At 69.4% G+C, this 57,671-nt stretch carries 51 protein-coding genes (1 of these 51 running past the window's edge); 45 read left to right on the top strand and 6 right to left on the bottom strand.

Annotated features, from left to right (window positions below):
* From secD to ACWGSM_RS00245, 3 genes are all read left to right on the top strand, one after another.
* A protein-coding gene (secD, locus tag ACWGSM_RS00255) for a protein translocase subunit SecD (protein ID WP_452321006.1) crosses the window boundary here: on the top strand, positions 1–866 show its end. Its footprint begins 874 nt before the window's first position; only the last 866 of its 1,740 coding nucleotides appear in the window; its start codon lies beyond the left edge, outside the window; the stop codon is at positions 864–866.
* The gene (gene secF / locus ACWGSM_RS00250) at positions 866–1,855 is read left to right on the top strand and encodes a protein translocase subunit SecF (protein ID WP_452321005.1); all 990 of its coding nucleotides are present in this window, start codon (positions 866–868) and stop codon (positions 1,853–1,855) included. The genes secD and secF overlap by 1 nt, the downstream gene beginning before the upstream one ends.
* Positions 1,856–1,924: 69 nt before the next feature.
* Positions 1,925–4,177 (top strand): RelA/SpoT family protein, encoded by a 2,253-nt coding sequence (locus ACWGSM_RS00245; RefSeq protein ID WP_452321004.1) that lies wholly within the window; start codon positions 1,925–1,927, stop codon positions 4,175–4,177.
* Here ACWGSM_RS00245 and ACWGSM_RS00240 read toward each other — a convergent pair.
* From ACWGSM_RS00240 to ACWGSM_RS00230, 3 genes are all read right to left on the bottom strand, one after another.
* Positions 4,147–4,716 carry an SAM-dependent methyltransferase gene (locus ACWGSM_RS00240; protein ID WP_452321003.1) on the bottom strand — a complete coding sequence of 190 codons (570 nt, stop codon included), beginning with the start codon at positions 4,714–4,716 and terminating at the stop codon, positions 4,147–4,149. The genes ACWGSM_RS00245 and ACWGSM_RS00240 overlap by 31 nt on opposite strands.
* A gap of 87 nt (positions 4,717–4,803) precedes the next feature.
* A complete protein-coding gene (locus ACWGSM_RS00235; protein WP_452321262.1) occupies positions 4,804–6,087 on the bottom strand; it encodes a DUF349 domain-containing protein in 1,284 nt (427 codons plus the stop codon).
* A gap of 133 nt (positions 6,088–6,220) precedes the next feature.
* A complete protein-coding gene (locus tag ACWGSM_RS00230) occupies positions 6,221–6,520 on the bottom strand; it encodes a hypothetical protein (RefSeq protein WP_452321002.1) in 300 nt (99 codons plus the stop codon).
* A 78-nt stretch (positions 6,521–6,598) separates the two neighbouring features.
* On the opposite strand from ACWGSM_RS00230, the gene ACWGSM_RS00225 reads away from it, so the two are divergent.
* From ACWGSM_RS00225 to ACWGSM_RS00175, 11 genes are all read left to right on the top strand, one after another.
* Positions 6,599–7,927 carry a replication-associated recombination protein A gene (locus ACWGSM_RS00225; protein ID WP_452321001.1) on the top strand — a complete coding sequence of 443 codons (1,329 nt, stop codon included), beginning with the start codon at positions 6,599–6,601 and terminating at the stop codon, positions 7,925–7,927.
* A gap of 171 nt (positions 7,928–8,098) precedes the next feature.
* Complete coding sequence (rpsD, locus tag ACWGSM_RS00220) at positions 8,099–8,728, top strand: 30S ribosomal protein S4 (RefSeq protein ID WP_313357731.1); 630 nt, start codon at positions 8,099–8,101, stop codon at positions 8,726–8,728.
* 82 nt (positions 8,729–8,810) lie between these two features.
* On the top strand, positions 8,811–8,999 hold the full coding sequence (locus ACWGSM_RS00215; RefSeq protein WP_071643685.1) for a hypothetical protein: 189 nt from the start codon (positions 8,811–8,813) through the stop codon (positions 8,997–8,999).
* A gap of 64 nt (positions 9,000–9,063) precedes the next feature.
* A complete protein-coding gene (alaS, locus tag ACWGSM_RS00210) occupies positions 9,064–11,724 on the top strand; it encodes an alanine--tRNA ligase (protein WP_452321000.1) in 2,661 nt (886 codons plus the stop codon).
* Entirely contained in the window at positions 11,721–12,203 is a 483-nt protein-coding gene (ruvX, locus tag ACWGSM_RS00205) for a Holliday junction resolvase RuvX (RefSeq protein ID WP_452320999.1), read from the top strand. Before alaS ends, ruvX begins: the two co-directional genes overlap by 4 nt.
* Positions 12,196–13,593: an endolytic transglycosylase MltG gene (gene mltG / locus ACWGSM_RS00200; RefSeq protein ID WP_452320998.1), complete on the top strand. Its 1,398-nt coding sequence runs from the start codon at positions 12,196–12,198 to the stop codon at positions 13,591–13,593. Before ruvX ends, mltG begins: the two co-directional genes overlap by 8 nt.
* A gap of 1 nt (position 13,594) precedes the next feature.
* Positions 13,595–14,419, top strand: coding sequence for a shikimate dehydrogenase family protein (locus tag ACWGSM_RS00195; protein WP_452320997.1), 825 nt, complete (start codon positions 13,595–13,597; stop codon positions 14,417–14,419).
* 4 nt (positions 14,420–14,423) lie between these two features.
* Entirely contained in the window at positions 14,424–15,653 is a 1,230-nt protein-coding gene (aroC, locus tag ACWGSM_RS00190) for a chorismate synthase (protein WP_452320996.1), read from the top strand.
* Entirely contained in the window at positions 15,640–16,161 is a 522-nt protein-coding gene (locus ACWGSM_RS00185; RefSeq protein ID WP_452321261.1) for a shikimate kinase, read from the top strand. Before aroC ends, ACWGSM_RS00185 begins: the two co-directional genes overlap by 14 nt.
* On the top strand, positions 16,158–17,237 hold the full coding sequence (gene aroB, locus ACWGSM_RS00180) for a 3-dehydroquinate synthase (protein ID WP_452320995.1): 1,080 nt from the start codon (positions 16,158–16,160) through the stop codon (positions 17,235–17,237). Before ACWGSM_RS00185 ends, aroB begins: the two co-directional genes overlap by 4 nt.
* Positions 17,234–17,674 (top strand): type II 3-dehydroquinate dehydratase, encoded by a 441-nt coding sequence (locus ACWGSM_RS00175; RefSeq protein ID WP_452320994.1) that lies wholly within the window; start codon positions 17,234–17,236, stop codon positions 17,672–17,674. The genes aroB and ACWGSM_RS00175 overlap by 4 nt, the downstream gene beginning before the upstream one ends.
* 2 nt (positions 17,675–17,676) lie before the next feature.
* Here the strand turns inward: ACWGSM_RS00175 and ACWGSM_RS00170 are convergent, their stop codons facing one another.
* The 3 genes from ACWGSM_RS00170 to ACWGSM_RS00160 all read right to left on the bottom strand — a co-directional run bounded on the left by ACWGSM_RS00170 (position 17,677) and on the right by ACWGSM_RS00160 (position 20,556).
* Positions 17,677–18,642, bottom strand: coding sequence for a DMT family transporter (locus ACWGSM_RS00170; protein ID WP_452320993.1), 966 nt, complete (start codon positions 18,640–18,642; stop codon positions 17,677–17,679).
* Positions 18,639–19,208: a TetR/AcrR family transcriptional regulator gene (locus tag ACWGSM_RS00165; protein WP_452320992.1), complete on the bottom strand. Its 570-nt coding sequence runs from the start codon at positions 19,206–19,208 to the stop codon at positions 18,639–18,641. Before ACWGSM_RS00165 ends, ACWGSM_RS00170 begins: the two co-directional genes overlap by 4 nt.
* 103 nt (positions 19,209–19,311) lie before the next feature.
* Positions 19,312–20,556: a DUF222 domain-containing protein gene (locus ACWGSM_RS00160; protein ID WP_452320991.1), complete on the bottom strand. Its 1,245-nt coding sequence runs from the start codon at positions 20,554–20,556 to the stop codon at positions 19,312–19,314.
* A gap of 154 nt (positions 20,557–20,710) precedes the next feature.
* Between ACWGSM_RS00160 and efp the strand changes: the two genes are divergently transcribed.
* The 31 genes from efp to pyk all read left to right on the top strand — a co-directional run bounded on the left by efp (position 20,711) and on the right by pyk (position 57,628).
* Positions 20,711–21,274, top strand: coding sequence for an elongation factor P (gene efp, locus ACWGSM_RS00155; protein ID WP_452320990.1), 564 nt, complete (start codon positions 20,711–20,713; stop codon positions 21,272–21,274).
* Positions 21,275–21,276: 2 nt separating this feature from the next.
* The gene (gene nusB, locus ACWGSM_RS00150; protein ID WP_452320989.1) at positions 21,277–21,687 is read left to right on the top strand and encodes a transcription antitermination factor NusB; all 411 of its coding nucleotides are present in this window, start codon (positions 21,277–21,279) and stop codon (positions 21,685–21,687) included.
* 50 nt (positions 21,688–21,737) lie between these two features.
* A complete protein-coding gene (locus tag ACWGSM_RS00145; RefSeq protein WP_452320988.1) occupies positions 21,738–25,055 on the top strand; it encodes an SNF2-related protein in 3,318 nt (1,105 codons plus the stop codon).
* 97 nt (positions 25,056–25,152) lie between these two features.
* Entirely contained in the window at positions 25,153–26,745 is a 1,593-nt protein-coding gene (locus tag ACWGSM_RS00140) for a Rieske 2Fe-2S domain-containing protein (RefSeq protein WP_452320987.1), read from the top strand.
* A gap of 95 nt (positions 26,746–26,840) precedes the next feature.
* Positions 26,841–27,371, top strand: a complete 531-nt coding sequence (gene pyrR, locus ACWGSM_RS00135) for a bifunctional pyr operon transcriptional regulator/uracil phosphoribosyltransferase PyrR (RefSeq protein ID WP_452320986.1) — start codon at positions 26,841–26,843, stop codon at positions 27,369–27,371.
* On the top strand, positions 27,368–28,327 hold the full coding sequence (locus tag ACWGSM_RS00130; RefSeq protein ID WP_313356431.1) for an aspartate carbamoyltransferase catalytic subunit: 960 nt from the start codon (positions 27,368–27,370) through the stop codon (positions 28,325–28,327). The genes pyrR and ACWGSM_RS00130 overlap by 4 nt, the downstream gene beginning before the upstream one ends.
* 19 nt (positions 28,328–28,346) lie before the next feature.
* The gene (locus tag ACWGSM_RS00125) at positions 28,347–29,651 is read left to right on the top strand and encodes a dihydroorotase (protein ID WP_452321260.1); all 1,305 of its coding nucleotides are present in this window, start codon (positions 28,347–28,349) and stop codon (positions 29,649–29,651) included.
* Positions 29,648–30,154 carry a PH-like domain-containing protein gene (locus tag ACWGSM_RS00120; RefSeq protein WP_452320985.1) on the top strand — a complete coding sequence of 169 codons (507 nt, stop codon included), beginning with the start codon at positions 29,648–29,650 and terminating at the stop codon, positions 30,152–30,154. Before ACWGSM_RS00125 ends, ACWGSM_RS00120 begins: the two co-directional genes overlap by 4 nt.
* Positions 30,151–31,308 (top strand): glutamine-hydrolyzing carbamoyl-phosphate synthase small subunit, encoded by a 1,158-nt coding sequence (gene carA / locus ACWGSM_RS00115; RefSeq protein WP_452320984.1) that lies wholly within the window; start codon positions 30,151–30,153, stop codon positions 31,306–31,308. Before ACWGSM_RS00120 ends, carA begins: the two co-directional genes overlap by 4 nt.
* On the top strand, positions 31,308–34,595 hold the full coding sequence (gene carB, locus ACWGSM_RS00110) for a carbamoyl-phosphate synthase large subunit (RefSeq protein WP_452320983.1): 3,288 nt from the start codon (positions 31,308–31,310) through the stop codon (positions 34,593–34,595). The genes carA and carB overlap by 1 nt, the downstream gene beginning before the upstream one ends.
* Entirely contained in the window at positions 34,592–35,455 is an 864-nt protein-coding gene (pyrF, locus tag ACWGSM_RS00105; protein WP_452320982.1) for an orotidine-5'-phosphate decarboxylase, read from the top strand. Before carB ends, pyrF begins: the two co-directional genes overlap by 4 nt.
* Complete coding sequence (gene gmk, locus ACWGSM_RS00100) at positions 35,424–36,368, top strand: guanylate kinase (protein WP_452320981.1); 945 nt, start codon at positions 35,424–35,426, stop codon at positions 36,366–36,368. Before pyrF ends, gmk begins: the two co-directional genes overlap by 32 nt.
* Positions 36,369–36,448: 80 nt before the next feature.
* On the top strand, positions 36,449–36,703 hold the full coding sequence (rpoZ, locus tag ACWGSM_RS00095) for a DNA-directed RNA polymerase subunit omega (protein ID WP_452320980.1): 255 nt from the start codon (positions 36,449–36,451) through the stop codon (positions 36,701–36,703).
* A gap of 111 nt (positions 36,704–36,814) precedes the next feature.
* Complete coding sequence (metK, locus tag ACWGSM_RS00090) at positions 36,815–38,011, top strand: methionine adenosyltransferase (RefSeq protein ID WP_452320979.1); 1,197 nt, start codon at positions 36,815–36,817, stop codon at positions 38,009–38,011.
* A 7-nt stretch (positions 38,012–38,018) separates the two neighbouring features.
* Positions 38,019–39,998: a primosomal protein N' family DNA-binding protein gene (locus ACWGSM_RS00085; protein ID WP_452320978.1), complete on the top strand. Its 1,980-nt coding sequence runs from the start codon at positions 38,019–38,021 to the stop codon at positions 39,996–39,998.
* A gap of 36 nt (positions 39,999–40,034) precedes the next feature.
* Positions 40,035–40,958: a methionyl-tRNA formyltransferase gene (fmt, locus tag ACWGSM_RS00080; RefSeq protein ID WP_452320977.1), complete on the top strand. Its 924-nt coding sequence runs from the start codon at positions 40,035–40,037 to the stop codon at positions 40,956–40,958.
* Positions 40,955–42,337, top strand: a complete 1,383-nt coding sequence (locus ACWGSM_RS00075; protein ID WP_452320976.1) for an RsmB/NOP family class I SAM-dependent RNA methyltransferase — start codon at positions 40,955–40,957, stop codon at positions 42,335–42,337. Before fmt ends, ACWGSM_RS00075 begins: the two co-directional genes overlap by 4 nt.
* A gap of 11 nt (positions 42,338–42,348) precedes the next feature.
* Positions 42,349–43,029 (top strand): ribulose-phosphate 3-epimerase, encoded by a 681-nt coding sequence (rpe, locus tag ACWGSM_RS00070; RefSeq protein ID WP_452320975.1) that lies wholly within the window; start codon positions 42,349–42,351, stop codon positions 43,027–43,029.
* Complete coding sequence (locus ACWGSM_RS00065) at positions 43,026–43,289, top strand: phosphoribosyl-ATP diphosphatase (RefSeq protein ID WP_452320974.1); 264 nt, start codon at positions 43,026–43,028, stop codon at positions 43,287–43,289. The genes rpe and ACWGSM_RS00065 overlap by 4 nt, the downstream gene beginning before the upstream one ends.
* A gap of 41 nt (positions 43,290–43,330) precedes the next feature.
* The gene (hisG, locus tag ACWGSM_RS00060) at positions 43,331–44,173 is read left to right on the top strand and encodes an ATP phosphoribosyltransferase (RefSeq protein WP_452320973.1); all 843 of its coding nucleotides are present in this window, start codon (positions 43,331–43,333) and stop codon (positions 44,171–44,173) included.
* Complete coding sequence (hisF, locus tag ACWGSM_RS00055; RefSeq protein ID WP_452320972.1) at positions 44,173–44,934, top strand: imidazole glycerol phosphate synthase subunit HisF; 762 nt, start codon at positions 44,173–44,175, stop codon at positions 44,932–44,934. Before hisG ends, hisF begins: the two co-directional genes overlap by 1 nt.
* Positions 44,931–45,275: a phosphoribosyl-AMP cyclohydrolase gene (gene hisI, locus ACWGSM_RS00050; RefSeq protein ID WP_452320971.1), complete on the top strand. Its 345-nt coding sequence runs from the start codon at positions 44,931–44,933 to the stop codon at positions 45,273–45,275. The genes hisF and hisI overlap by 4 nt, the downstream gene beginning before the upstream one ends.
* Position 45,276: 1 nt before the next feature.
* Positions 45,277–45,870, top strand: coding sequence for a Trp biosynthesis-associated membrane protein (locus ACWGSM_RS00045; protein WP_452320970.1), 594 nt, complete (start codon positions 45,277–45,279; stop codon positions 45,868–45,870).
* A 34-nt stretch (positions 45,871–45,904) separates the two neighbouring features.
* The gene (locus tag ACWGSM_RS00040; RefSeq protein ID WP_452320969.1) at positions 45,905–46,135 is read left to right on the top strand and encodes an HGxxPAAW family protein; all 231 of its coding nucleotides are present in this window, start codon (positions 45,905–45,907) and stop codon (positions 46,133–46,135) included.
* The gene (trpC, locus tag ACWGSM_RS00035; protein WP_452320968.1) at positions 46,135–46,977 is read left to right on the top strand and encodes an indole-3-glycerol phosphate synthase TrpC; all 843 of its coding nucleotides are present in this window, start codon (positions 46,135–46,137) and stop codon (positions 46,975–46,977) included. Before ACWGSM_RS00040 ends, trpC begins: the two co-directional genes overlap by 1 nt.
* Positions 46,974–48,200 (top strand): tryptophan synthase subunit beta, encoded by a 1,227-nt coding sequence (trpB, locus tag ACWGSM_RS00030; RefSeq protein WP_452320967.1) that lies wholly within the window; start codon positions 46,974–46,976, stop codon positions 48,198–48,200. The genes trpC and trpB overlap by 4 nt, the downstream gene beginning before the upstream one ends.
* The gene (gene trpA, locus ACWGSM_RS00025; RefSeq protein WP_452320966.1) at positions 48,197–48,985 is read left to right on the top strand and encodes a tryptophan synthase subunit alpha; all 789 of its coding nucleotides are present in this window, start codon (positions 48,197–48,199) and stop codon (positions 48,983–48,985) included. Before trpB ends, trpA begins: the two co-directional genes overlap by 4 nt.
* Positions 48,986–48,995: 10 nt before the next feature.
* Positions 48,996–49,967, top strand: coding sequence for a prolipoprotein diacylglyceryl transferase (gene lgt, locus ACWGSM_RS00020; RefSeq protein ID WP_452320965.1), 972 nt, complete (start codon positions 48,996–48,998; stop codon positions 49,965–49,967).
* Between the two features lie 131 nt (positions 49,968–50,098).
* Entirely contained in the window at positions 50,099–54,664 is a 4,566-nt protein-coding gene (gene gltB / locus ACWGSM_RS00015; protein ID WP_452320964.1) for a glutamate synthase large subunit, read from the top strand.
* Positions 54,657–56,123 carry a glutamate synthase subunit beta gene (locus ACWGSM_RS00010; RefSeq protein ID WP_452320963.1) on the top strand — a complete coding sequence of 489 codons (1,467 nt, stop codon included), beginning with the start codon at positions 54,657–54,659 and terminating at the stop codon, positions 56,121–56,123. Before gltB ends, ACWGSM_RS00010 begins: the two co-directional genes overlap by 8 nt.
* Positions 56,124–56,179: 56 nt before the next feature.
* Positions 56,180–57,628 carry a pyruvate kinase gene (gene pyk / locus ACWGSM_RS00005; protein ID WP_452321259.1) on the top strand — a complete coding sequence of 483 codons (1,449 nt, stop codon included), beginning with the start codon at positions 56,180–56,182 and terminating at the stop codon, positions 57,626–57,628.
* Positions 57,629–57,671 lie beyond the last annotated feature (43 nt).

The raw sequence follows: 57,671 nt of genomic DNA, 5'->3' as shown, positions 1-57,671 counted from the left end.
AGGCCGTCATCCTCAACGGCAAGCCCAGCATCTCGGGCAACTTCACCCAGGAGAGCGCGAAGGCCCTCGCCGACCAGCTGCGCTACGGCGCGTTGCCGCTCAGCTTCACCGTCGAGAGCTCCGACACCATCTCGGCCACGCTCGGCTCGCAGCAGCTCGAGATCGGCCTCATCACCGGCCTCATCGGCCTGGGGCTCGTCGCACTGTACTCGCTGATCACCTATCGCGCACTCGGGTGGGTGATCATGGCATCCATCGGCGTGATGGGCGTGCTCACCTACATCGTCATCGCCATCCTCGCCTGGCGGATGGGCTTCCGGCTCTCGCTCGCGGGCGTCGCGGGTCTGATCGTGTCGATCGGCTTCACGGCGGACTCGTTCATCGTCTACTTCGAGAGAATCCGAGACGAGCTGAGAGACGGCAAATCGATCGTCGCCGCCGTCGAAGACGGCTGGGGGCGCGCGAAGCGCACCATCTACATCTCGAAGTCGATCAACATCCTCGCCGCCGTCGTGCTGTACGTGCTGGCCGACGCGACGGTGAAGGGCTTCGCGTTCACCCTGGGGCTCACGACACTCATCGACGTGTTCATCTTCGTGATCTTCACCCACCCGGTCATGCAGCTGCTCGCGCGCACCCGCTTCTTCGGCGGCGGGCACAAGCTGTCGGGTCTCGACCCCGACGCGCTCGGTGCCGTCTACCGCGGTCGTGCGCAGTTCCGCGACGTCCGCACCGGTTCGTCCGGGCGCGCCGCCCGCAACAAGGGCGCGCGCGGCGAGGCCGAGAAGCGGCAGACCATCGCCGAGCGCAAGCGCGCTGAGGCCCTCGCAGGATCCAAGGATGCCGGAAAGGACTCCGACGCCTGATGTTCTCCATGAATGAGTTCGGCAACAACCTCTACTCGGGCAAGACCTCGTTCCCGTTCGTCGGCAGGCGCCGACTGTGGTTCATCATCGCGATCCTGCTGGTCGTCGGCTCGGCCCTCGTGCCGCTGGTGCGCCCGGTGCAGTTCTCGATCGAGTTCACCGGCGGCTCGCAGTTCGTCGTGCTCGCGCCCTCGTCCACCGATCAGGGTCTGGCGACCGACGCCGTGCGCTCGGTCGTGCCGAACGCGGCTGCCAAGGTGGTCACGGTCAACAACCGCGACGTGCGGGTGCAGACCGACCAGATGACGCCTAACGAGACGCAGGACGTCAAGGCGGCTCTCGCTGACGCGTACGACGTGAAGGCCGACGAGATCACCGATTCGTTCATCGGACCGGCCTGGGGTGAGAACGTCACCCGCCAGTCGCTGTGGGGCCTGGCGATCTTCCTCGCGCTGACCTTCCTCATCCTGGCGATCTACTTCCGCACCTGGAAGATGTCGGCGGCCGCCATCGTCGGCCTGCTCGACGTGCTGCTGATCACGGTCGGCGTGTACGCCCTCGCCGGGTTCGAGATCTCGCCCGCGGCGGTGATCGGGTTCCTCACGATCCTGGCGTACTCGCTGTACGACACCACGGTCGTGTTCGACAAGATCCGTGAGAACACGACCGAAGACGTGAATCAGACGTCGCGCACCTTCGGGGAGTCCGTGAACCTGGCGGTGAACCAGACGCTGATCCGATCGATCAACACGTCGGTCGTCGCGGCTCTGCCCGTCGGTGCGATCCTGTTCATCGGCTCGCTGTGGTTCGGTGCCGAGACCCTCACCGACATCTCGCTGTCGATCTTCGTCGGCATCATCGTCGCCACCTACTCGACGCTGTTCGTCGCCGCGCCCCTCTACTCGCTGTTCCGCGAGAAGGAGCCCGATATCGTCGCGCACGACGCCAAGGTGCACGAGGCGCGCGAGCGCGCTGTCGCGACGGTGTGATCGCCTCCGCGCGGCCGGCGACGAGCCCGGTCGCGCGTAGGATGATCTGATCGGGAACGGGAGCAGATGATGGCGGATTCGCAGGCGTCAACGCAGGTGTCGAGCCTGCGCCGACTGGTGCCGCGCATCTTCTCGCGCGCTCCCAGGGTCAACGATCTCGACAACCTCATCCGCACCGTCCGTGCGAACCACCCGCGCGGTGATCTGCCCATCATCGAGCGCGCCTACCGGGTCGCCAAGGAGAAGCACGAGGGCCAGCTCCGCCAGAGCGGCGAGCCGTACATCACGCACCCTCTCGCCGTGGCGCAGATCCTGGCAGAGCTCGGCCTGGGGCCGCGCGCCATCGCCGCGGCTCTGCTGCACGACACCGTCGAGGACACCGGCTACGCGCTCACCGAGCTGACGGCCGAGTTCGGTGACGAGGTCGCGATGCTCGTCGACGGCGTCACCAAGCTCGACAAGGTCAAGTACGGCGAGAGCGCGCAGGCCGAGACCGTCCGCAAGATGATCGTGGCGATGTCGAAAGACATCCGGGTGCTGCTGATCAAGCTCGCCGACCGCTTGCACAACGCCCGCACCTGGGGCTTCGTGCCGCCCGAGAAGTCGGCGCGCAAGGCCAAGGAGACCCTCGAGATCTATGCGCCGCTCGCGCACCGCCTCGGAATCCAGACGATAAAGTCCGAGCTCGAGGACCTCTCGTTCGCCGTGCTGCACCCGAAGATCTACGCCGAGATCAACAGCCTCATCGCGCAGCGCACCCCGCAGCGCGAGAAGTACCTGCACAGCGTCGTCGAGTCGATCAACGAAGACCTGCGCGAGCTGCGCATCCGCGGCAAGGTGGTCGGCCGCCCCAAGCAGCTGTACTCGGTGTATCAGAAGATGGTCGTGCGCGGTCGCGAGTTCGACGACATCTACGACCTGATCGGCATCCGCGTGCTGGTCAACTCGGTGCGCGACTGCTACGCCGTGCTCGGCGCGATCCACGCCCGCTGGACCCCGCTGCCCGGCCGGTTCAAGGACTACATCGCCACCCCGAAGTTCAACCTCTACCAGTCGCTGCACACGACGGTCATCGGCCCGTCCGGCCGCACGGTCGAGATCCAGATCCGCACGCACGAGATGCATCAGCAGGCGGAGTTCGGCGTCGCCGCGCACTGGATGTACAAGGAGCGGATGAACGGCGGGAAGGTGGATGCCCGCGCCGCCGACGCCGACATGGCCTGGCTCGCGCACATCTCCGACTGGCAGGCCGAGACGGCTGACCCGAGCGAGTTCCTCGACTCGCTGCGCTTCGAGATCGGCGCGAAGGAGGTCTACGTCTTCACCCCGAAGGGCCGCGTCATCGGCCTGCCCACCGGCGCGACGACCGTCGACTTCGCGTACGCCGTGCACACCGAGATCGGGCACCGCACGATGGGCGCCAAGGTCAACGGACGCCTGGTGCCGCTCGAGACCGAGTTGAAGAGCGGCGACGTCGTCGAGGTGTTCACCTCGAAGAACCCCGACGCGGGCCCCAGCCAGGACTGGCTGAGCTTCGTCAAGAGCACCCGCGCGCGCAACAAGATCCGCGGTTGGTTCACGAAGGAGCGCCGCGAAGAGGCGATCGAGCAGGGCAAGGAGTCGATCGCGCGGGCGATGCGCAAGCAGAACCTGCCTCTGCAGCGGCTGATGAACCAGGAGTCGTTCGCCGAGGTCGCACGTCAGCTGCGTTACGAGGACGTCTCCGGGCTGTACGCCGCGGTCGGCGAGGGCCACGTCTCGACGCAGTCGGTGCTCGAGAAGGTCACCGCCCTCGTCGCCGCCGATGAGGACACCAGCACGGGCGCCATCGAGCTGCCCGGCCTCTCTGCGCCGCGCGAGCCGCGCACGAGCGACTCCGGGGTGCTGGTGCGCGGTGCATCGGACATCCTCGTCAAGCTCGCCCGCTGTTGCACACCCGTTCCCGGTGACCCCATCGTCGGCTTCGTCACCCGGGGCAGCGGCGTCTCGGTGCACCGTCAGGACTGCGTGAACGTCAAGGCGCTCGGCTCCGACCCGGAGCGCTTCATCGAGGTCGAATGGGCGCCCACGACCAAGAGCGTGTTCCGAGTGCAGATCCAGGTCGAGGCCCTCGACCGCTCTGGCCTGCTCTCGGACGTCACCCGCGTGCTCAGCGAGCACCACGTCAACATCCTGTCGGCCACCGTCTCGACGACGGACGAGCGTCTCGCGCTCAGCAGGTTCGTCTTCGAGATGGGCGATTCGGTGCACCTCGACCGGGTGCTGAACGCGGTCCGTCGCATCGACGCGGTCTACGACGTGTACCGCGTCACGACATCCTGACCTGCCCAGCCGGCGAGGATCCGTCGAGCGTGGACGGCGCCGGGGCGTCTGCCCAGCGGCAGCACGCGAGCGCGAACAGCGTCGGCCAGGCCGGGGGAGATGCGCACCAGTGCGTGCAGCCAGATCTCGTCCTCCGTGCTGCGCGCCGAGCTGAGCAGCAGCGACACGGCCGTCGCCTCCGGCGTCTGAACCCAGAGGCCGGCCATCGACACGATGTCCGCGCCTGCCAGCCGCCTCTCGTGGTACATCACGCGCGTCGACGGGCCGATGCGCTGTCGGCCGGCGGTGATCCGCGATACGTGATGCATGCGCGGGGGAGCGTCGCCCGCTCCGTGCACCCAGGCCGCGCTCACCCCGCTCACGGCGGTTCCCGGTGGGACGAGAGAGGACAGGCTCAGGGCTCTCGCGGCCGCGCCTTCGATCGTGTCCGCCGGCATATACCCCTCTCCGACCTCGACGACGTCGCCGTCGAGGCGTGCCGCGCTCAGCTCGGGGAGGCTCAGCCGGTCACCCGGACGGTAGAACAGGGCGGGATACACGCTGAACAGTATGAGCCGTGACGCCCTCGAGGAGGACGCCGCGGCTCATAGTGTGGATAACGGCGGATGCCGGATCAGCTGCGTGAATCAGCCGCCCAGCGCGCTCAGCCAGGAGCGACGCGCCGCCAGGGCCTCGGTGGCCTCCTTGACGGCGCGCTTGTCACCGGTCTTCTCTGCCTCGGCGAGCTCGGCCTCGAGCTTCTCGATGGCCTCGACAAGCTGCGAGCTCATGTCGCCCACGCGGGCCTTCGTCTCGGGGTTGTTCTTCTTCCAGTCGACGTCCTCACGCGACTTGAGCGCCTGCTCGATCGAGCGCATGCGGTCATCGAGCGCGCGCTCCTTCTCGCGCGGGAAGATGCGACCGACCTCGTCCCACTGACGCTGGATGCGCGTGAGGAGGGCGCGTGCGCGCTTGAGGTTCGGCTCGTCGGCGACGGCCTTCGCCTCTTCGAGCAGCGCCTCACGGGCTTCGATCCTCGGAGCCGAATCGGCCTCTTCAGCGGCGGCCTGCTCGGCGCGTGCCGAGTACAGCGCGTCGCCGGCGGCCTTGAACCGGGCCCACAGGGCGTCGTCGGCCTTGCGGCCGGCACGACCCGACGCCTTCCACGCGTCGAGCAGGTCGCGGTAGGCGGGGATGCCGTCGACGCCGCGGGGGGCGAGCGCCTCGGCACGCTCGACGAGACGCGCCTTGGCGTCACGCGCGGTGCGGTGCACGTCGTCGAGTTCGGAGAAGAACGCCCGGCGTGCCTTGTCGACCGTCGTGCGCGCGTCGCGGAAGCGCTTCCAGAGCTGCTGCGCCACGCCCTTGGGCAGGCGAGGTGCGTTCTGCTGGTGCGCCTGCCACGCGTCGAAGAGCTCGGTCATCTCTGCCGTGACCTGCTTCCACTGCACCTTCGACAGGTCGCGGCCGGCGATGGCCTCGGCGTTCTCGACGATCGCGGTGCGCTCGGCGATGGCGGCATCCAGGGCCTGCTTCGCGGCTGCGGACTCCCGTGCCGCAGCGTCGGCGAGCGAGGCGAGGAACGTCTCGATGCGCTCACGGAGAGAGACCAGGTCGCCCACCGCGGCGGCGTCCGTCGCCTCGTTCTTCAGGTGCGTGGCCTGCTTGGTCAGATCGGATGCCGATGCGCCGCCGCTCTGCGCGCGGGTCTCGAGGGTGCCGAGCTTGACGGCGAGGTCGTCGTACTTGCGGGCGTAGTACGCCAGCGCCTCTTCCGGTGTGCCGTCGGGGTACTGCCCGACAGGACGCCAGTCATCTCCCTCGCGCACCTCGACCGTGCCGTCCTCCGTGACGCGACCCCATTCGGCGGCGTCCGAGGCGACCGGCGCGACGGCGGGAGCAGCGGCGGCCACCGGTGCCGCGGCGGGCATCGGCTTGCGCGGCGGCGCCGGAACGGGCGGCCCGGGGACGGGAGGGGTGGGCGTGGGGGCGTCGTTGTCAGACACGATGATCTCCTTGCGCGGTCGCTCCGCGGGAGGGGGAAAGGACGTTGCTCAGCCTAGTTCACTCACCCGGCGTCTGCGTCGGCTCAGGGCTGGGCGTCGCGTCCGGAGAGCTGCTCGCGGACGGGCCGGGAGACGGCGTCTGCGTCGGGGTCGGCTCCGGAGCTGTCACCTGCGCGTGCACCGCCTGACTGGCGAGCGCACCCACGACGATGAACGACCCGACGACCGCCGCCACGATCGTGTCACGCCGGCGACGGCGGACGGTTTTGGCGTTCCACGCGCTGCGGGCCGCATACAGCCGCGCACGCTCGGCGTCGGCACGAGTGCGCTGAGGAGTGCGGGAACCGCGTGCTGCCATGGGTGTCCTCCTGATCGGCTCATGAGCGAGCCTACCCGGGCACCGCCGGGTGTCCGCCCCGCCTACTAGCCTGGACGGATGACCTCCGCGCCCCTCCTGTCGGGACAGACCCCGCTCGCCGTGCGCATGCGACCGGTCTCGCTCGACGAGGTGGCCGGGCAGCAGCACCTGCTGCGTGCGGGCTCGCCGATCGTCGCCCTCGCCGATCCGGATGCCAAGGCTCCCGGCGCGGTCTCCATCATCCTCTGGGGGCCGCCCGGCACCGGCAAGACGACCCTCGCGCAGGCGATCGCCCGCTCGTCGGGGCGCCGATTCGTCGAGCTGTCGGCGATCACCGCAGGTGTGAAGGACGTGCGCGAGGTCATGCAGGAGGCGGTCACGCAGCGCGACCTGTACGGACAGACGACGATCCTCTTCCTCGACGAGATCCATCGCTTCACCAAGGCGCAGCAGGATGCCCTTCTGCCCGGCGTCGAGAACGGCTGGGTCATCCTCATCGCGGCGACCACCGAGAATCCGTCCTTCTCGGTGATCTCGCCGCTGCTCTCACGATCGCTGCTGCTGACGCTCAAGCCCCTCACCGACGCGGACATCGGCGTGCTTCTCGACCGAGCGGTCGGCGATGCGCGCGGCCTCGCCGGGGCGGTAGCGGTCTCGGACGACGCCAGGGCCGCGCTGATCCGGCTCGCCTCCGGCGACGCTCGCCGCGCCCTCACCGGCCTGGAGGCGGCGGCCGCCGTGGCCGTCTCGAAGCACGAGGAGGCCGAGGAGAGCGTCGTCTCCGATGAAGACGTCGCTCAGGCCGTCGATCGCGCGCTGCTGCGGTATGACCGGCAGGGCGACGAGCACTACGACGTGATCAGCGCCTTCATCAAGTCGATCCGCGGTTCGGATCCCGATGCGGCGGTGCACTACCTGGCGCGCATGATCGAGGCAGGGGAGGACCCGCGCTTCATCGCCCGCAGGCTGGTGATCTCCGCCGCGGAGGACATCGGTCTCGCCGACCCTCAGGCGCTGAGCATCGCGACGGCGGCGGCGGACGCCGTCGCCTTCATCGGGATGCCCGAGGGGCGCATCCCTCTGGCCGAGGCGACCATCTACCTCGCGACGACCGCGAAGTCGAACGCGGCCTACACGGCGATCAACCAGGCGATCGCCGACGTGCGTGCGGGTGGATTCGGGCGCGTTCCGATCCACCTCCGCGACGCGCACTACGCGGGCGCGAAGCGCCTCGGGCACGGCAAGGGCTACCGCTATCCGCATGACAGCGACGCGGGCATCCTCGCGCAGCAGTACCTCCCCGACGAGCTCGTCGGGCGCCGCTATTACGAGCCGAAGAACCGCGGTGCCGAGCGCGACATCGCGCCTCGACTGGAGCGCATCCGCAAGATCCTCGATGACCGCTGAGACGCTCAGCCCGATCTGTTAGCATTGACCGGCTCGAAACCGAGTTTTCGGGCATCCCTCTCTCCTGCACCACTTCCCGACGCGCCCCGGCGTGCGCGACGAGAAGGAGGAAGCGAGGCGATACGCCCGTGAGGCGCGAAAGACGCGTCCACGTCACGGAAGGAACACTTCGTGGTCACGAAGTCCCAGGACCGCCGCAAGGTCCGTCTCAGCCGTGCGCTGGGAATCCCGCTCACCCCGAAGGCCGCCCGCTACCTCGAGAAGCGTCCCTACGCTCCCGGTGAGCACGGCCGCACCAAGCGCAAGGCCGACAGCGACTACGCCGTCCGTCTGCGTGAGAAGCAGCGTCTGCGCGAGCAGTACGGCATCCGCGAGAAGCAGCTGCGCATCGCGTTCAACGAAGCCCGCCGCAAGGACGGCCTGACCGGTGAGAACCTGGTCGAGCTGCTCGAGATGCGTCTCGACGCCCTCGTGCTGCGTGCCGGCTTCGCCCGCACCACCGCGCAGGCTCGCCAGCTGGTCGTGCACCGTCACATCCTCGTCGACGGTCAGCTCGTCGACCGCCCGTCGTTCCGCGTCAAGCCGGGTCAGCTCATCCACGTCAAGGCCAAGTCCGAGGCTCTCGAGCCGTTCCAGGTCGCAGCAGCCGGCGGTCACGCCGAGGTCCTGCCCCCGGTTCCGGGCTACATCGAGGTCGAGCTCGACAAGCTGCAGGCACGCCTGGTGCGTCGCCCGAAGCGCGCCGAGGTTCCCGTGACCTGTGAAGTGCAGCTCGTCGTCGAGTACTACGCAGCTCGATAAGACACGGAGTGCCTGAGCCGGTCGACGGCTCGCACGAGAGGCGTCGGGGTTTCCCCGGCGCCTCTCGTCGTAGGATGGAGCGATGAAGAGACTGTCTTGGTTCCTGACCGGCGTGATCGGCGGATTCGTCGCCGCCCATTTCATGAACAAGGACCCTCGCGGGCAGGAGATCTTCGCAGACCTCGACGCCCGTCTGTCTCAGGTCACCGCCGTCATCGGCGACGCGTATCGGCAGCAGGAAGCCCGCCTGTCCGACCCCGCAGACGACTGATCCCGATTCACACTCGCCGCGCGCACCGACGCGGCGCTCCCACGCAAGGAATGCCACGAGCTCTATGAAAACTGCGGAGATCGCGCAGCGGTACCTCGACTACTTCGAGAAGCACGACCACCTCATCGTCCCGTCGGCATCCCTGGTCAGCGATGACCCGTCGCTGCTCTTCACCGTCGCCGGCATGGTGCCGATGATCCCGTACCTCACCGGGGTCGTTCCCGCTCCGCACCCGCGCATCGCCGACGTGCAGAAGTGCATCCGAACCAACGACATCGAAGAGGTCGGTCGCACGGCACGTCACGGCACGTTCTTCCAGATGCTCGGCAACTGGTCGTTCGGCGACTACTTCAAGGAAGGCGCGATCCGCTACGCCTGGGAGCTGCTCACCTCGTCCGAGGCCGACGGCGGGCTCGGCTTCGACGAGAAGGACCTCTGGGTCACCGTCTACCAGACCGACGACGAGGCCGAGACCATCTGGCGCGACATCATCGGGCTCAAGCCCGAGCGCATCCAGCGACTGGGTCGTGCGGACAACTACTGGAACACCGGCCAGCCCGGTCCCGGCGGACCGGACTCGGAGATCTTCTTCGACCGGGGGCCGGCCTACGGCAAGGACGGCGGCCCGGCCGCAGACGACTCCCGCTTCCTCGAGATCTGGAACCTCGTGTTCATGCAGGACTTCGTCGAGAACGTCCGCGGCAAGACCGAGTTCGACATCGTCGGCGAGCTGCCGATGAAGAACATCGACACGGGCATGGGTCTCGAGCGCGTCGCCTTCCTCAAGCAGGGCGTAGAGAACATGTACGAGATCGACCAGGTGCGTCCGGTTCTCGACCGCGCCGTCGAGCTCTCCGGCAGGAAGTACGGCGCCGTCCACGAAGACGACGTGCGCTTCCGCGTCATCGCGGATCACGTGCGCTCGTCGCTGATGCTGCTCTCCGACGGCGTCCGACCCTCCAACGAGGGCCGCGGCTACATCCTGCGCCGCCTGATGCGCCGCACCGTGCGGTCGATGCGCCTGCTCGGCGTCGACGCGTCGTCGTTCCCCGAGCTCTTCGAGGCATCGAAGGATGCCATGAAGTCGGCCTACCCGGTGCTCGAGGCGGACTGGTCGACGCTCTCGTCCGCCGCGTTCGCCGAAGAGGAGACCTTCCGCCGCACCCTCGCTCAGGGATCGACGATCCTCGACCTCGCGCTGGACGACACCAAGAAGAAGGGCGGCGCCACCCTCAGCGGCTCGGAGGCCTTCCTGCTGCACGACACGTACGGCTTCCCGATCGACCTCACGCTCGAGGTCGCCGAGGAGGCGGGGCTCGACGTCGATCGCCCCGCGTTCGACGCGCTCATGAAGGAGCAGCGCGACCGCGCCAAGGCCGACGCGCGCAACCGCAAGCGTCAGCTGGCCGATGTGTCGGTGTATCGCGAGTTCCGCGCGCTGGGCGAGACCGGTTTCGCCGGCTACACCGACCTGCAGACCGAATCCCGGGTTCTCGGGCTGATCGTCGACGGCGCCCCGGCGCAGACCGCGTCCGAGGGGCAGGTCGCCGAGGTCATCCTGGCCGAGACCACGCTGTACGCCGAGTCGGGGGGCCAGGTCGCCGACAAGGGCACGATCGTGGGCGCCGGCTTCGAGCTCGACGTGCTCGACGTGCAGCGCCCGGTGCCCGGCCTGATCGGCCACACCGTGCACGTGGTCACGGGCTCGGTGTCGGTCGATGACCGCGCGACCACCGTGGTCGACGCCGCCAACCGGCGTGCGGCTCGGCAGGCCCACTCGGCCACGCACCTCGTGCACGCGGCCCTGCGGGACACGCTGGGCAAGACCGCGACCCAGGCGGGCTCGCTCAACCGCGCCGGCTACATGCGCTTCGACTTCTCGTGGACGCAGCCGCTGTCGCTGGAGACCCGGTCGGAGATCGAGGACATCACCAACCGCGCGGTGAACGAGGCCCTCGAGGTGACGACCCGCATCGTCTCGCTCGACGAGGCCAAGGAAGCCGGCGCCATGGCGCTGTTCGGCGAGAAGTACGGCGACGTCGTGCGCATGGTCGACATCGGCGGCCCCTGGTCGCGTGAGCTCTGCGCCGGCACGCACGTGGCGACGAGTTCCGAGATCGGGCTGGTGAGCCTCGTCGGCGAGTCGTCGGTCGGGGCATCCAACCGCCGTATCGAGGCACTTGTGGGGCAGGACGCCTTCCGCGAGCTGGCCGCCGAGCGTACCGTCGTCTCGCAGCTGACCTCGGCTCTCAAGGCGCCGCGCGACCAGCTCGGCGCCCGCATCGAAGAGCTGCAGGCGAACCTGAAGGCCGCCGAGAAGCGCATCGCGCAGTTCGAGGCGAAGGAGCGCCAGGGCCGGGTTCCGGCTCTCGTCGAGGCCGCGTCGCAGGTCGGCGGCTACCGTGTGGCATGCGCCTCGCTCGGTGAGGTCGGCTCGGCGGATGACATCCGCACCCTCGCTTTGAGCGTGCGCGAGCGTCTCGGCTCCGACGCGGCGGTCGTGGCCTTCGGCGGCATCGTCGCCGGCCGGCCGATCGTCGTGGTGGCGACAAACGACGCCGCCCGCGGTGACGGCGCGAAGGCGGGTGCCCTCGTGCGCATCGCCGCCGGCATGCTCGGCGGTGGCGGCGGTGGCAAGGACGACGTCGCTCAGGGCGGGGGGACGGATGCTTCGGCTCTGGACGCCGCGCTCTCGGCGATCGTCTCGGAGCTCGGCGGAGCGTGACCGGCTTCCGCCGCGGAACCCGCATCGGGATCGATGTCGGGAAGGCGCGCGTGGGCGTCGCCCGGTGCGATCCCGACGGCATGCTGGCCGTGCCGGTGGAGACCGTGCCGCGCTCGGGTGCGTCGATCGACCGCATCCTGCAGCTCATCGCCGAATGGGAACCGGTGGAGATCGTGGTGGGTCTGCCCGTGAACATGCGCGGTGCGGAGACGCTGTCGACCGCGGATGCACGCGGCTTCGCTGAGGAGCTGCAGCAGCGTTCCGGCCTCGACGTGCGCATGGTGGACGAGCGACTCAGCACTGTCAGCGCCCACTCCGCTCTGCGTGCTTCCGGGCGAACGCAGAAGAAGTCTCGTAGCATTGTCGACCAAGTGGCCGCAGTGGTGCTGTTGCAGCATGCCGTGGACACCGAGAAGAGCACCGGAATGCCCGCCGGTGCGTTGATCCCCTCTGCCCAGGAGCCGCCCCGCGATGTCTGACCCGAACGATCGCAGATCCGACTCGCTCGGCGAATTCTTCGACAACGTTCCGACGGCTTCGACGCCGCTGCCCGAGCGCGCCGCCCGCGACGAGCCGGCGCCCGGTTCGCGCCGAGCGCTGCGTCAGGCGGCCGCTCGTGAAGCAGCGGAGCAGGGGTCGACGCCAGGGGAGACCCCAGAGCGCGGGAACCCCGCCGAGCAGGCGGTGATGGAGCCGACGGCTATCGAGGCGGCGGCGACCGAACCGGCGCAGCCGGGACAGGACCACCCGTCCCTCGACGCTCTGTTCTCCCCTGAGGCTGCGACCCCCGTGCCCCGCAAGCGGCGCGGCCGCGGCTGCCTGGTCGCCCTGATCGTGCTGCTGGTGATCGGCGGCATCATCGCCGGGGCGGGCGTGTGGGTCTACAGCACCTACCAGAGCCAGATCGACGACATCATGGGCTGGGGCGAGCCGAAGGACTACGAATCGGGCATCGCCACGGGCGAGGCGTTCGTGACGATCAAGAAGGGCGACACCGGGTCGCCGGTGTCGACCGCGCTGTTCCAGGCGAAGGTCACCAAGACCGACCGGGTGTTCTACGACTACCTGATCGAGAACGAACCCAACGCCACCTTCTACCCCGGGGTGTACAAGCTCCAGCAGAAGATGACGGCGGCGGCGGCGTTGAAGGCGCTGGCGAACCCCGAGAACCGCATGGCCAACACGGTGCGGATCGCCGAGGGCAGCACCGTCGCATCGTCGCTGCCGCAGATCGCCGAGGGAGTCGGCATCCCGATCGAGGACCTGCAGGCCGCCGTTCAGGATCCCGCCGCGTACGGCGTCTCCGCGCAGAACCTCGAGGGCTGGCTGTTCCCGGCCGTCTACACGTTCGACCCCGGGTCGACCGCGAACGACGTGATCGCCGCGATGGTCGATCGCACCCGCGAATCGCTGTCGAAGGCAGGCGTTCCCGCAGAGGACGTGCAGCGCGTGCTCACGATCGCCTCGATCATCGAGCGCGAGGCGCGCACCGCGGACTTCCCGAAGGTGTCGCGCGTCATCGCGAACCGCGTCGCCGACGGCATGATGCTGCAGATGGACTCGACCGCCCAGTACGGGTACGGCGAACTGCACGCCGGCAAGGCGAGCACCTCGGAAGCCGCCCAGCACGACGACAACCCGTGGAACACGTACGTGATCACCGGGCTGCCGGTCACACCGATCGCCAACGCGGGCGACGCCGCCATCGACGCGGCCATGCACCCGGTCGACGGTCCGTGGCTGTACTTCGTCACGATCGACATGTCGACCGGTGAAACCCAGTTCTCCGAGACGTACGAGGAGCATCAGCAGGGCATCAAGAAGATGCGCGCGTGGTGCTCGGCGCATCCCGACTACACGGGCTGCTGACGTGACCGGGCGCACCCGGCTCGCCGTCTGGGGCGACCCGATCGGCCACAGCCGCTCACCGCAGCTGCACACCGCGGCCTACCGGCAGCTGGGTCTCGAGTGGACCTACCAGCGCCGTCAGGTCGACCGGTCCGGATTCCTCCCCGCACTCACCTCGCTCGACGACTCGTGGCGCGGACTGTCGCTGACCATGCCGCTGAAGGAGGTCGCGCACGACGCAGTCGACGAGCTCGACCGTCATGCGGCCCTCACCGGCGCGGTGAACACCCTGCTTCTCGGCGAGACCCTGCGCGGATTCAACACCGATGTGGGTGGCATCGTCGACGCCTTCACCCACGCCGGGGTCGCCGAGGTGCGACGCGGGCGCATTCTCGGGGCCGGAGCCACCGCGGCATCCGCGCTGGTCGCGCTGAGCGACCTCGGTGCGATCGAGGTGGAGTTCCGCGCCCGGCGTCCGCAAGCCGCCGACCGGCTCCGGCCGACGGCCGAGGCACTCGGGGTGCAGCTGCGCGCCGTGGACTTCGCAGCTCCCGCATCCGACGTCGACGCGACCGTCGCGACGCTGCCGAGCGGCACGGTGCTCGACGCCGAGATCGCGATGCCCCTCGCCGCCGTCGGCGGCACGCTCTTCGAGGCGGCATACGCGCCGTGGCCGTCGGCACTGGCAGCGCTCTGGCCTTCATCCACCGTCATCTCCGGCTTCGAGATGCTGCTGTTCCAGGCCGTCCGGCAGATCCGCATCTTCCGTGACGGCGACCAGCAGCGCGAGCTGCCCGACGAAGCCGTCACAGTCGACATCATGCGGTCGGCGGGCATGGGAGACTAGGGCAATGCTCCGCGTGCTCACTGCCGGCGAATCCCACGGCCCCGAACTCATCGCCATCGTCGAGGGTCTGCCCTCGGGTGTGACGGTCACGGCCGAGGCCATTCAGGCCGACCTCCAGCGTCGCAAGCTCGGCTATGGCCGCGGCTCGCGCATGAAGTTCGAGCAGGATGAGCTGACCATCTCCAGCGGCGTGCGCCACGGCCTCACCCTCGGCAGCCCGATCGCACTGCGCATCGGCAACACCGAGTGGCCGAAGTGGACCGAGGTGATGAGCCCGGCACCCACCGAGCTGACCGAGAAGTCCCGCGGACGGGGAGCGGCGCTCACCCGCCCGCGGCCCGGTCACGCCGACCTCGTCGGCATGCAGAAGTACGACTTCGACGAGGCGCGACCGATCCTCGAGCGCGCCAGCGCCCGAGAGACCGCCGCACGCGTCGCCCTCGGCGCGGTGGCCCGCTCGTTCCTGTCCGAGCTCGGCATCCGCCTGGTCAGTCACACCCTCTCGATCGGTCCGGTGCGAGCGCCGGAGTACGCGGCGCTGCCGACACCCGACGACGTCGACGCACTCGACGCCGATCCGCTGCGGTGCTTCGACGCCGAGACGTCATCCCGCATGGTCGCCGAGGTCGACTCGGCCCGCAAGGACGGCGACACGCTCGGTGGCATCGTCGAGGTGCTCGCCTACGGCCTCCCGCCGGGGATCGGCTCGCACGTGCACTGGGACCGCCGGCTCGACGGCCGCCTCGCGCAGGCGCTGATGAGCATCCAGGCGATCAAGGCGGTAGAGGTCGGTGACGGTTTCGAGACGACGCGCCGCCGCGGTTCTGCCGCCCACGACGAGCTGTTCGCCGCGAACGACGGCATCACCCGGGCATCCGACCGCGCCGGCGGCATCGAGGGCGGCATGAGCACCGGCACGGTGCTGCGCGTGCGGGCCGGCATGAAGCCCATCGCCACGGTGCCCCGTGCCCTGCGCACGGTCGACGTCGCCTCCGGCGAGACCGCCACGGCGCACCACCAGCGTTCCGACGTCTGCGCCGTGCCGGCGGCAGGTGTCGTCGCCGAGGCCATGGTCGCCATAGAACTCGCGAACTCGCTACTCGAGAAGTTCGGCGGCGACAGCATTCGCGAGACACGACGCAACCTCGAGTCCTACCTGGCGGCGATCCCCGAGTCGCTGCGCACCGCACCCGCATCCGAGGCGGCACTGGTCGCCCATGATGAGCTCGTCTGATCAGCCGCTGACCCTCGTGCTGGTGGGCCCGATGGCAGCGGGCAAGACGAGCGTCGGCCGCAAGGTCGCCCGGCTGCTCGACGTGCCGTTCATCGACACCGACAAGCGCATCGCGGCCGAGCACGGCCCGATCCCGGCGATCTTCGCCGCACACGGCGAAGCGCGCTTCCGCGAGCTCGAGCGCGAGGCCGTCGCGGCGGCCATCGCGGAGGGCGGTGTGGTGTCGCTGGGCGGGGGCGCGGTGACCGACGCCGAGACCCGTGCCCTGCTGCACCGGCACCCGGTCGTCTTCCTGACCGTCACCGCAGAGGCCGTCGAAAGGCGCATCAGCGGAGGCAGCCGCCCGCTGCTGACCGGCGAGGAGAACCCCGTGGAGAGGTGGCGCACCATCTTCGACCAGCGGCGAGGGTGGTACGAGGAGGTCGCCGACCTCACCGTCGACACATCACGCAGACCCATGCGGGCATTGGCGGAGAAGATCGCCGCCTGGAGGAGGAAGCAGCCATGACCACCACCACGATCAGCGTCTCCGGACACACGCCCTACGACATCACTGTGGGGCGGGGCATCCTCGACCGCGTGCAGTCGGCTCTTGACCCCGCGGTGCGCAAGGTGCTCGTCGTGCATCCGCCCACCCTCGGCAAGCGGGCGGCCGAACTGCGGGAGCGACTCATGTCGGACGGCGGTCTCGAGGTGCTGCTCGCCGAGATCCCGGATGCCGAGGCCGGCAAGCGCATCGAAGTGGCGGCGTTCTGCTGGCAGGTGATGGGCCAGGCAGACTTCACCCGCACCGACGCCGTCGTCGGCTACGGCGGCGGGTCGGTGACCGATGTCGCCGGCTTCGTGGCGGCGACCTGGCTGCGCGGCGTGCAGGTCGTGCAGGTGCCGACCACCGTGCTCGGTCTGGTCGACGCGGCCGTAGGCGGCAAGACGGGCGTGAACACGGCCGAAGGCAAGAACATGGTCGGGGCGTTCTGGGCGCCGCGGGCTGTCGTCGGCGATCTCGACGAGCTGCAGACCCTGAGTGCGAACGAGGCGACAGCGGGATACGCAGAGGTCGTCAAGGCAGGGTTCATCTGGGCGCCGGAGATCCTCGACATCATCGAGGCCTCTCCCGAGCGAGCAGTCGATCCGACGACCGACGAGTTCCGCCGCACGGTGGAGCTCGCGATCGACATGAAGGCGAAGGTCGTCTCGGACGACTTCCGTGAGGCTGGCCTGCGCGAGATCCTGAACTACGGCCACACGCTCGGACATGCCATCGAGCACGCCGAGCGCTACCAGTGGCGCCACGGTGCGGCGATCTCGATCGGCATGATGTATGCCGCCGAGCTGTCGCGTCTGGCCGGTCGGCTGTCGGATGCCGGTGCCGATCGGCATCGCACCGTGCTCGAGTCGCTCGGGCTGCCGACGACCTACCGCGCCGGCGCCTGGCAGCAGCTGCTGGCGACCATGCAGCGCGACAAGAAGGCGCGCGGCGGGATGCTGCGCTTCATCCTGCTCGACGACATCGCGAAGCCGACCGTCGTGCAGGCGCCGGACGAGTCGCTCATGTTCGCCGCCTACCAGGAGATCGTCGGATGACCGAGACCCGCCGGATGATGCTGCTGAACGGCCCGAACCTCAACCTGCTCGGCACGCGCGAGCCCGACGTCTACGGGATCGCGACGCTCGCCGACGTCGAGCAGCTCACGGCGACAGCCGCGGCCGACGCCGGGTACGAGCTGCGCGCGCTGCAGAGCAATCACGAGGGCGTGCTGATCGACGCGATCCACGCGGCTCGCGAGGACTGCGCGGCGATCATCATCAACCCCGCCGGGCTCACGCACACCTCGGTGTCGCTGCGGGACGCTCTGACCGGCGTCGGCCTGCCGTTCGCCGAGGTGCACATCTCCGACGTGTACGCCCGAGAGAAGTTCCGGCACTTCTCGTACCTCCAGGACGTCGCCGCCGTGCGCGTGGTCGGCGAGGGAGTCGACGGCTACGCGCGCGCCGTGCGGGAGCTGGCCGCCCTGCTCTGATCTCAGCCGCCCGGAACGGACGGGCTCGCAGATTCGGACGGGCCCCGACGGCTGATCCAGACGGCATCCGGAACGGGATCAGCGTTGGTGGGTGCGACAGCCAAGATGACGAGCGCGCCTGCGATGGTGAGGAGGCCGACCCACCCGAGAGTGGTGAGACGCTCACCGACGACAAGGACGGCAAGGACCGTCGCGATCGCGGGTTCGATGAGGGTGACCGTGGTGGCGGTGCTTGCTCGCACTTTGGTGAGGCCGTATCCGAACAGCAGATATCCGAGGAACATCGGCACGAGCGCCATGTAGGCGGTGACGGCAATGTTCTGACCTGAGTCGAGAAGCGAAGCGCCGGTGAGGACGAGGACCGGCAGAAGAAGAAGGCCACCGCCGCCGAACACGGCGCCCATCGACGCTCCGCGGCTGGTACCTCCGCTCATCAGCCGGTGCGATGCCCAGGAGTAGGTGGCATAGGTGATGCCGGCCACCAGACCGAGTGCGATGCCCAGAACCGTGTGGAATGCAGAGCTGGCCTCGTCCTCGATCTTGGCTACGCACAGAAACGTGCTGCCGAGTACGCCCAGCGCCGCGGCAAGCATCCACCACCGGCTCAGAGGACGCCTGTCCACAACCCGTTCCAGGATCCCGGAGGCGAGCGGAGCGGAGGCGAGCGACACAACCGAGCCGACCGCGACCCCGGCTGTGTGCATGGAGCTGTAGAACACGAGGGGATAGATCGCGACCGCCAGCGCGCCGATGATCACGATCCATCGCTGGTCACGCAGTGCCTCCCACTCGGCTCGCAATGCGGGCACGGCGATCAGCGCCTGCAGGAGCCCGCCGATCCCCAACGCCGCAGACCCGATCGCGAGAGGACCCACACCGGGCGCAAACGTCGCCGCGGTCCCGGTGGTGCCCCACAGCACGGACGTGACCGTGATCGCTGCGAGTCCGGACAGACGCCCACGGTTCACAGAGCAACCAGCAGGCGTGTGGCGAGCTGCTTCGCGTGCTCGAGTCGCTGGGAGCTGCCCTCCAGCCCCGCGCGCGCCATCGCACCCTCAAGAAGGAATGAGCAGTGTTCCGCCAGCGCGCGAGCTTCAGAGGGCGAGGTCAGCTCGCTCAGGTGATCGGAGAGGATCTGCTCGACCTGCGCCTTGTGTCGTCGGACGGCACCACGGCCCGGCGACCCCACCGGAAGCTCCGCCGCAGCGTTCAACAGCCCACAGCCGCGGAAACCGTGCTCGTACCCGATCTCCGCGTGATCGATATAGGCGTCGAAGACAGCGACAACGCTTCGCTTCGGACCGGCACCGTCTCCAGCTCGCGCCATGTAAAGCGCAAGCCACTCGTCGTGGCGGGCCTCGATGTATGCCAACACCAGTTCGTCTTTCGATGTGAAGTTGTTGTAGAGACTCATCCGCGCCACCCCGGCCGCGGCGGTGATCGCGTTGATACCCGTCGCCGCGATCCCGTCTGCGTAGAACAGACGCGACGCGGCATCCAGCAACTTCGTCCGTACGGTGACCTCGCTCGGCATCCACGACCCTCCTCTAGGTAGATCAGTCTACCTAGAGGAGGGTCGTGCGAGAACTAGCCGACCGGAGATCGCTGGCCGCTCAAGATGCTCTGCAGGTCGATCGTCAGAAGGGTGGTGGTGCGGTGCTGGTGTATCCGGTGGAGGAGATGACCTGCACGGTGTGGTCGGGTCGCGTCCGATACCGGATTCGGGTGCGATGTCGCAGTGTGTGATCGCGGGGACACAGGGGACGGAGCTGACTCAGATCCGTCGTCCCACCTTTCGCCCAGGGCCGGTCGTGGTCGAGGTCGGCGTCGACCGCGAGGCGGGTGCACCCGTCGCGGGAGCAGGTGCCATGGCCCAGGGTCAGCCAGTCGCGTTGCGCTTGCGTGGGCCGGTAGGTGCGCCGGTCCATGTCGACGATCGCGCCTGTGACGGGGTCGGTGATCACCCGCCTGAAGCCGCGGGCGTCGAGGAACATCTGCTTCGCGGTGAGCGGGTCGATCGTGTCGCCGCCGACGATCGACGCGGACTCCACCGGGACCGGGTCGCCGGCGAGCAGCTGGACGGGCACGGTGACGAACAGCTTCGTCTTCACCGCCGTCGCGGTGCCGACACCGCGCAGCCATTGGCTGAACAGGTCAGCACGGATCTGGCTGCGTGTTCTGCCCTCGCGCTTGGCCTTCTGCATGTGCTTCGCCGTCGCGGTCAGACGCCGCATCGCGGCGACCGCGTCGTGAGTGGGAAGAAGCGCGGTGATCCACGACATCCCATCGCCGGCGGGGGAGACGCTCACGTGTCGGTCGGCCATCGCGCGGGTGTGTCGGCGGGCGGCGGTGTCGCCGGTGATCCGGTCGACGAGCTTCTTCGCCCGCTGCCGCAGCACCGCTGATGAGCAGGTCAGCACCCACTCGTGCGCGGCCTGATCCAGCCGGGCGAGCGCGGCGGCCTCGGCATCCCGAACCTCCTGCGGCGCGCCGAGCGGGGAGGCGAGCGGGCCGGCGGCGGTGACGATCACCCCGACGTTGTGCATCGACGCGAACCCGTCACGGGCGCGCTGCCACAGCAGCGGCAGATCCCGCGCCGCCGTCTCAGCGACAGAGCACAGCTCCCGCACCCGCTCCTGCGAGATCCGCAACCGCAGCGACAGCTCCAGCACCACCGCCCGCTCGGCCATCTGCACGTCGGCGTCGATCGTGTAGATCTCCGGATGCCGACGCGCGAACTCGACCGCTTCCACCACGCGCTGCGCCTGCCGCGCGGCATACCGGTTCGCGTCCACCTCGGAGCACGTCACGTCATCGAGGAGCACGCTCAGCACATCGCCCGCAGACTGCGGGCTCGTACCGGACTCCTCATCGATGAACACCACACCAGTATAGAACAAAACTTCGAATCTGTCGAGGGTGGTACGCGATCAGATCGGCCGATCCGGGGCATCCGATAGAATCGCTATTTGGCCACCTTCCCGCGCGCAACCGCGCCGGCCCTCGAAGCTTCTGAACGAACGGACCCGCATCACCATGGCATCCACCGCAGACATCAAGAACGGCGTCGTCATCAAGATCGACGGACAGCTCTGGAGCGTCGTGGAGTTCCAGCACGTCAAGCCCGGCAAGGGCGGCGCCTTCGTCCGCACCAAGCTGAAGAACGTCGTCACGGGCAAGTCGGTCGACAAGACCTACAACGCCGGCACGAAGATCGAGATCGAGAACGTCGACCGTCGCGACTTCACCTACCTGTACACCGACGGCGACAGCTTCGTCTTCATGGACCAGGAGGACTACGACCAGATCAACGTCCCCGCGGCCACCGTCGGCGACGCGAAGAACTACATGCTCGAGAACCAGCAGGTGCAGATCGCGCTGAACAACGGCAACCCGCTCTACATCGAGCTGCCCGCCTCGGTCGTGCTCGAGGTCACGTACACCGAGCCCGGTCTGCAGGGCGACCGCTCGTCGGCCGGCACCAAGCCCGCGACCCTCGAGACCGGCTACGAGATCCAGGTTCCGCTGTTCCTCGAGCAGGGCACCAAGGTCAAGGTCGACACCCGCACGGGCGACTACCTCGGCCGCGTCAACGACTGACCTTGAGCGCCCGCACCAAGGCGCGCAAGCGCGCCCTCGACATCCTCTTCTCGGCCGACGTACGCGGCGAGGAGCTCTCGGTCGTGCTCGCCGCAGCCGCCAAGCGCGCCGCCAGCGAGCCGTCTCGCGAGGCCTCGTGGCTGTACGCCCGCGACATCGTCGACGGCATCATCGACAACCGCGATGAGATCGACGAGCACATCACCACGCACAGCAACGACTGGAAGCTCGAGCGGATGCCCGCCGTCGACCGCGCCCTGCTGCGCATCGGCACCTGGGAGATCGTCTACAACGACGAGGTTCCCACCGCCGTCGCAATCGACGAGGCCGTCGAACTCGCCAAGGAGCTCTCGACCGAGGACTCCGGCGGGTTCGTGCACGGCGTGCTGGCCCGCATCGCCCGATCCATCTGAGTCGCAGCCGGCGCTGAGCGCGTGTCGGTGGTGACGGGGAGGATGCTGTCATGAGCTCTCCTCGCCCTCCCGCCACGGTGCTGCGCGCCCTGGCGGGCGACGGCGGCTACCAGCGCGGGCTCGACTACGCCCGTCGCGGTCGCGTCGCCGACGTGCGGTGGGATGCCGCATCTCAGACGCTCACCGCCGGCGTATTCGGCAGTGAACGTGCTCCCTACCGGTGCCGGGTGCGCTTCGACGGGCCGCGGATCATGACGACCAACTGCACGTGCCCGGTCGCCGCGGCCTGTAAGCACGCGATCGCGGCCATCCTCATCGGTGCCGACGCGGATGAGACGCTCGACAGCGCGCCCGAGCGGCCCGCCGCGGCGTCCCCCGCCCCGCCGCCGCCGCGCGAGCCGTGGGAGCAGTTCGGGGCGTTCGCCCGCCCCGTTCCGCCGCCGGCGTGGCGTGCGCTGCTGAACGCTCCGCCCGCGGCGACGTCCGCGCTGCCCCTCGCGCTGGGAATCGAGCTGCGCACGCGGCCCCGCCACTCGTTCGACCGGTGGGGGCCGGCCGCCCTGCAGACGGCGACACCTCGCGACCTCGCCGGCGATCACGGTGAGATCCTGCTCTGCGTCCGCCCGCTCATGCGCAGCGCGTCGACGGGCCGATGGATCCACGGCGAGGCTTCCTGGGACTCCGTGCGGCGCTCGTCGGCGCGCTTCGATGCCGACCAGGCGCGCTGGTTCACCGACTTCCTCAACATCGCGCGCGACTCGCTGCTCTCGGGCACCGCGGGTGACTGGATCGCCCTCGACCGGGTCGAGACGCCGCTGCTGTGGCAGCACGTCGACGCGCTGGCGGGACTGGGCATCCCGATCATCTCGACGCAGAAGCACACCGCCGTCCAGTTCGCCGAGGACGCGACGATCGGGCTGCGCATCGACCCGGCTGACAGCGGAGGGCTCATCGTCGGCGCCGAGGCCGTACTCGACGGGCGGCCTGCGCCGGCTGCGCAGCTGCGCCCGATCGGGCGCATCGGACTGTACCGGTGGGAACTGGTGGGATCGGGAGTCGCCGTGACCATCGCGCGCATCGCGCTCGCACCCGCCGTTCTGAACGCGCTCAACACGCCCGCATCGATCGATGTCGCACCGCACGACCGCGAGACGTTCCTCGCCGAGGCGTACCCCGTGCTCGCCAGGCAGACGGTGGTGACGGCCCCCGACCACCTCGCGCTGCCGTCGCTCGCCGTGCCCGAGCCGGTGCTGCGGGTGGCGTTCCGAGACCGGCACCGCGTCACGTATCGATTCGGATGGGAGTACGCCGGGCACGGCTCCGTCGCCGTCGCCGAGGGCTCGGAGCCGTTCCGCGATCCGGATGCCGAGCACCGGCGCCTCCGCGAGATCGAGGCGCTCTGGGCCGGTGCCACGCGCGAAGAATTCCGCGATCGCGCCGACCTTGCACAGCTCGACGCGGCCGAGTGGTCCGCGCACGTCCTGCCCGCGTTCGAGGCCTCCGACGTGAAAGTCGTCGTCACGGGCCGTCGAACCCGGTACAGGGAGCTGACCGGGACGCCCGAGATCTCAGTCTCGACCGTCGAGTCGACCGACGCCGACTGGTTCGACCTCGGAGTGCTCGTGAAGATCGACGGACACTCCATCCCGTTCACGCCGCTGTTCACCGCGCTGAGCATGCGGCGCACCAAGCTCATGCTCGTCGACGGCACGTATTTCTCCCTCGCTCATCCCGCCCTGCAGCAGCTGCGTGACCTCATCGACGAGGCGGGCGCGCTCACCGAGTGGGAGACAGGCCCGCGGATCAGCCGCTATCAGACCGCGCTCTGGGAGGACTTCGAAGACCTCGCCGACGAATCGGAGCAGGCGGTCAGCTGGCGCGCCACGGCCGAGGGCCTGCGCGGCATCGAGCGCGTGCCTCCCACCGCACCGCCTGCGGGCCTCCGCGCCCAGCTGCGTCCCTACCAGCAGCAGGGACTCGACTGGCTGGCTTTTCTGTGGCAGCACCGGCTCGGGGGCATCCTCGCCGACGACATGGGCCTGGGAAAGACCCTTCAGCTGCTCGCGCTCATCGCGCACGCGGTGGAGGCGGGGGAGCAGCGTCCCTTCCTCGTGGTCGCACCCACCTCAGTGCTCGGCACGTGGCGCAGCGAAGCGAGCCGGTTCGCCCCCGACCTGCGCGTTCGCGTCGTCGACGGCACCGGATCGCGTCGAGCGGACGAGATCTCCGCGATGGCCCCCGGGGCCGACATCATCGTCACCTCGTACACGCTGCTGCGACTCGATGCCGAGGAGTACCAGGGCATCGACTGGGCGGGTGTGATCATCGACGAGGCCCAGTTCGCGAAGAACCCCGCCACGAAGGTGCACCAGGCGATCGCGCAGCTGAGATCCGACGTCACGATCGCCGTCACCGGCACGCCGCTCGAGAACAGCCTGACCGACCTGTGGGCGCTGTTCTCGCTGACCGCGCCGGGGCTGTTCCCGTCTCAGCGTCGCTTCCGAGAGGAGTACGTGCAGCCGATCGAGCAGGGCAAGGTGCCGGAGAACGAGGAGGGCGCCCCGTACGGGCAGCGACGGCTCGAACGGCTGCGCCACCGCATCCGACCACTCATGCTGCGACGTACGAAGGAACTGGTCGCGAGCGACCTGCCCGAGAAGCAGGTGCAGGAGCTGTTCGTCGACCTGAGCCCCGCGCACCGAGCCGTCTACGACACAGTCCTGCAGCGAGAGCGCCAGAAGGTGCTCGGCCTCCTCGCCGACCTCGACCGCAATCGCTTCATCGTGTTCCGCTCGCTCACGATGCTGCGGATGCTCGCGCTGTCGCCGCGGCTGATCGACCCGGATGCCGAGGACGCGACCTCCGCCAAACTGGACGTGCTGCTCGAGCACGTGCAGGAGCTGCGCGCCGAAGGGCACCGGGCGCTCGTCTTCAGCCAGTTCACGTCGTACCTCGAGATGGCCGCAGAGCGGCTGCGCGCCGCGGGCATCGCCTACGACTACCTCGACGGGTCCACGCGCCGCCGCGACGATGTCATCGACGGGTTCCGCTCGGGTGAGGCCCCGGTGTTCCTGATCAGCCTCAAGGCCGGCGGGTTCGGGCTCACTCTCACCGAGGCCGACTACGTGCTGCTGCTCGACCCGTGGTGGAACCCCGCGGCCGAAGCCCAGGCCATCGATCGCACGCACCGGATCGGTCAGACGCAGCCCGTGTTCGTGTACCGGCTGATCGCCGCGGGCACCATCGAGGAGAAGGTGCTGGCGCTGCAGCAGCGCAAGGCTCGGCTCTTCACCGCGGTGATGGACGATGAGGCGCTGTTCTCGCAGGCGCTCACCGCCGACGACATCCGCGGGCTGCTCGAGCCCTGAGCAGCCCGCCACGGGCATCCGGATAACCACGGCCGGTCATCGGACGCGCTCAGGGAGCGCTCGGTAGAATCGACGTCGTCCAACCTTGAGGAGAGACATGCGGATCACGGGACTCGGCCACGCCGGGATGTTCATCGAGACGGTCGGCGGAAACATCATCTGCGACCCCGTTCTCGGACCTTCCTTCTACGGCTCGTGGTTCCCGTTCCCCGACAACCGCGGCCTCGACTGGGAGCGGCTGGGACGCGAGGCGGACTTCCTGTACATCTCGCACCGTCACCGCGACCACTTCGACCCGAACCTGCTCGAGAAGTACATCTCGAAGGACATCGAGGTGCTGTTGCCCGAGTACGTGACCGACGACCTCGAGGTCGACATCCGGGCGCTCGGCTACCACAACATCACCTACGCGCCCGCCGGCCAGGTGATCGAACGCGGTGATCTGAAGATCATGATCACACCGCTGCGTGCCCCGAGCGACGGCCCGATCGGCGACTCGTCGCTGAGCGTCGACGACGGCACGGCATCCATCCTCAACCAGAACGACTCGCACCCGCTGGATCTGGAGGCGCTGCTGTCATTCGGCAAGCCCGAGGCGTACTTCACGCAGGTGTCGGGCGCGATCTGGTGGCCGATGGTCTACGACCTGCCTCAGGATGCCAAGCAGAAGTTCGCCGCGCTGAAGCGCGACGCGCAGAACAAGCGCGCCATGTACTACATCGAGAAGGTCGACGCGCCGCACGTCTTCCCGATGGCAGGGCCTCCCATGTTCCTTCGTGACGAGCTGTTCCGCTTCAACGGCACCGGCCAGGACGACGACTCGATCTTCACGGATCAGAAGGAGTTCCTGGCGCACATGAAGGAGCTGGCGCCGAAGTACGACGGCCACCTCTTCATCCCGGGCACCGTCGTGGAGATGAACCACGGTGAGTTGACCGTCTCGCAGAGCCTGTATTCGCAGGACGAGATCGACCACATCTTCGACGAGAAGTGGGAGTACCTCGAAGAGCAGCGCGCGACGCGCCAGCAGGAGATCCTCGACGAGGAGGCCACCCGCGCCGAGGTCCTCCCGCCGGCCGAGATGCTCGCCGCGATCAAGGAGTGGTGGGAGCCGCTGCTGAAGAAGTCGCGCACCATCCGCCTCGGCGTCGGCGGCAACGTGCGCTTCAAGATCGGCGAGCTGGACATGGTCGTCGACTTCCCGAAGGCGAAGGTCCGCGAGTACGCGGGCGAGGAGTGCATCTACTGGTACACGATCCCCGCCGATCTCGTCTCGACGAACATCCGCGACCACGAGATCGACTGGTCGAACTCGATCTTCCTCTCGATGCAGTTCTCGGTCGGACGCAGCGGCAAGTTCAACGAGTTCCTCACCACCTTCCTCAAGTGCCTCTCGGTCGACCGCATCGAGTACGTCGAGAACTGGTACCAGGAGCAGACCGACCAGACCGAGGACGCCGAGATCGACGACTGGGTCGTGCAGCGCCGCTGCCCGCACCTGCGCGCCGACCTCACCCGCACCGGCACGATCGAGGACGGCGTGCTCACCTGCTCGATGCACGACTGGAAGTGGGACCTGAAGACCGGCAAGTGCCTGTCGACGGCAGGTCACCCCATCCGCGCATCGCGGGTCATCAAGACCGGCTCGAACGCCGAGGACGAGCGGGAGCCCGCTGGCGCACGAGGCTGACGTCACGAGTCAACGAGCCCCGTCCGGACTGCTCTAGACTGAAGGCATCACCGAACCTTTAACACCGTCCCGTGAGGCGGAGAAGGGAGCGGCCGTTGTCTGCACGCACTGTGCTGCACGAAGCCGATATCGCGCGCGCTCTGACGCGCATCGCCCATGAGATCCTCGAGTCCAATCGAGGAGCCGACGGGCTCGTGCTCCTCGGCATCCCGACCAGGGGAGTGACGCTCGCCGATCGACTCGGCTCGGTCATCTCCGGCATCGCCGAGACCGACATCCCCGTCGGATCGCTCGACATCACGCTGTTCCGCGATGATCTGGCGAAGCACCCGACACGTGCGCCGAAGCGCACCGAGATCCCCGCCGGCGGCATCGACGGCAAGACCGTGGTACTCGTCGACGACGTGCTGTTCTCCGGCCGCAGCATCCGCGCAGCGCTCGACGCTCTGCAGTCGATCGGCCGCCCGTCGGCGGTCCGCCTGGCCATCCTCGTCGATCGCGGCCACCGCGAGCTGCCCATCCGACCCGACTTCGTCGGCAAGAACATTCCGTCGTCTCGCGCGGAGCGCGTCAATCTCCGCCTGCGCGAACTCGACGGAGCCGACGAGGTGACGATCGAATCATGAGGCACCTGCTCGACATCCGCACCCTCGATCGCGCGCAGGCGCTGCGCATCCTCGACGTCGCCGAGGACATGGCCGACACCCAGTCGCGCGAGGTGAAGAAGCTCCCGACGCTGCTCGGCAAGACCGTCGTCAACCTCTTCTTCGAAGACTCCACCCGCACCCGCATCTCGTTCGAGGCGGCCGCGAAGCGGCTCTCCGCCGATGTGATCAACTTCGCCGCGAAGGGCTCGAGCCTCTCGAAGGGCGAGAGTCTGAAGGACACCGCCCAGACACTGGAGGCGATGGGGGCGGATGCCGTGGTCGTGCGCCACTCGGCATCCGGGGCACCGCGCACCCTGGCCACCAGCGGCTGGATCTCGGCCGGCGTGGTCAACGCCGGCGACGGGACACACGAGCATCCGACCCAGGCGCTGCTGGACGCGTTCACGATCCGCAAGCGCCGCCACGGCGGTGACAGTCGAGGCCGCGACCTGTCCGGTCTGCGCGTCGTCATCGTCGGCGACGTGCTGCACTCGCGCGTGGCGCGCTCGAACGTGTGGCTGCTGTCGCTGCTCGGCGCCGACGTCACACTGGTGACGCCGCCGACGCTCGTGCCGCAGAACGTGTCGCAGTGGCCGGTGCGGGTGCTCTACGACCTCGACGCCGCTCTCGCCGACGGTCCGGACGCCGTCATGATGCTGCGTATCCAGGCGGAGCGCATGCACGCCGCGTATTTCCCGACTGAACGGGAGTATTCCCGGCTGTGGGGGCTGGACGCCGTGCGCGCGGCGACGCTGCCGGACGATAGCATTGTGATGCACCCGGGGCCGATGAACCGTGGGCTCGAGATCTCATCCGAAGCCGCAGATTCCCCGCGATCCACCGTGCTGGAGCAGGTCACCAACGGGGTCTCGGTGCGCATGGCCGTGCTCTACCTGCTGCTTGCAGGCGAGCGCAACGACGAAGAGGGGAAGTGAAGTGAGCCAGACCCTCGTCATCGAAGGCGTCCAGCTGCTCGGGCGCGAGAGCGCTGACATCGTGATCGAGAACGGTGTCATCGCCGAGATCGGCTCCGGCCTCAGCCGATCGGGTGCGCGTGTCATCGACGCCGCAGGCCTGATCGCGCTGCCGGGTCTCGTCGACCTGCACACGCATCTGCGTGAGCCCGGGTTCGAGGCGTCGGAGACGGTGCTGACCGGCACGCAGGCCGCGGCGGCCGGCGGCTTCACGGCGGTGTTCGCGATGCCGAACACCCAGCCCGTCGCCGACACCGCCGGCGTCGTCGAGCAGGAGCTCGCGCTCGGCGAGGCGGCGGGATATGCGACCGTGCAGCCGATCGGCGCCGTGACCGTCGGACAGAAGGGCGAGCGTCTCGCCGAACTCGGCGCCATGGCCGGATCCCGCGCCCGCGTGCGCGTGTTCAGCGACGACGGCTTCTGCGTGTGGGACCCGCTGATCATGCGGCGTGCGCTGGAGTACGTGAAGTCGTTCGACGGCGTCATCGCCCAGCATGCGCAGGATCCGCGGCTGACCGAGGGCGCGCAGATGAACGAGGGCGTCGTGTCGGCCGAGCTCGGCCTCGCCGGCTGGCCGGCCGTCGCCGAGGAGTCGATCATCGCCCGCGACGTGCTCCTCGCCGAGCACGTCGGCTCCCGCCTGCACGTCTGCCACCTCTCGACCGCCGGCTCGGTCGACATCATCCGGTGGGCCAAGAAGCGCGGCATCCACGTCACTGCCGAGGTCACCCCGCACCACCTGCTGCTGACCGACGATCTCGCACGCGACTACGACGCCCGGTACAAGGTCAACCCGCCGCTGCGCACCGCGGAGGACGTCAACGCCGTGCGCGAGGGGCTCGCCGACGGGACGATCGACATCGTCGCGACCGACCATGCCCCGCACCCGGCCGAGAACAAGGCGTGCGAATGGCAGGCCGCCGCGAACGGCATGGTCGGCCTCGAGAGCGCGCTGCGGGTGGTGCATCAGGCGATGGTGCAGACCGGGCAGCTCGACTGGGCCGACGTCGCGCGCGTGATGAGCGCGGCTCCCGCGCGGATCGGGCGCCTCGACGGCTTCGGTGCGCTCGAGGTGGGGCGCCCTGCGCACGTGACGCTGTACGACCCGAGCGTGCCGGGTGTGTTCACCGAGGCCGACCTGCACGGGCGCAGCCACAACTCCCCGTACCTCGGCCGAGAACTTCCCGGCCGCGTGCAGTGGACGATCCACGGCGGCGTCGTCACCGTCGACGGGGGAGCGCTCGTCGAGCATCTCCCCGGCGGCGGGCGGAGCGAGACGAAGTGAGCCGTGAGCTCGCGGTGCTCATCATCGCAGCAGTCGCCGCGCTCATCCTACTGGCGATGTCCGTCGCCTGGCGGCGACGACTCCGCCGCGACGCCGGGCTGACCGCGCCACTCGGCGTGCCCGAGCATGCCGAGGTGACCGGCAGGTACGAGATCCTGTACGTCGCCACCACCGAGCACGATCAGCCTCTCGAGCGGCTCGCCGTCAGTCCGCTGACCTACCGCGCTCGAGGCGAGCTCGTGCTCACCGATCGGGGCGTCGCCCTCAGCCTCGACGGCGCGCCGACCGTGTTCCTGTCATCCGCGCGGCTGCTCGCCGCCGACCGCGCGACCATCGCCATCGACCGCGTCGTGGAGCGCGACGGTCTCATCCGCCTTGTCTGGCGCGCGACCGACGACGTCCACGTCGATTCCTTCATCCGGCCCATCTCAGGTGGGCCCTCAGAGATCGTGCCGCAGCTCGAGCGCCTCTGCGCCGGCGCGGAGAACGGAGAGAACTCGTGACATCCACCACTGCCAACCCCACCGAGCCTGCTGTGCTCGTGCTCGAGGACGGCACTCGCTTCGAGGGGCGCGCATACGGCGCCCGCGGCACCACGCTCGGCGAGGTCGTCTTCGCCACCGGCATGTCCGGCTACCAGGAGACGCTGACCGACCCGTCGTACGCCGGCCAGATCGTGCTGCAGACCGCGCCGCACATCGGCAACACCGGCATGAACCGTGAGGACCAGGAGTCGTCGCGCATCTGGGTCGCCGGCTACATCGTGCGCGACCCCGCGCGACGCGTGTCGAACTGGCGCTCCGAGGAGTCGCTCGACGATGCCCTCGTGCGCGAGGAGATCATCGGCATCAGCGGCATCGACACGCGCGCTGTCACGCGCCGCATCCGCGATACGGGATCGATGCGCGGCGGGATCTTCTCGGGCGACGCCGCGGCGCTGCACGCCGACGAGCAGCTGCGCCAGGTGACCGCCGCGCCCGAGATGGCCGGTCAGCATCTGTCGGCCGTCGTCTCGGTCACCGAGCCCGTCGTGATCGCCGCGACCACCGAGCGCATCGGGAACCTCGCCGTGGTCGACCTGGGCATCAAGCAGTCCACGATCGACAACCTCGCCGCGCTGGGCTTCGACGTGCATGTGCTGCCGCAGTCCGCCAGCTTCGACGAGATCGTGTCGACCTCGCCTGACGCCGTGTTCTACTCGAACGGCCCGGGCGACCCCTCGGCCTCCGACGAGCAGGTCGCCGTGCTGCGACAGGTGCTCGACGCACGCATCCCGTACTTCGGCATCTGCTTCGGCAACCAGCTGTTCGGGCGGGCGCTGGGCCTCGACACCTACAAGCTGACTTTCGGCCACCGGGGCATCAACCAGCCGGTCATCGACAAGGCCACCGGTCGCGTCGAGATCACGGCCCACAACCACGGCTTCGCGGTCGAGGCCCCGATCGAGGGTGAATTCGACAGCCCGCACGGCTACGGGAAGGTCGAGGTGAGCCACGTGGGCCTCAACGACCAGGTCGTCGAAGGGCTTCGTGCGCTCGACATCCCGGCCTTCTCGGTGCAGTACCACCCGGAGGCGGCGGCGGGTCCGCACGACGCCCACTACCTGTTCAGCAGATTCCGCGAACTCGTCGTCGCGAACAAGAAGGGCGCCAACTGATGCCGAAGCGTGAAGACATCAACTCCGTCCTGGTCATCGGCTCCGGCCCGATCGTGATCGGCCAGGCCTGCGAGTTCGACTACTCGGGAACCCAGGCGTGCCGCGTGCTGCGCGAGGAGGGCGTGCGCGTCATCCTGGTCAACTCGAACCCGGCGACGATCATGACCGATCCCGACTTCGCCGACGCGACGTACATCGAGCCGATCACCCCCGAGGTCATCGAGACGATCATCGCGAAGGAGAAGCCGGATGCCATCCTGCCGACCCTCGGCGGTCAGACCGCACTGAACGCGGCCATGGCGCTGCACGAGCGCGGCATTCTCGAGAAGTACGACGTCGAGCTCATCGGCGCGAAGGTCGACGCGATCCGTCGTGGCGAAGACCGCCAGATCTTCAAGGAGCTCGTCCTCGAGGCGGGCGCAGACGTCGCGAAGTCGGTCATCTGCCACACCATGGACGAGCTGATCGCCGGCGCGGCAGAGCTCGGCTACCCGCTCGTCGTGCGCCCGTCGTTCACGATGGGCGGCCTGGGCTCGGGCTTCGCCTACGACGAGACCGATCTTCGCCGCATCGGCGGCGCGGGCCTGCACGACTCGCCCACGAACGAGGTGCTGCTCGAGGAGTCGATCCTCGGGTGGAAGGAGTACGAGCTCGAACTCATGCGCGACACCTCTGACAACACGGTGGTCGTGTGCTCGATCGAGAACGTCGACCCGGTCGGCGTGCACACGGGCGACTCGATCACCGTGGCCCCGGCGCTAACGCTCACCGACCGCGAGTACCAGAAGATGCGCGACATCTCGATCGACATCATCCGCTCCGTCGGCGTCGACACCGGTGGCTGCAACATCCAGTTCGCCGTCGACCCGAGCAACGGGCGCATCATCGTCATCGAGATGAACCCGCGTGTCTCGCGCTCGTCGGCGCTGGCGTCGAAGGCGACCGGATTCCCGATCGCGAAGCTCGCCGCCAAGCTGGCGCTCGGCTACCGCCTCGACGAGATCCCGAACGACATCACCGGCGTCACCCCGGCGAGCTTCGAGCCGACCCTCGACTACGTCGTGGTCAAGGTGCCCCGCTTCGCGTTCGAGAAGTTCCCCGCCGCCGACGCCACACTCACCACCACCATGAAGTCGGTGGGTGAGGCGATGGCCATCGGGCGCAACTACACGACCGCGCTGCAGAAGGCGCTGCGCTCGCTCGAGAAGCGCGGCTCCAGCTTCCACTGGGGCGACGAGAGCCGCTCGGTCGACGAGCTGCTCGAGATCGCGAAGACCCCGACCGACGGCCGCATCGTCGTGCTGCAGCAGGCGCTGCGCAAGGGCGCGACGATCGAGCAGGCCTTCGACGCCACCGCGATGGACCCGTGGTTCCTCGACCAGATCGTGCTGATCAACGAGGTCGCAGACAGCGTCGCCTCCGCGGCGGAGCTCGATCGCGCCACACTGCGCCTCGCCAAGGAGCACGGCTTCAGCGACGCCCAGATCGCGCAGCTGCGCGATCTCGACGAGGCCGAGGTGCGCCGCATCCGCCACGGTCTGGACGTGCGCCCGGTCTTCAAGACGGTCGACACCTGCGCCGGCGAGTTCCCGGCCCTGACGCCGTACCACTACTCGAGCTACGACTTCGAGACCGAGGTCGCGCCGAGCGAGCGCACCAAGATCGTCATCATCGGCTCGGGCCCCAACCGCATCGGACAGGGCGTGGAGTTCGACTACTCGTGCGTGCACGCCTCGTTCGCCCTGTCGGATGCCGGGTACGAGACGGTCATGGTCAACTGCAACCCCGAGACGGTCTCGACCGACTACGACACGTCCGACCGCCTGTACTTCGAGCCGCTGACGCTCGAGGACGTGCTCGAGGTGCTCGACGCGGAGGCGCGCAGCGGCACCATCCTCGGCGTCGTCTGCCAGCTCGGCGGCCAGACGCCGCTGGGACTCGCGAAGGGCATCGAGGCGGCCGGGTACACCGTGCTCGGCACCAGCCCCGCCGCAATCGACCTGGCCGAGGAGCGTGAGCTCTTCGCCCGCCTGCTCGACGATGCCGGCCTCATCGCCCCGCGCAACGGCACGGCGATCGACGTCGAGGGCGCGGTGCGCATCGCCGAGGACATCGGCTACCCGGTGCTCGTGCGTCCCAGCTTCGTGCTGGGCGGTCGGGGCATGGAGATCGTCTATGACACCCCGTCGCTGCGCGACTACTTCGTGCGCACCGCAGGCGAGGTCATCATCGAGGAGGGCAAGCCACTGCTCGTCGACCGATTCCTCGACGACGCGATCGAGCTCGACGTCGACGCGCTGTACGACGGCACCGACCTGTACATCGGCGGCGTCATGGAGCACCTCGAAGAGGCCGGCATCCACTCCGGCGACTCGAGCTGCACCCTCCCGCCGGTGTCGCTGGGACGCACCGACATCGACCGGGTGCGCACCGCGACCCTGGCCATCGCTCAGGGTGTGGGCGTGCGCGGCCTGCTGAACGTGCAGTTCGCGATCAGCGCCGGCGTGCTCTACGTCATCGAGGCCAACCCCCGTGCGAGCCGCACGGTGCCGTTCGTGTCGAAGGCCCTGGGCATCCCGATGGCGAAGGCCGCGAGCCGCCTCATGGCGGGCGCGACGATCGCCGAGCTGATCGACGAGGGCATGCTGCCCGCGCAGGACGGTTCGCGCGTGCCGCTGGGCGCCCCCGTCGCCGTGAAGGAGGCGGTGCTGCCGTTCAAGCGCTTCCGCACCCACGACGGCAAGGTGGTCGACTCGGTGCTCGGCCCCGAGATGCGCTCGACGGGCGAGGTGATGGGTATCGACCGTGACTTCCCGACCGCTTTCGCGAAGAGCCAGTCCGCCGCATACGGCGGCATGCCGACGTCGGGCACCGTGTTCATCTCGGTCGCCGACGCCGACAAGCGCGAGGTCATCCTGCCGGCGCACCGCCTGCAGCAGCTGGGCTTCACCCTCGTCGCGACCGAGGGCACGGCCGAGATCCTGGGCCGCAACGGCATCGACGCACAGGTCGTGGCGAAGTACAGCGAGACCAGGGAGAGCGGCGAGCGGAACATCGTCGACCTGATCAATGACGGGGAGATCGACATCGTCGTGAACACCCCGTCAGGCGGTTCCGCGCGCGCCGACGGGTACGAGATCCGTGCTGCGGCGGTCGCCGCCGACAAGGCGCTGTTCACCACCATGGCCGTGCTCGGCGCCGCGGTGACCGGCATGGACGCGACGCAGTCGGGCTTCGAGGTGCGCAGCCTGCAGGAGTACGCCGCCGACCGCGAGGCCGCCCTATGACCGACTCGTTCGGCGCGCGCCTGCGCACGGCGATGGACCGCTTCGGTCCGCTGTGCGTGGGTATCGACCCGCACGCGGCTCTGCTCGACCAGTGGGGTCTCGCGCAGGACGCCGACGGTCTGCGCTCGTTCGGCCTCGCCGTGGTGGATGCCGCGGCGGGCCGAGCGGCCGTCGTGAAGCCGCAGGTCGCGTTCTTCGAGCGGTTCGGCTCGCGTGGGTTCGCCGCGCTGGAGGACGTCATGTCGGCCGCGCGCGATGCCGGCCTGATCGTGATCGCCGACGCCAAGCGCGGTGACATCGGCTCGACCATGGCCGGCTATGCGGCGGCCTGGCTGGAGGCGGGGTCGCCGCTGGAAGCCGATGCCGTCACGATCAGCCCGTACCTCGGACCGGACTCGCTGCGCGACACGCTCAGCACCGCGGTCCGGGCCGGCAAGGGCGTGTTCGTGCTCGCGGCGACCAGCAACCCCGAAGCGACGGCGCTGCAGACCGCACGCACGGTCGACGTGGCCGGCGGCGACGAGCAGACTGTGGCCGCCCGGGTCACCCGGGATGTCACCTGGGTCAACCGTTCCGCGGCCTTCGAGGGGGCGCTCGGCCCGATCGGCGTCGTCATCGGCGCGACGGTCGACCGCGCGGAGGTCGGCATCGACGACGACATCCTCGAGGGCACGCCGATCCTCGCACCAGGCTTCGGAGCCCAGGGGGCTACCGAGACGGATCTCGCAGCTCGATTCGGCGCGGTGGCGGTGAACGTGCTCGCGAGCGAGAGCCGCAGCATCCTGGCTGCCGGAGCAGCCAGGATCGCCGAGACGATCAGCACCCGCAATGCGCGATACCAGGAGGTCCTCCGTGGCTGAACGACCCGCTGTCCCTGACGTCGACCGCGTCGCAGCCTCCCGCCGCGCCCTCGAGCGCCGACGAGCGCGCGCCGCACTCAAGCGCGACCTCAGCACCCGGGTCATCACCCCGCAGTCCGTGCTGCGGCAGGCGACCGAGGACAGGGACTCCGACGCCGCCACCATGCGGGTCACCGACTTCCTGATGGCTCTTCCCGCGATCGGCGCGGGCAAGCGCGACCGGGTGCTCGAAGAGCTGCACATCGCGCCGGTCAAGCGGCTGGGCGGGCTCGGCGTGCGCCAGCGCACCGCGCTGGGGGACTGGCTCGACGAGCGGTTCCCGCCGCACCGCGCGCGCCCCGCCCGCAGTCGCCTGCTCGTGCTCGCCGGCCCGACCGCGGTCGGCAAGGGCACGGTCGCGGCACGCATCCGCGAGACCCACCCCGAGATCCACCTGTCGGTGTCGGCGACCACTCGCGCGCCGCGCCCGGGCGAGATCGACGGGTTGCACTACTACTTCGTCGACGACGCCGAATTCGACCGCCTCATCGCCGACCAGCAGCTTCTCGAGTACGCGGTGGTGCACAACAGGCACCGCTACGGCACGCCGCGCGGGCCCGTCGACAGTGCCCTCGCGGAGGGCCGGACGGTGCTGCTCGAGATCGATCTGCAAGGCGCCAGGCAGGTCCGGGCGGCCGAGCCGTCGGCATCCCTCGTCTTCCTGCTGCCGCCCAGCTGGGACGAACTCGTGGAGCGCCTCGTCGGCCGCGGCACCGAGGATGCCGAGGAGCGCTCCCGCAGGCTGCGCACCGCCCGGGTCGAACTGGCCGCGCAGAACGAGTTCGATTACCTCGTCGTGAACGCCGACGTCGCCACCGCGGCCGAAGAGGTCGTAGAATTGTCCACAGACTCTGCGCGTCGCTCGGCTCCCTGAGCCCTTCCCGACCGCGTGCCGCATCGATTTCGCGACAGCTCGTCACTCCCGACGCCCGTCGCCAGACCAGGAGGTCCACCATGGCCGGACACAACAACGGCATCATCGACCCGCCCATCGACAACCTTCTCGAGCGCGTCAACTCGAAGTACGAGCTCGTGATCTACGCGTCGAAGCGCGCACGCCAGATCAACGACTACTACTCCGACCTGCACGAGGGCAACCTCTTCGACAACGTCGGGCCGCTCGTCGACTCCTCGGTCGAGGACAAGCCCCTCACGATCGCCCTGCACGAGATCAACGAGGACAAGCTGCGCATCCGTCACGCTGAGTGATCGCCTTCGCACTGTGAGCCGCCGACGTCCTCATCGGGATGTCGGCGGCTTCATGCACACTGGCGTCGAGCCGTCACCGGCTCCGCCCCACGACCCCGCTTTGGAGCCCCGATGAGCGCGCTGCGCCTGTTCACGTCCGAGTCCGTCACCGAAGGACACCCCGACAAGATCTGCGACCAGATCTCCGACAGCATCCTCGACGGGCTGCTCACGGTGGATCGGGACTCGCGCGTGGCCGTCGAGACACTCGTCACGACCGGGCTGGTGCACGTCGCAGGTGAGATCCGCACCGAGGGCTACGTCGACATCCCGACCATCGTGCGGGACGTCGTGAACGGCATCGGCTACACCTCGAGCGACACCGGCTTCGACGGCTCGTCGTGCGGTGTCAGCATCTCGGTCGGCGAGCAGTCGGCCGACATCGCGAACGGCGTCGACCAGGCGCAGGAGCAGCGCGACGGGGGATCCACCGATCCTCGGGACCTGCTCGGTGCGGGTGACCAGGGCATCATGTTCGGCTTCGCGACCAACGAGACCCCGCAGCTCATGCCGATGGCCGCGTGGACGGCGCATCGCATCGCCGAGCGCCTCACCGAGGTGCGCCGCTCGGGCGAGCTGGCGTTCCTGCGCCCCGACGGCAAGACGCAGGTCACGCTGGGCTACGACGGCTTCACGCCGAAGACCATCGACGCGGTCGTGCTCTCGACTCAGCATCACCCCGACATCGCGCAGGACGAGCTCAAGCAGCTCGTGCGTGACGTCGTCATCGACCCGGTTCTCCAGCAGACCGGCCTCGACCTGGCCGACGACCTGAAGTATTACATCAACCCGGCCGGCCCCTTCGTCACCGGCGGGCCGAAGGGCGACGCCGGCCTCACCGGCCGCAAGATCATCATCGACACGTACGGCGGAGCCGCCCGTCACGGCGGCGGCGCGTTCAGCGGCAAGGACCCGTCGAAGGTCGACCGCTCGGGTGCCTACGCGATGCGCTGGGTCGCGAAGAACGTGGTCGCGGCGGGGCTCGCAGACCGCGCCGAGGTGCAGGTCGCGTACGCCATCGGCGTGGCGCGCCCGGTCGGGCTGTACGTCGAGACGTTCGGCACTGGTCGCGTCTCGGAGGAGACCATCACCGAAGCCATCTCGCAGGTGTTCGACCTGCGCCCGCAGGCCATCATCGAAGAGCTCGACCTGCTGCGTCCGATCTACGCGCAGACCGCCGCCTACGGGCACTTCGGCCGCGAGCTGCCCGACTTCACCTGGGAGCGCACCGACCGCGCCGACGACCTGCGTCGCGCAGCCGGCCTCTGAGGGCCCGGTGTCCGAGGCTCGTCCCGAGCAGGCGGCGCTCAGCCCGGGGAAGGGGCGCCGCATCGCGCGGGTGCTGATCGACTCACCGCTGCCGCAGCTCGACAGGCTGTTCGACTACGCGCTTCCCGACGAGCTGGGCGAGGTCGTGCCTGGCGTGCGCGTCAAGGCGCCGCTGCGCAGCGCCGGCCGTGTCGTCGACGGATTCATCGTCGAGATCGACGTGGAGCCGGATGCTTCCCGCACTCTCTCCGCGATCGAGAGCGTCGTGTCGCCCACGGTCGTGATGCCCGACCGCCTGTACCGTCTCGCGCGGCGCGCGGCGGACCGCGCCGCGGGGTCGGCATCTGACGTGCTGCGTCTCGCCATCCCGAAACGGCAGGTGCGGGTCGAGAAGGCATGGGCGCCGTCCGACGAGACGATCGAGCTCGATCCGGATGCCGTGACCCGAGCGCACGAGATCATCGCCCGCTACCAGGGACTCGCCGAGGTGATCACGGAGTCGGGTCGGGCGGCGGTCGAAGCCATCCCGGTCCAGATCGGCTCCGAGCCCGGCTGGGCGGCGGTGCTGGCCGCCGCTGCCGCCGCGGAGCTGGCGGAGGGCCGCTCGAGCATTCTCGTGGTGCCCGACTACCGCGACCAGGATCTGCTGCTCACCGCGCTCGAACGACTCGTGCCGGCAGCGGCTGTCGCACGCCATGACGCCAGGCAGGCGAACCCCGACCGGTACCGCGCCTTCCTGCGCATGCTCGACGACGCGCCCTGCATCGTGGTCGGCAATCGCTCGGCGGTCTACTCGCCGGTGCGGGCGTCGCTCGTCGCCATCTGGGACGACTCCGACCCGCTGCTCGCCGAGCCGCTCGCACCGTACGTGCACGCGCGCGACGCGGCGCTGATCCGGCAGGAGCAGGAGGGCAGTGCGCTGCTGCTCGTCGCGCACACCCGCTCGACCGACGTGGAGCGCCTCGTGCAGCACTCCTGGCTGCGCGACATCACCGCCGCACGGCGCGTCATCCCGAACGTGCGCCTGAGCACGCCGCAGGAGCTCGAGCGGACGATGGGCCAGCGGGTGCCGTCGAGCGCGTTCGCCACGGCACGCGCCGCGGCGGCAGACGGCCCCGTGCTCGTGCAGGTCGCCCGGCCCGGGTTCGCGCCGACGCTCGTGTGCGCCTCGTGCCGGCATCCCGCCCGGTGCCGGGAGTGCGGCGGGCCGCTCGGGGCACGACGTCGCGGCGCCGTGCCGGTGTGCGGGTGGTGCGGTCGCTCGGCGCACTCCTGGCGGTGCGTGGAGTGCTCGTCGGATCAGGTGCGACTGGCGTCGTCGGGCACCGAGCGCACTGCCGATGAGATGGGCCGTGCCTTCCCCGGAGTGCGGGTGATCGTCTCGGACGGCGCGCACCCGGTGCAGCACGTCGACGATCGCCCCGCCCTCGTCGTCGCCACCCGCGGCGCCGAGCCGGTCGCCGAGGGCGGCTACCGGGCGGTGATCCTGCTCGACGGCGCGCGCATGCTGCAGGCGCCCGAGCTGCGGATCGGCGAGTCGTGCCTGCGCTGGTGGGCGAATGCCGCCGCCCTCGCCGCGCCCACAGCACCCGTACATCTCGTGGGCGTCGACGGCCCCGTCGCCCGCGCTCTCGCGACCTGGTCTGCGGCCGCCTACGCCCGTTCCGAGCTGGAGTCACGGATGCCGCTGCACATGCCGCCGACGGCGCGCTTCGCGCAGCTGGAGGGCAGTCCCGCCTCGGTGGGCGCGGCGCTCGATGCGCTCAGCGGCGTCGGCATCCCCTCAGACGCCGTCCTCGGGCCCGTGCCGCTCGACGACGACGGCCGCGTGCGCGCTCTCGTCCGCTTCCCGTACGCCGCCGGCCAGGAGGTGGCCGACACGCTGCGCGCGAGCGTCGTCGCGGATGCCGCGCAGAGCCGGCGTGGCCGAGGACGAGCGCGGATCCTGCTCTCGGTGCACCTCGATATCCTCGAACCCGAGATCTGATCACCTGAACCCGCTCGACCGACCGGAGAACCTTCCATGCGCCTCGTCTTCGCAGGCACCCCCACCGTCGCCGTTCCCACGCTGCGCGCCCTCGCCGCAGAGCACGAGATCGCGGCGGTGATCACGCGCCCTGACGCTCCGCTCGGGCGCAAGCGCGTGCTGACCCCGTCGCCGGTCGCGGCGGCTGCCGAGCAGCTCGGACTGCCCGTCATCAAGGCGGCGCGCCTCGATGACGAGGTGACCGAGCAGATCCGGGCGCTCGACACCGAGCTCGGCGTGATCGTCGCCTACGGCGGGATCGTGCGCGAACCGCTGCTGTCGGCGCCGGAGAAGGGGTGGATCAACCTGCACTTCTCGCTGCTCCCGCGCTGGCGCGGCGCCGCACCCGTGCAGCGTGCACTGATCGAGGGCGACGCGGAACTGGGGGTAGCCGTGTTCCAGCTCGTGCCCGCGCTCGACGCGGGCGACGTCTTCGCCATGCGGTCTGTCCCCGTGCCCGACGACGCGACCGCAGACGTCGCCCTCGAAGTGCTCGCGAAGGACGGCACCTCGCTCGCCGTCGACGTCGTGGCCGGCATCGCCGAGGGAACCGCTCGGGCTCAGCCCCAGCAGGGTGACCCGACCCTGGCGCCTAAGCTCACGCTCGATGACGGCGTGATCGACTGGAGCGCACCACTCGATGAGGTGTACGCGCGCTACCGTGGCGTCACGCCCGAGCCCGGCGCGCACACGACCATCGCCGGCACACGGCTGAAGATCCTCGGCGCCGCACCCGCGGCGCCCGACGCGCCGCCCCTCGACCCTGGCCTGCTGCACGGCACCAAGACCGCCGTGCTCATCGGCACGGGCACGACCCCGCTCGCGGTCACCCGCGTGCAGCCCGCCGGCAAGGGCCCGATGAACGCCGCCGACTGGTGGCGCGGTCTGCGCGACGCCGGATCCGTGAGGGCCGGATCGTGAGCGCCCCGAAGATCCAGGCCGCCCGGTGGGTCGCCTACGACGTGCTCAGAGCCGTGTCGGACGACGACGCGTACGCCAACCTGCTGCTGCCGAAGCTGATCATCGAGGCGAACCTCAATCCGCAGGATGCGGGGCTCGCGACGGAGCTGGCCTACGGCACGCTGCGGCGCCGCGGCACCTACGACGCCATCATCGCCGAGGCGGCCGGTCGGCCCGTCGCGCAGATCGATCCTGCCGTGCTGGATGCCCTGCGCCTCGGCGCGCACCAGCTGCTCTCGACCCGCGTCGCCGCTCACGCCGCGGTGAACGAATCGGTGTCTCTGGTCGCGGCCGAGGCCGGACGCGGGGCATCCGGGTTCGCGAACGCCGTGCTGCGCCGGATCGGCCGAGATGACGCAGACACCTGGCAGCAGCGGATCGAGGTCGGCGCACGCTCGGATGACGAGCGCCTCGCGCTGCGCACCGCGCACCCCGTGTGGGTGATCCGCGCTCTCAGACGCGCCCTCGCCGCCGAGGGCCGGGCCGACGAGCTCGACGCTCTGCTGGCATCCGACAACGACGCGCCCGAGGTCACCCTCGCCGCTCTCCCTGGGCTCGCCGAGCCGGGCACGCCGCGGCGACCGTACGCGTCCACCGCGTTCGGGTCGCCCGGCGGCGATCCGCGCCGGATCATCGCCGATGCGAACGGCACCATCCGCGTGCAGGACGAGGGATCGCAGCTCGTCGCGCTGGCACTGGCCGCCGCGGCGCCCGTGCGTGAGGGGGAGCGCTGGCTGGATCTGTGCGCAGGGCCCGGCGGCAAGACGGCCATGCTTGCCGCGCTCGCCCTCCACTCCGGCGCCGAGCTCGAGGCGAACGAGGTCGTTCCGGCGCGCGCAGGGCTCGTCCGGCACGCCGTGCGTCCGCTGCCGATCGAGGTGCCCGTGCACGAGGAGGACGGCCGGGTGTTCGCAGCGCAGCATCCGGCGTCGTTCGACCGCATTCTCGTCGACGCACCCTGCACCGGCCTCGGCGCGCTGCGCCGGCGCCCGGAGGCGCGCTGGCGCAAATCCCCGGAGGACGTCGGGGAGCTCGTGCAGCTGCAGGTGCAGCTGCTCGAGGCCGCGATCGACGCTCTCGCTCCCGGCGGGATCGTCGGCTACGCGACCTGTTCTCCGCATCTGCCCGAGACGACCGGCGTCATCGCCGAGGTCCTGCGCCGTCGGGACGACATCGTCGAGCTCGACGCCCGTTCGGTGATGGCGGGCATCGCCCGGTCGCCGATCGACCTGGCCGCGCGCACGGGCGACGGGCCGGGCAGCGCCGGTGCGCAGCTGTGGCCGCATCGTCACGGCACCGATGCCATGTTCCTCGCGCTGCTGCAGCGCACCGCCCCGTAAAGGACCATCTCGTGAACCTCCCCACCGCACCGCGCATCAACCCGAGCATCCTCGCCGCCGATTTCGCGAACATGCAGGCCGAACTCGCCCGCATCGCGACCGCCGACTTCGCGCATGTCGACGTGATGGACAACCACTTCGTGCCCAACCTCACCTTCGGGCCGCAGATGGTCGAGCGGATCCAGGCGACCAGCCCCATCCCGCTCGACGTGCACCTGATGATCACCGACCCCGACCGGTGGGCGCCCGAGTACGCCGAGCTGGGAGCCGCCAGCGTCACCTTCCACCTCGAGGCGGCCGCCGACCCCGTGGCGCTCGCCCGGCGTCTGCGGGCGATCGGATCGCGCGCGGGCATCGCGATCAAGCCGGGCACCGCGGGCGAAGCGCTCTACGACATCCTCGACGAGGTCGACCAGATCCTCGTGATGACCGTCGAGCCGGGCTTCGGCGGACAGGGATTCATGCCCGAGACGATGCCGAAGCTGCGGGCGCTGCACGGCGAGGCGCGCCGGCGCGGATCCGATGTGTGGTTGCAGGTCGACGGCGGGATCTCGGACGACACGATCGCACAGGCCGCCGCAGCCGGCGCCGACACGTTCGTCGCCGGCTCCGCGGTGTACGGCGCGGCCGACATCGAGGCCGCGGTCATCCGTCTTCGCGAGCGCGCACGAGCGGCTAGCCTGGAATCGTGAAGACATTCGACGAACTGTTCGCCGAGCTCAGCGCCACCGCGCTCGAGCGTCCCGAGGGATCGGGCACCGTCGCACAGCTGGATCGCGGAGTGCATGCGATCGGCAAGAAGATCGTCGAGGAGGCGGCCGAGGTCTGGATGGCCGCCGAGTACGAGTCGACCGACGCGGCCGCTGAGGAGATCTCCCAGCTGCTCTATCACCTGCAGGTGATGATGCTCGCCAAAGGCTTGACCCTGGAGGACGTCTACCGACATCTGTGAGCGAGTCTCAGACCACCGTTCACCAGATACGAAAGACATCCATGCTGCGCATCGCCGTTCCGAACAAGGGCTCGCTCTCCGAGACAGCCGCCGAGATGCTGGCGGAGGCCGGGTACGCCGGCCGCCGCGACCCCAAGACCCTGCACGTCATCGACGCCGACAGCGGCGTCGAGTTCTTCTACCTGCGTCCCCGCGACATCGCGACCTACGTCGCGTCGGGCGCTCTCGACGTCGGCATCACCGGCCGTGACCTGCTGTGCGACGTGCGTCAGGACGACGCCAGAGAGATCGAGCAGCTGGGCTTCGCCCGCTCGACCTTCCGATTCGCGGCCCCTCCCGGCCGCTACTCGACCATCGAGGATCTCGAGGGCGTGCGCGTGGCCTCCGCCTACCCCGGACTGGTCGACGACTTCCTGCGCGAGAACGGCGTGACCGCTCAGCTCGTCCCCCTGGACGGCGCGGTCGAGTCCGCCGTGCGGCTCGGCGTCGCCGATGTGATCGCCGACGTGGTCGAGACGGGCACGACGCTTCGTCAGGCGGGCCTCGAGATCTTCGGCCCGGTCATCATCCGCTCCGAGGCGGTGCTGATCAGCCGGCCGGGTGACGTGCCGGGAACCGACCGGCTGCTGCGTCGCCTGCGCGGCGTCATGGTCGCTCGGCAGTACGTGCTGCTCGACTACGACCTCCCCGCGCACCTCGTCGACCAGGCCGTCGAGATCGCCGGCGGCCGCGAGTCGCCGACCATCTCACCGCTGCGCGACCCCGAATGGGTCGCGGTGCGGGTCATGGTGCCCCGCAAGGGCGTGAACCAGGTGATGGACGACCTGTACGCGCTGGGCGCGCGGGCCATCCTCGTCACCGCGATCGACGCGGCGAGGCTCTGATGACACTCGCCGCGCGCGTGATCCCCTGTCTCGACGTCGCCGCCGGGCGCGTCGTGAAGGGCGTCAACTTCCAGAATCTGCGCGACATGGGAGACCCCGTCGAACTGGCCGCGCACTACGCCGCCCAGGGCGCCGACGAGATCACCTTCCTCGACGTCACCGCCACGGTCGATGCGAGAGCGACGACTTACGACGTCGTGCAGCGCACCGCCGAGAACGTGTTCGTGCCGCTCACCGTGGGCGGCGGCGTGCGCAGCGTCGACGACGTGGCCCGACTGCTCTCGGTCGGCGCCGACAAGATCGGCGTCAACTCCGCCGCGATCGCCCGTCCCGCGCTCATCGACGAGATCGCCGACCGGTTCGGCGCTCAGGTGCTCGTGCTCTCGCTCGACGTCAAGCGCACGACCTCGACCCCCTCGGGATTCGCCGTCACCACCCACGGCGGGCGCACCGAGACAACCCTCGACGCTCTCGACTGGGCGCGCGAGGCCATCGAGCGCGGTGCCGGGGAGCTGCTGGTCAACTCGATCGACGCCGACGGCACGAAGGACGGCTTCGATCTCGAGCTGGTCCGCCTGATGCGCGAGGTGTCCGCCGTGCCGGTGATCGCCTCCGGTGGCGCGGGCGACGTCGGCGATTTCGCGCCGGCCATCGCAGCGGGGGCGGATGCCGTGCTCGCCGCCAGCGTGTTCCACAGCGGGCAGCTCACGATCAGCGACGTCAAGGACGCGCTGCGAGCCGAGGGAGTGGTGGTGCGATGACACCGGACGACCCCACGCGGATCGCGTGGAACGACGCCGGGCTCGCTCCCGTGATCGTGCAGCAGCACGACACTCGCGAGGTGCTCATGCTCGCGTGGATGGACGCCGAGGCGCTGCGCCGCACACTGAGCGGCGGCCGCGCCGTGTACTGGTCGCGCTCACGCCAGGAGTACTGGCGCAAGGGCGACACCTCGGGCAACACGCAGCGGGTGATCAGCGTGGCCGTCGACTGCGACGCCGACACGATCCTGCTGCAGGTCGACCAGCAGGGTCCGGCCTGCCACACCGGCACCCGCACCTGCTTCGACGGACGCGAGCTGTCGTCGAGCGGGGTGGCCTGACGTGCTGCGCCGCGCCCGGATGCTCGGGGTCCTCACCTTCCTGCTCACCGGAGGGATCGGGATCATCTCCTCGACCCAGGTGTGGGCGACGGTGCAGCGCGCCGACGCGGGGGAGACCCTCACCGTCACCGGGGCCGTGATCTACCCGCTGCTCGCCCCGTTGTCATTGGCCGTGCTCGCGATGGGCGCCGCCCTCTCGATCGCCGGTCCCGTGCTGCGCCACGTCCTCGCCGTGCTCGGCGTCGCCGCCGCGGTGGCTCTGATCCTCGGCACCGTGCCGCTGATCGGAACGGCGCCGCTCGCGGCCGTGGCACCGGCGGTCACCGAGGTCACCGGCCTGGGGGGCGCGGAGTCGGTGCGCGAGGTGGTGGCGGGTGTCACGTCGACGCCGTGGCCCGTGATCGCCCTGCTGTGCTGGGTCGTGCTCGGCCTGGCATCCGTCTTCGTGCTCGTCACCGCACGCCGCTGGCCGGCCGGCGGGCGTCGCTACCGTTCCACCGCCGGGAGCGCCCACCACGGCCCGGGCCCGCTCGACTCAGTCGATTCCTGGGACGAGCTGTCGCACGGCACCGATCCGACGGACTCGGCCCGATAGACTGTCAGCATCGCCTAGCCACCCGGAGGAGAACATGACCAACCCGATCGCCGATCCCGGCCACGGACATTCGCCTGCTGCCTGGACCGCCGTCGTGATCATGCTCGTCGGCTTCACCGCGGGCACGGTCTTCTTCTGCCTCGAGCAGCCCGTCGGCGTCTGGGTCAGCGCCGCCATCGTGGTGCTCGGAGCGATCGTCGGCTGGGTGATGGCGAAGGCCGGCTGGGGTGTGAAGGGCCCGAAGTACGCGCCGAAGGCGCACTGATGGTCCTCGCCGACCTGACGGCCGGCGCCGTGGAGGATGCCGAGCGTCGCGCGCTGTCGCGTCCACTCGCCGTCGTCGAGCGCGAAGCCGCCGCGCGTCCCGCCGCCCTCGATGCCCTCTCGGCACTCGCGCCGGCGGACCGCGTGAAGATCATCGCCGAGGTCAAGCGCGCCAGCCCGTCGCGCGGCGCGCTGGCCGAGATCCCCGATCCTGCGCTGCAGGCCTCGCTGTACGAGCAGGGCGGCGCATCGGCCATCAGCGTGCTCACCGAAGAACGCCGTTTCGGCGGCAGCCTCGCGGACCTCGAAGCGGTCACCGCCCGGGTCTCGGTGCCTGTGCTGCGCAAGGACTTCATCGCCACCCCGTACCAGGTGTTCGAGGCGCGAGCAGCCGGCGCCGACCTCGTGCTGCTCATCGTCGCCGGTCTGTCACGGACCGTCCTCACCGAGCTGCACAGCCTCATCACGGAACTCGGGATGACCCCGCTCGTCGAGACGCATTCCGCCGAGGAGCTGGAGATCGCCGTCGATCTGGGCGCCGACCTGATCGGCGTCAACGCCCGCAATCTGCACACCCTCGAGCTCGACCGCGACCTGTTCGCCCGGCTCTCCGACCGGATCCCCGATTCGGCGATCCGCATCGCCGAATCGGCCGTGCTGCACCCCGATGACGTCACCCGATACCGGCAGGCCGGTGCCGACGTGGTGCTCATCGGTGAGGCGCTCGTCACGGGCGACCCGGTGGCCACCCTCAACGCATTCCTCGCCGCCGGAGACACATCGGTGCGAGGCAGAACGGAGACCAAGTGCGACGTACTGAGCGAGCGGAGCGAGACGAAGTGAGTCTGCGCGATCAGCACGGGCCGTTCTTCGGCGACTTCGGCGGCAGGTACATGCCCGAGTCGCTCGTGGCAGCGATCGACGAGCTCACCGCCGCCTACGAGGACGCGATCGCCGACCCGGCCTTCCGCTCCGAGCTCGCGACGCTTCTGCACTCGTACGCCGGGCGCCCCTCACCGATCACGGAGGTGCCCCGGTTCGCCGAGCACGCCGGCGGCGCACGCGTGTTCCTCAAGCGGGAGGATCTCAACCACACCGGTTCGCACAAGATCAACAACGTCCTCGGGCAGGCCCTGCTGACGAAGCGTCTCGGCAAGACCCGGGTGATCGCCGAGACCGGCGCCGGTCAGCACGGTGTCGCGACCGCGACGGCCGCCGCGCTGTTCGGCCTGGACTGCACGATCTACATGGGTGAGGTCGACACCGAACGTCAGGCGCTGAACGTCGCGCGCATGCGTCTGCTCGGCGCCGAGGTGGTGGCGGTGACCACCGGTTCCCGCACCCTGAAGGATGCCATCAACGACGCGTACCGCGACTGGGTCGCCAGCGTCGAGACGACCAACTACATCTTCGGCACGGCGGCGGGACCGCACCCGTTCCCCGCCATGGTGCGTGACTTCCAGAAGATCATCGGCGAAGAGGCGCGCGAGCAGCTGCTCGCCGAGGCCGGTCGGCTGCCAGACGCGGTGGTCGCCTGCGTCGGCGGCGGCTCGAACGCCATCGGCATGTTCGACGCGTTCCTCGATGATCAGGAAGTGAAGCTCTACGGCGTCGAAGCGGCCGGAGACGGCGTCGACACGCCGCGCCACGCCGCGTCGATCGGGCGCGGGCGCCCGGGTGTGCTGCACGGCGCGAAGACGTACGTCCTCCAGGACGAAGACGGACAGACCACCGAGTCCCACTCGATCTCCGCCGGTCTCGACTACCCGGGCGTGGGGCCCGAGCACTCGTGGCTCAGCGCCATCGGCCGCGCCGAGTACATCCCCGCGACCGACGACGAGGCCATGCAGGCTCTGCGGCTGCTCAGCAGGACCGAGGGCATCATCCCGGCGATCGAGTCGGCGCACGCCCTCGCCGGTGCCCTGCGCATCGGTCGTGAGCTCGGCTCCGACGGCCTCATCGCCATCTGCCTCTCCGGCCGCGGCGACAAGGACATGGACACCGCCGCCCGGTACTTCGAGCTGTACGACGCCACGACGACCGACGCTGAGGAGAACGCCGAGTGAGCCGGGTCGAGGATGCCATCCGCAAGGCGCACGAGGCTGGCCGAGGCGCATTCATCGGCTACCTGCCGGTGGGCTACCCGGATCTCGAGACGAGCATCCAGGCCGCCCTCACCCTGGCCCGCAACGGCGTGGACATCATCGAACTCGGCCCGCCCTACTCCGACCCGGTGATGGACGGAGCAGTGATCCAGGAGGCGACGCAGCACGCGCTCGCGAACGGCTTCCGGATGCGCGACCTCTTCACCGCGGTGAAGGCGATCGCCGACGAGACCGACGTGCCGGTCGTCGTCATGACGTACTGGAATCCCGTGATGCAGTACGGAGTCGACCGCTACGCCGACGATCTGCTCGCCGCCGGCGGCGCAGGTCTGATCACCCCCGACATCACTCCGGAGTCGGCGGAGGATTGGATCGAGGCCAGCAAGCGCACGGGCCTCGACCGGATCTTCCTCGCAGCCCCGACCTCGAGTGACGAGCGTCTCGACCTGGTGATCTCGTCGTCGACCGGCTTCGTGTACACCGTCTCGACGATGGGCATCACGGGGGAGCGCGCGGCGCTGGACCTGGCCGCCCGCACGCTCGTCGAGCGCATGCGCGCCCGCGGTGACGTGCGCGCCTGCGTAGGCATCGGAATCTCGAACGCCGAGCAGGTCGCGGGTGTCGTCGAGTACGCCGACGGCGCCATCGTCGGCACCGCGCTCGTCAAGGCGCTCCGCGACGGTGGGCTCGACGCCCTCGCCGAAACCACCAGAACCCTCGCCGGCGGCATGCCGACGCGATACTAGGATCTCTCTCATGCCCTTCGCGCCCTTCAGCAGCCTGTCCGTCGTGCCCGCGAGCATCCCGAGCCCGCCGGAGAGCAGCTTCCAGATCGGCCCCCTGACGATCCACTACTACGCGCTGTGCATCATCGCCGGCATCATCGCCGCCGTGCTGCTGACGAATCACCGTCTCACCCGGCGCGGCGCCGAGAAGTGGGTCGTGATCGACATCGCCATCATCGCCGTGCCCCTCGGCATCATCGGCGCGCGCATCTTCCACGTGCTCACCCACCCGAACTTCTACTTCGGCCCCGGCAGGAACCCGTGGAACCCGTTCGAGTACGGCTCGGTGTGGGCGATCTGGGAGGGCGGCATCGCCATCTTCGGCGCGCTGCTCGGCGGCGCGGTCGGCGCCTGGCTCGGCTGCAAGTGGACCGGCATCCGGTTCTGGACCTTCGCCGACGCTCTCGCACCCGGCATCCTGCTCGCGCAGGCGATGGGCCGCTTCGGCAACTGGTTCAACCACGAGCTCTTCGGCCTGCCCACCGACGTGCCGTGGGGACTCGAGATCGAGTCCACCAACCCGTCATTCCCCGCCGGCCTCGCCGAGGGCACGCTGTTCCACCCCACGTTCCTCTACGAGGTGGTCTGGAACGGGCTCGGCGTGCTCGTGCTGCTCTGGGCCGGTCACCGCTTCCGCCTGCAGTGGGGCAAGCTGTTCGCGCTCTACCTGATCTGGTACAGCGCCGGCCGCATCGTGTGGGAGTCGATCCGGATCGACCCGAGCGAGGTCCTGCTCGGGCTGCGCAGCAACGTCTGGGCTGCGATCATCGGGGTCATCGTCGGCATCGTCATCTTCATCGTGCAGACCCGTCGCCACACCGGAGTCGAGCCCTCACCCTACGTGCGCGGTCGGGAACCCGAGATCACGGATGTAGAATCGCAGGACAATTCCTCCGACTTCGTCGACGTGAGCGAGCCTCCCGTCCAGACCGAAGCCAACTAGGAGCCATCGCCACAAGCACCGCTCCCGTCACGTGGGGGTCCGCCCGGGCCCTCCTTCCGCGCGAGAGATCGCACTGAACGCACGGGCCGATGATGTCCCCGGGTTCACTTGAAATCTGAGGACGGTGACTGGTGTACTTCCAGCCTCCCTACGGCGCCTCCGGCGCCTATCCCCCGAAGCAGGGCCTGTACAACCCCGCCCACGAGAAGGATGCCTGCGGCCTGGCCATGGTCGCGACGCTCCGCGGGGAACCCGGCCATGACATCATCGCGCTGGCGCTCGAGGCGCTGCGCAATCTGGAACACCGCGGTGCGATCGGCTCTGATGCCGGCACCGGCGACGGCGCCGGCATCCTCACTCAGATGCCCGACGCCTTCCTCCGAGAGGTCGTCTCCTTCGATCTCCCCCCTGCAGGCGAGTACGCCGCAGGCCTCGCGTTCCTCCCTCGGGAGTCGAGCGCCCGCCGTGAGCAGAAGGCCGGCATCGAGCGCATCGCCGCCGCCGAGGGCCTGGATGTGCTCGGGTGGCGAGTCGTCCCCACCGCGAATGAGCACCTCGGCCAGCTCGCCGACGAGGCCCGCCCGGCCTTCGAGCAGCTCTTCATCAGCATCCCCGGCGCCCGCGGCGGCTCGCCGCTGACCCTCGACCGGTTCGCCTACCGGCTGCGCAAGCGCGCCGAGCACGAGCTCGGCGCCTACTTCGTCTCGCTGTCGTGCCGCACGCTCGGCTACAAGGGCATGCTGACCACCCTGCAGCTCGAGCCGTTCTACCCCGATCTGCAGGACGAGCGCTTCGCCTCCGAGCTCGCGGTCGTGCACTCCCGCTATTCGACGAACACCTTCCCGTCATGGCCGCTAGCGCAGCCGCTGCGCATGCTGGCGCACAACGGTGAGATCAACACCGTCGGGGGCAACCGCAACTGGATGCGCGCGCGCCAGTCGCAGCTGCACTCCGATCTGCTGGGCGACATCCGTCCTCTCCTGCCGATCTGCAGTGAAAGCGCAAGCGACTCCGCATCCTTCGACGAGGTGCTCGAGCTGCTGACCCTCACCGGGCGCAGCCTGCCGCACGCGATCATGATGATGGTGCCGGAGGCGTGGGAGAAGCAGTCCGACATCGCGCCGGATCTGCGCGCCTTCTACGAGTTCCACGACATCCAGATGGAGCCCTGGGACGGACCGGCCGCACTCATCTTCACCGACGGCACCCACGTGGGAGCGACCCTCGACCGCAACGGTCTGCGCCCCGGACGATGGACGGAGACGGTCGACGGACTGGTCGTCATCGGCAGCGAGACCGGTGTGCTCGAGTTCGAGCCCGAGCGCATCAAGCGGCGCGGCAGGCTGCGGCCCGGTCACCTGTTCCTCGTCGACACCGCACAGCACCGGATCGTCGAGGATGCCGAGATCAAGCATGAGCTCGCGACCATGCATCCGTGGCGGGAGTGGCTGGATGCCGGGGCGGTGCGCCTCGCGGATCTGCCGGAGCGCGAGCACATCGTGCATCCCGCGGCATCCATCACCCGCCGCCAGCGCACCTTCGGCTACACCGAGGAGGAGGTGAAGGTGCTGCTCGCCCCGATGGGGCAGACCGGCGCCGAGCCTCTCGGTGCGATGGGCAGTGACACGCCGATCGCGGTGCTCAGCGAGCGTCCGCGGCTGCTGTTCGACTACTTCGTGCAGCAGTTCGCGCAGGTCACCAACCCGCCGCTCGACGCGATCCGCGAAGAGGTCGTCACCAGTCTGCGACTCGGTCTCGGGCCGCAACTCAACCTGCTGGAGTGGGGTCCCGAGCACGCCCGCACCGTCAGCCTCGACTTCCCGGTGATCGACAACGACGAGCTCGCCAGGATCAAGCACGCAGGCCGCGCCCTTCCCGGTCGCTCGAGTGCGACGATCTCGGGGCTGTACCACTTCGACGCCGGCCCGCAGTCGCTGCCCGAGCGGCTCGCGGCCATGTGCGCCGAGGCGGATGCTGCGATCGAGCGCGGCGCAGAGTTCCTCATCCTCTCCGACCGCGACTCCGACAAGGATCGGGTGCCGATCCCGTCGCTGCTGATGCTCTCGGCTGTGCACCACCACCTCATCCGCAGGGAGACGCGCATGCGCGTCGGCCTGATCGTCGAGGCCGGCGACGTGCGCGAGGTGCACCACGTCGCCACGCTGATCGGGTACGGCGCCGCTGCGGTGAACCCGTATCTCGCGATGGAGACGGTGGAGCATCTGGCGCGCACCGGATTCATCACCGGGATCGCCCCCGACGAGGCCGTGCACAACCTGATCCACGCGCTCGGCAGAGGCGTGCTGAAGATCATGTCGAAGATGGGCATCTCGACGGTGTCGTCGTACGCCGGCGCGCAGGTTTTCGAGGCCATCGGCCTCAGCCAGGAGTTCGTCGACCGCTACTTCACCGGCACCGAGACCAAGCTGGGCGGCATCGGCATCGACGCGGTCTTCGCCGAGAACCAGAAGCGTCACGACCACGCCTACCCGCAGGACGCCGCGCCGCGTGCGCACGAGCGCCTGTGGACCGGCGGCGAGTACCAGTGGCGGCGTGACGGTTCACCGCACCTGTTCAACCCGGAGACGGTGTTCCGACTGCAGCACGCCACCCGCACTCGCCGGTACGACATCTTCCGCGAGTACACCCGCCTGGTCGACGACCAGGCACGCGAGCTGAAGACCCTGCGCGGACTGTTCGAGCTGCGCACCGGCGAGCGGCCCCCGGTGCCCCTCGACGAGGTGGAGCCGGTCAGCGCGATCGTGAAGCGGTTCTCGACCGGCGCGATGAGCTACGGGTCGATCTCACAGGAGGCGCACGAGACGCTCGCCATCGCGATGAACAGCCTCGGAGCGAAGTCGAACACGGGGGAGGGCGGTGAGGACCCCGAGCGCCTCACGGACCCCGAGCGGCGCAGCGCCATCAAGCAGGTCGCGTCGGGTCGGTTCGGCGTGACGAGCCAGTACCTCACCGAGGCCGCCGACCTGCAGATCAAGCTGGCCCAGGGCGCCAAACCCGGCGAGGGCGGGCAGCTGCCGCCGCAGAAGGTGTACCCGTGGGTGGCTCGAACCCGTCACGCGACCCCGGGTGTGGGGCTGATCTCCCCGCCGCCGCATCACGACATCTACTCGATCGAAGACCTCAAGCAGCTGATCTTCGACCTGAAACGCGCCAACCCGAAGGCGCGCATCCACACCAAGCTCGTCAGCCAGTCGGGCATCGGGGCGGTCGCCGCGGGCGTCGCCAAGGCGCTCAGCGACGTCGTGCTCGTGTCGGGCCACGATGGCGGCACCGGCGCGAGCCCGCTGAACTCGCTGAAGCACGCCGGAACGCCCTGGGAGCTGGGTCTGGCCGAGGTGCAGCAGACGCTCATGCTCAACGGCATGCGTGACCGCGTGGTGGTGCAGGTCGACGGGCAGCTGAAGACCGGCCGCGACGTGATCATCGGCGCGCTGCTGGGAGCGGAGGAGTTCGGCTTCGCGACGGCACCCCTGGTCGTCAGCGGCTGCATCCTGATGCGGGTGTGCCACCTCGACACCTGCCCGGTCGGCGTGGCGACCCAGAATCCGGTGCTGCGTCAACGCTTCACCGGCAGACCGGAGTTCGTGGTGAACTTCATGGAGTTCATCGCCGAGGAGGTGCGTGAGCTGCTCGCCGCCCTCGGGTTCCGCTCGATCGACGAGATCATCGGCCGGCACGATCTGCTGCGCACCGATCCGGCCGTGCGGCACTGGAAGGCCGACGGACTCGATCTCACCCCGATCCTCGAGGGGCCGGCGTTCCCCGCCGGAGAGCCCAGGCGCAGCGCGAGAGCGCAGGACCACGAGCTCGAGAAGCACTTCGACGCGGCGCTGCTCGCGCACGCGACCGACGCCCTCGACAACGCCCTGCCGGTCGTCATCGAACTGCCCATCCGCAACACCGAGCGCGCCGTCGGCACGATGCTCGGTCACCATGTCACGGCGCGTCACGGCGCGGCGGGTCTTCCGCGCGGGACGATCGACATCACCCTGCACGGCACGGCCGGCCAGTCGCTCGGAGCGTTCCTGCCGCCGGGCATCGTGCTTCGCCTCGAGGGCGACGCGAACGACTACGTCGGCAAAGGCCTGTCGGGCGGCGACATCACGATCCGTCCGAATCGGCATGCCCGATTCGAGCCGCACCGCAACGTCATCGCGGGGAACGTGATCGGCTACGGCGCGACCAGCGGCAGCCTGTACATCTCGGGTGTGGTTGGGGAGCGGTTCCTCGTGCGCAACTCCGGAGCGACTGCCGTCGTCGAGGGGGTCGGAGACCACGCGCTGGAGTACATGACGGGCGGCGTCGCGGTCATCCTCGGCGACACCGGCCGCAATCTGGGCGCGGGGATGTCCGGCGGGGTCGCGTACGTGCGTGGCCTGAGCGAGGCACGGGTGAACAGCCAGGCGCTGCAGAGCGGAGAGCTGCTGCTCACCGCTCTCGAACGGGACGACGCCGAGGTGCTGCGCGAACTGCTCGTCGAGCACGTCGAGCGGACTGCGTCGCCGCTGGCATCCGCGCTGCTGGACGACTTCGAGAGCGTCATCAACGAATTCACGAAGGTGCTGCCGCGCGACTACGCGGCGGTTCGCACCATGCGCCAGGAGGCGGCGGCCGCGGGGATAGACCCCGACGGCGACGTCATCTGGGACCGGATCCTGGAGGTGACCGGTGGCTGACCCCAAGGGCTTTCTGAAGACGACCGAACGCGAGCTGCCGGCGCGCCGGCCGGTGCCCGTTCGGATCATGGACTGGAAAGAGGTGTACGAGCCGGGTGACCGGACCGTGCTGAAGCGTCAGGCGGGCCGCTGCATGGACTGCGGGGTGCCGTTCTGCCATTCCGGATGCCCGTTGGGCAACCTCATCCCCGAGTGGAACGACCTGACCTGGCGCGGTGCCGACCGTGCCGCGATCGAACGGCTGCACGCCACCAACAACTTCCCGGAGTTCACCGGCAGGCTGTGCCCGGCGCCGTGCGAGAGCGCGTGCGTGCTCGGGATCAACCAGCCGGCGGTCACGATCAAGCAGATCGAGGTCTCGATCATCGACGAGGCGTTCGAGAACGGCTGGGTCGAGCCGCAGCCGCCGCAGCGTCTCACCGGCCGCACGGTCGCCGTCGTCGGGTCGGGACCCGCCGGTCTCGCCGCGGCCCAGCAGCTGACCAGAGCGGGGCATACGGTGGTGGTGTTCGAACGCGACGACCGCATCGGCGGGCTGCTGCGCTACGGCATCCCCGACTTCAAGATGGAGAAGCGCCACCTCGACATCCGCCTGCGGCAGATGGAGGAGGAGGGCACCCGCTTCCGCCCCGGCGTGGAGATCGGCCGCGACCTGTCGTGGGACGAGCTGCGCGGACGCTACGACGCCGTGCTGATCGCCACCGGTGCGACGGTGCCGCGCGACCTGCCCATCCCAGGGCGAGACCTCGACGGCGTGCACTTCGCCATGGACTACCTCGTGCCCTCGAACCGTGTCGGGGCGGGCGACGAGATCGCCGAGCAGATCACCGCGGCCGGCAAGCACGTCATCGTGATCGGCGGCGGTGACACGGGTGCCGACTGCATCGGCACCGCGCACCGGCACGGTGCCCGCAGCGTCACCAACCTCGCGATCGGAAAGCAGCCCGGCACGGTGAGGTCCGACGAGCAGCCGTGGCCGACCGTGCCCACGCTGTTCGAGGTGCAGTCCGCGCACGAGGAGGGCGGCGAGCGCGCGTACCTCGCCTCCACCGTGGAGTTCCTCGGCGACGCGGACGGTCGCGTGAGCGCGGTGCGGGTCGCGGAGACCGAGTACGTCGACGGCCGTCGCGTGCCCCGCAGCGGCACCGAGCGCGAGATCCCCGCCGAGCTCGTGCTCATCGCCATGGGGTTCACCGGCCCCGAGACCGCGTCGTACGGCGGCGACACCGTGCCCGTGCTCACCGAGCGCGGCGGCCTGCAGCGAGACAGCGAGTACGCGACCGCGATCCCCGGCCTGTTCGTGGCCGGTGACGCGGGCCGCGGGCAGTCCCTCATCGTCTGGGCCATCGCCGAAGGGCGCTCGGCCGCCGCGGCCATCGACAGGCACCTGATGGGGGCCACCGTGCTGCCCGCACCGGTCGCAGTCACAGATGTCGCGTTGAGCGTTCAGCCCGCGTAGGCTGAGCGCGGCAACGTCGCCATGTTGATTTATGCCCTCTTACCCTGGAGATGATGTTGAGACGCGCGAAGATCGTCGCCACACTCGGCCCTGCAACCTCGACCTATGAGAAGGTCCGTGCCCTTATCGACGCCGGTGTGGACGTCGCCCGCCTGAACCTCAGTCACGGTGACTACTCGGTGCACGAGGCCAACTACTCGAACGTGCGCCGGGCGGCCGAGGACTCGGGGCGCGCGGTCGCCATCCTGGTCGATCTGCAGGGGCCGAAGATCCGACTGGGCCGCTTCGAGGACGGTCCGTACGAGCTCGAGGTCGGTGACATCTTCAAGATCACCACCGAGGACATCATCGGCAACCGCGAGATCTGCGGCACGACGTTCAAGGGTCTGCCGCAGGACGTCAAGCCCGGCGACTTCCTTCTCATCGACGACGGCAAGGTGCGTGTCGAGGTCGTCGAGACCGACGGCACTGTCGTCACGACCAAGGTCATCGTGGCCGGCGCCGTGTCGAACAACAAGGGCATCAACCTGCCCGGTGTCGCCGTCAACGTGCCTGCGCTCAGCGAGAAGGACGAGGACGATCTGCGGTGGGGTCTGCGCATCGGCGCCGACGTCATCGCCCTGTCGTTCGTGCGCAACGCCACGGACGTCGAGCGCGTTCACGAGATCATGGCGGAGGAGGGTGTGCGCATCCCGGTCATCGCCAAGATCGAGAAGCCGCAGGCCGTCGAAGCCCTCGAGGAGATCGTCGACGCGTTCGACGGCATCATGGTGGCCCGCGGCGACCTGGGAGTCGAGCTGCCTCTCGAGGCCGTCCCGATCGTGCAGAAGCGCGCCGTCGAGCTCGCCCGCCGCAACGCGAAGCCGGTCATCGTGGCAACGCAGATGCTCGAGTCGATGATCTCGAGCCCCGTGCCGACGCGCGCCGAGACCTCCGACGTCGCCAACGCCGTTCTCGACGGTGCGGATGCGGTCATGCTCTCGGGCGAGACGAGCGTCGGCGACTACCCGATCGTCGTGGTCGAGACCATGGCGCGGATCATCGAGTCGACCGAGGAGCACGGCCTCGAGCGCATCTCGCCGCTGAACACGAAGCCGCGCACGCAGGGTGGCGCGATCACTCTGGCGGCGCTCGAGGTGGCGGAGTTCGTCGGAGCGAAGTACCTCTGCGTCTTCACGCAGTCGGGTGACTCCGCTCGCCGCCTGTCGCGTCTGCGCGCGCGCATCCCGATGATCGCGTTCACCCCCGAGCCCGGCATCCGCCGTCGCATGGCCATGACCTGGGGAATCCGATCGACCCTCGTCGAGATGGTGCAGCACACCGACTCGATGTACCGGCAGGCTGACGAGTACCTTCTGGGCAGCGGTCTGGCCCAGGAGGGCGATGTGATCGTCGTCATCTCCGGATCCCCTCCCGGGATCATCGGCTCGACCAACGACATCCGCGTCCACAAGGTCGGGGATGCCGTCGGCGGAGCCGCTCCCGTCTACAAGACCGGAGTCTGAGAAGCATCCGAGCGCCGAGGGGCGGGCCCACGAGGGTCCGCCC

This window comes from Microbacterium sp. NPDC055521 (assembly GCF_053619695.1).
This window is presented reverse-complemented; position numbering and strand designations above follow the sequence as displayed.

What these genes read in the sequence shown, in the direction of transcription:
- ACWGSM_RS00140 (WP_452320987.1), top strand. Translation starts at nt 25,153, where the DNA reads ATGCGGATCACGGGACTCGGCCACGCCGGGATGTTCATCGAGACGGTC.
- gmk (WP_452320981.1), top strand. Translation starts at nt 35,424, where the DNA reads ATGCGCGATACCAGGAGGTCCTCCGTGGCTGAACGACCCGCTGTCCCT.
- rpoZ (WP_452320980.1), top strand. Translation starts at nt 36,449, where the DNA reads ATGGCCGGACACAACAACGGCATCATCGACCCGCCCATCGACAACCTT.
- ACWGSM_RS00230 (WP_452321002.1), bottom strand. Translation starts at nt 6,520, where the DNA reads ATGGCAGCACGCGGTTCCCGCACTCCTCAGCGCACTCGTGCCGACGCC.
- ACWGSM_RS00165 (WP_452320992.1), bottom strand. Translation starts at nt 19,208, where the DNA reads ATGCCGAGCGAGGTCACCGTACGGACGAAGTTGCTGGATGCCGCGTCG.
- lgt (WP_452320965.1), top strand. Translation starts at nt 48,996, where the DNA reads ATGCCCTTCGCGCCCTTCAGCAGCCTGTCCGTCGTGCCCGCGAGCATC.
- trpC (WP_452320968.1), top strand. Translation starts at nt 46,135, where the DNA reads ATGGTCCTCGCCGACCTGACGGCCGGCGCCGTGGAGGATGCCGAGCGT.
- alaS (WP_452321000.1), top strand. Translation starts at nt 9,064, where the DNA reads ATGAAAACTGCGGAGATCGCGCAGCGGTACCTCGACTACTTCGAGAAG.
- ACWGSM_RS00145 (WP_452320988.1), top strand. Translation starts at nt 21,738, where the DNA reads ATGAGCTCTCCTCGCCCTCCCGCCACGGTGCTGCGCGCCCTGGCGGGC.
- ACWGSM_RS00185 (WP_452321261.1), top strand. Translation starts at nt 15,640, where the DNA reads ATGAGCTCGTCTGATCAGCCGCTGACCCTCGTGCTGGTGGGCCCGATG.
- ACWGSM_RS00130 (WP_313356431.1), top strand. Translation starts at nt 27,368, where the DNA reads ATGAGGCACCTGCTCGACATCCGCACCCTCGATCGCGCGCAGGCGCTG.
- fmt (WP_452320977.1), top strand. Translation starts at nt 40,035, where the DNA reads ATGCGCCTCGTCTTCGCAGGCACCCCCACCGTCGCCGTTCCCACGCTG.
- ACWGSM_RS00215 (WP_071643685.1), top strand. Translation starts at nt 8,811, where the DNA reads ATGAAGAGACTGTCTTGGTTCCTGACCGGCGTGATCGGCGGATTCGTC.
- hisG (WP_452320973.1), top strand. Translation starts at nt 43,331, where the DNA reads ATGCTGCGCATCGCCGTTCCGAACAAGGGCTCGCTCTCCGAGACAGCC.
- ACWGSM_RS00245 (WP_452321004.1), top strand. Translation starts at nt 1,925, where the DNA reads ATGGCGGATTCGCAGGCGTCAACGCAGGTGTCGAGCCTGCGCCGACTG.
- hisI (WP_452320971.1), top strand. Translation starts at nt 44,931, where the DNA reads ATGACACCGGACGACCCCACGCGGATCGCGTGGAACGACGCCGGGCTC.
- hisF (WP_452320972.1), top strand. Translation starts at nt 44,173, where the DNA reads ATGACACTCGCCGCGCGCGTGATCCCCTGTCTCGACGTCGCCGCCGGG.
- ACWGSM_RS00235 (WP_452321262.1), bottom strand. Translation starts at nt 6,087, where the DNA reads ATGCCCGCCGCGGCACCGGTGGCCGCCGCTGCTCCCGCCGTCGCGCCG.
- metK (WP_452320979.1), top strand. Translation starts at nt 36,815, where the DNA reads ATGAGCGCGCTGCGCCTGTTCACGTCCGAGTCCGTCACCGAAGGACAC.
- mltG (WP_452320998.1), top strand. Translation starts at nt 12,196, where the DNA reads ATGTCTGACCCGAACGATCGCAGATCCGACTCGCTCGGCGAATTCTTC.
- aroC (WP_452320996.1), top strand. Translation starts at nt 14,424, where the DNA reads ATGCTCCGCGTGCTCACTGCCGGCGAATCCCACGGCCCCGAACTCATC.
- ACWGSM_RS00175 (WP_452320994.1), top strand. Translation starts at nt 17,234, where the DNA reads ATGACCGAGACCCGCCGGATGATGCTGCTGAACGGCCCGAACCTCAAC.
- ACWGSM_RS00040 (WP_452320969.1), top strand. Translation starts at nt 45,905, where the DNA reads ATGACCAACCCGATCGCCGATCCCGGCCACGGACATTCGCCTGCTGCC.
- secF (WP_452321005.1), top strand. Translation starts at nt 866, where the DNA reads ATGTTCTCCATGAATGAGTTCGGCAACAACCTCTACTCGGGCAAGACC.
- pyrF (WP_452320982.1), top strand. Translation starts at nt 34,592, where the DNA reads ATGACCGACTCGTTCGGCGCGCGCCTGCGCACGGCGATGGACCGCTTC.
- aroB (WP_452320995.1), top strand. Translation starts at nt 16,158, where the DNA reads ATGACCACCACCACGATCAGCGTCTCCGGACACACGCCCTACGACATC.
- efp (WP_452320990.1), top strand. Translation starts at nt 20,711, where the DNA reads ATGGCATCCACCGCAGACATCAAGAACGGCGTCGTCATCAAGATCGAC.
- ACWGSM_RS00225 (WP_452321001.1), top strand. Translation starts at nt 6,599, where the DNA reads ATGACCTCCGCGCCCCTCCTGTCGGGACAGACCCCGCTCGCCGTGCGC.
- carB (WP_452320983.1), top strand. Translation starts at nt 31,308, where the DNA reads ATGCCGAAGCGTGAAGACATCAACTCCGTCCTGGTCATCGGCTCCGGC.